45 protein-coding genes and 1 tRNA gene (1 of these 46 only partly in view) are annotated in these 57,671 nt (G+C 60.7%); 18 read left to right on the forward strand and 28 right to left on the reverse strand.

Going from position 1 to position 57,671, the window contains the following annotated elements; genetic code table 11:
- Positions 1-217 precede the first annotated feature (217 nt).
- The 6 genes from JMJ97_RS04805 to recJ form a co-directional block, all read right to left on the reverse strand.
- Positions 218-304, reverse strand: a tRNA-Leu gene (locus JMJ97_RS04805).
- A gap of 39 nt (positions 305-343) precedes the next feature.
- Positions 344-1,777: a transglutaminase-like domain-containing protein gene (locus JMJ97_RS04810; RefSeq protein WP_260699348.1), complete on the reverse strand. Its 1,434-nt coding sequence runs from the start codon at positions 1,775-1,777 to the stop codon at positions 344-346.
- 250 nt (positions 1,778-2,027) lie between these two features.
- The gene (gene fba / locus JMJ97_RS04815; protein ID WP_035137086.1) at positions 2,028-2,894 is read right to left on the reverse strand and encodes a class II fructose-1,6-bisphosphate aldolase; all 867 of its coding nucleotides are present in this window, start codon (positions 2,892-2,894) and stop codon (positions 2,028-2,030) included.
- Positions 2,895-3,088: 194 nt separating this feature from the next.
- Entirely contained in the window at positions 3,089-3,772 is a 684-nt protein-coding gene (locus JMJ97_RS04820; protein WP_338404616.1) for an MBL fold metallo-hydrolase, read from the reverse strand.
- 88 nt (positions 3,773-3,860) lie between these two features.
- Positions 3,861-6,221, reverse strand: coding sequence for a RelA/SpoT family protein (locus JMJ97_RS04825; RefSeq protein ID WP_148332598.1), 2,361 nt, complete (start codon positions 6,219-6,221; stop codon positions 3,861-3,863).
- Positions 6,222-6,236: 15 nt separating this feature from the next.
- Positions 6,237-9,524 (reverse strand): single-stranded-DNA-specific exonuclease RecJ, encoded by a 3,288-nt coding sequence (recJ, locus tag JMJ97_RS04830; protein ID WP_260699350.1) that lies wholly within the window; start codon positions 9,522-9,524, stop codon positions 6,237-6,239.
- Positions 9,525-9,799: 275 nt separating this feature from the next.
- Here recJ and JMJ97_RS04835 point away from each other — a divergent pair, with 275 nt between their 5' ends.
- Positions 9,800-10,798, forward strand: coding sequence for a bile acid:sodium symporter family protein (locus JMJ97_RS04835; protein ID WP_260699351.1), 999 nt, complete (start codon positions 9,800-9,802; stop codon positions 10,796-10,798).
- Positions 10,799-10,828: 30 nt separating this feature from the next.
- Here the strand turns inward: JMJ97_RS04835 and JMJ97_RS04840 are convergent, their stop codons facing one another.
- The 8 genes from JMJ97_RS04840 to JMJ97_RS04875 form a co-directional block, all read right to left on the reverse strand.
- Positions 10,829-11,626, reverse strand: coding sequence for a DUF4931 domain-containing protein (locus tag JMJ97_RS04840; protein ID WP_260699352.1), 798 nt, complete (start codon positions 11,624-11,626; stop codon positions 10,829-10,831).
- Between the two features lie 3 nt (positions 11,627-11,629).
- A complete protein-coding gene (locus JMJ97_RS04845; RefSeq protein WP_260699353.1) occupies positions 11,630-12,307 on the reverse strand; it encodes a copper homeostasis protein CutC in 678 nt (225 codons plus the stop codon).
- 294 nt (positions 12,308-12,601) lie between these two features.
- Positions 12,602-13,315 carry an ABC transporter ATP-binding protein gene (locus tag JMJ97_RS04850; protein WP_006234438.1) on the reverse strand — a complete coding sequence of 238 codons (714 nt, stop codon included), beginning with the start codon at positions 13,313-13,315 and terminating at the stop codon, positions 12,602-12,604.
- Positions 13,316-14,176, reverse strand: a complete 861-nt coding sequence (locus JMJ97_RS04855; RefSeq protein ID WP_089573307.1) for an ABC transporter ATP-binding protein — start codon at positions 14,174-14,176, stop codon at positions 13,316-13,318.
- Positions 14,166-15,245, reverse strand: a complete 1,080-nt coding sequence (locus JMJ97_RS04860; protein WP_260699354.1) for a branched-chain amino acid ABC transporter permease — start codon at positions 15,243-15,245, stop codon at positions 14,166-14,168. The genes JMJ97_RS04855 and JMJ97_RS04860 overlap by 11 nt, the downstream gene beginning before the upstream one ends.
- Before the next feature lie 9 nt (positions 15,246-15,254).
- Positions 15,255-16,136 carry a branched-chain amino acid ABC transporter permease gene (locus JMJ97_RS04865; RefSeq protein WP_040358647.1) on the reverse strand — a complete coding sequence of 294 codons (882 nt, stop codon included), beginning with the start codon at positions 16,134-16,136 and terminating at the stop codon, positions 15,255-15,257.
- A 139-nt stretch (positions 16,137-16,275) separates the two neighbouring features.
- Positions 16,276-17,463, reverse strand: coding sequence for an ABC transporter substrate-binding protein (locus JMJ97_RS04870; RefSeq protein WP_006234442.1), 1,188 nt, complete (start codon positions 17,461-17,463; stop codon positions 16,276-16,278).
- A 215-nt stretch (positions 17,464-17,678) separates the two neighbouring features.
- A complete protein-coding gene (locus JMJ97_RS04875; protein WP_225093346.1) occupies positions 17,679-17,930 on the reverse strand; it encodes a hypothetical protein in 252 nt (83 codons plus the stop codon).
- 251 nt (positions 17,931-18,181) lie between these two features.
- Between JMJ97_RS04875 and JMJ97_RS04880 the strand changes: the two genes are divergently transcribed.
- Positions 18,182-19,525, forward strand: a complete 1,344-nt coding sequence (locus JMJ97_RS04880) for a homoserine dehydrogenase (protein ID WP_225093345.1) — start codon at positions 18,182-18,184, stop codon at positions 19,523-19,525.
- A 214-nt stretch (positions 19,526-19,739) separates the two neighbouring features.
- Positions 19,740-20,489, forward strand: a complete 750-nt coding sequence (locus tag JMJ97_RS04885; protein WP_195361634.1) for an SDR family NAD(P)-dependent oxidoreductase — start codon at positions 19,740-19,742, stop codon at positions 20,487-20,489.
- Positions 20,490-20,834: 345 nt separating this feature from the next.
- Here the strand turns inward: JMJ97_RS04885 and JMJ97_RS04890 are convergent, their stop codons facing one another.
- Positions 20,835-22,397 (reverse strand): cation:proton antiporter domain-containing protein, encoded by a 1,563-nt coding sequence (locus tag JMJ97_RS04890; RefSeq protein ID WP_196026051.1) that lies wholly within the window; start codon positions 22,395-22,397, stop codon positions 20,835-20,837.
- 184 nt (positions 22,398-22,581) lie between these two features.
- On the opposite strand from JMJ97_RS04890, the gene JMJ97_RS04895 reads away from it, so the two are divergent.
- Positions 22,582-26,328 carry a phosphoribosylformylglycinamidine synthase gene (locus JMJ97_RS04895; protein ID WP_195361636.1) on the forward strand — a complete coding sequence of 1,249 codons (3,747 nt, stop codon included), beginning with the start codon at positions 22,582-22,584 and terminating at the stop codon, positions 26,326-26,328.
- A 99-nt stretch (positions 26,329-26,427) separates the two neighbouring features.
- On the forward strand, positions 26,428-27,363 hold the full coding sequence (locus JMJ97_RS04900; protein ID WP_260699355.1) for a DMT family transporter: 936 nt from the start codon (positions 26,428-26,430) through the stop codon (positions 27,361-27,363).
- A 100-nt stretch (positions 27,364-27,463) separates the two neighbouring features.
- Here the strand turns inward: JMJ97_RS04900 and JMJ97_RS09600 are convergent, their stop codons facing one another.
- The 4 genes from JMJ97_RS09600 to JMJ97_RS04920 all read right to left on the reverse strand — a co-directional run bounded on the left by JMJ97_RS09600 (position 27,464) and on the right by JMJ97_RS04920 (position 30,964).
- Positions 27,464-28,606, reverse strand: coding sequence for a GGDEF domain-containing protein (locus tag JMJ97_RS09600; RefSeq protein WP_195361638.1), 1,143 nt, complete (start codon positions 28,604-28,606; stop codon positions 27,464-27,466).
- A 188-nt stretch (positions 28,607-28,794) separates the two neighbouring features.
- On the reverse strand, positions 28,795-29,817 hold the full coding sequence (locus JMJ97_RS04910) for a 2-keto-3-deoxygluconate permease (RefSeq protein WP_195240640.1): 1,023 nt from the start codon (positions 29,815-29,817) through the stop codon (positions 28,795-28,797).
- Positions 29,818-29,958: 141 nt separating this feature from the next.
- Entirely contained in the window at positions 29,959-30,282 is a 324-nt protein-coding gene (locus JMJ97_RS04915) for an AzlD domain-containing protein (protein WP_055310541.1), read from the reverse strand.
- Entirely contained in the window at positions 30,272-30,964 is a 693-nt protein-coding gene (locus tag JMJ97_RS04920; RefSeq protein WP_138375065.1) for an AzlC family ABC transporter permease, read from the reverse strand. Before JMJ97_RS04920 ends, JMJ97_RS04915 begins: the two co-directional genes overlap by 11 nt.
- Positions 30,965-31,090: 126 nt before the next feature.
- On the opposite strand from JMJ97_RS04920, the gene JMJ97_RS04925 reads away from it, so the two are divergent.
- Positions 31,091-31,903: an HD domain-containing protein gene (locus JMJ97_RS04925; protein WP_195240638.1), complete on the forward strand. Its 813-nt coding sequence runs from the start codon at positions 31,091-31,093 to the stop codon at positions 31,901-31,903.
- Here the strand turns inward: JMJ97_RS04925 and JMJ97_RS04930 are convergent.
- From JMJ97_RS04930 to JMJ97_RS09605, 3 genes are read right to left on the reverse strand one after another with little or no spacing between them, the layout of a single operon-like run.
- Positions 31,900-33,105 (reverse strand): electron transfer flavoprotein subunit alpha, encoded by a 1,206-nt coding sequence (locus JMJ97_RS04930; protein WP_117769803.1) that lies wholly within the window; start codon positions 33,103-33,105, stop codon positions 31,900-31,902. The genes JMJ97_RS04925 and JMJ97_RS04930 overlap by 4 nt on opposite strands.
- On the reverse strand, positions 33,106-33,921 hold the full coding sequence (locus tag JMJ97_RS04935; protein WP_117769804.1) for an electron transfer flavoprotein subunit beta/FixA family protein: 816 nt from the start codon (positions 33,919-33,921) through the stop codon (positions 33,106-33,108). It lies immediately after the preceding gene.
- Between the two features lie 2 nt (positions 33,922-33,923).
- Positions 33,924-35,525: an FAD-binding oxidoreductase gene (locus JMJ97_RS09605; RefSeq protein ID WP_260699356.1), complete on the reverse strand. Its 1,602-nt coding sequence runs from the start codon at positions 35,523-35,525 to the stop codon at positions 33,924-33,926.
- Positions 35,526-35,871: 346 nt separating this feature from the next.
- Between JMJ97_RS09605 and JMJ97_RS04945 the strand changes: the two genes are divergently transcribed.
- The 9 genes from JMJ97_RS04945 (at position 35,872) to JMJ97_RS04985 (ending at position 45,621) form a co-directional block, all read left to right on the forward strand.
- Positions 35,872-36,168, forward strand: a complete 297-nt coding sequence (locus JMJ97_RS04945; RefSeq protein ID WP_117746255.1) for a hypothetical protein — start codon at positions 35,872-35,874, stop codon at positions 36,166-36,168.
- Positions 36,165-36,674, forward strand: a complete 510-nt coding sequence (locus tag JMJ97_RS04950; protein WP_161115341.1) for a hypothetical protein — start codon at positions 36,165-36,167, stop codon at positions 36,672-36,674. The genes JMJ97_RS04945 and JMJ97_RS04950 overlap by 4 nt, the downstream gene beginning before the upstream one ends.
- A 90-nt stretch (positions 36,675-36,764) precedes the next feature.
- Positions 36,765-37,364 (forward strand): hypothetical protein, encoded by a 600-nt coding sequence (locus JMJ97_RS04955; protein WP_006234462.1) that lies wholly within the window; start codon positions 36,765-36,767, stop codon positions 37,362-37,364.
- Positions 37,348-37,629: a hypothetical protein gene (locus JMJ97_RS04960; RefSeq protein WP_195240628.1), complete on the forward strand. Its 282-nt coding sequence runs from the start codon at positions 37,348-37,350 to the stop codon at positions 37,627-37,629. The genes JMJ97_RS04955 and JMJ97_RS04960 overlap by 17 nt, the downstream gene beginning before the upstream one ends.
- A gap of 18 nt (positions 37,630-37,647) precedes the next feature.
- The gene (locus JMJ97_RS04965; protein WP_161115339.1) at positions 37,648-39,078 is read left to right on the forward strand and encodes a hypothetical protein; all 1,431 of its coding nucleotides are present in this window, start codon (positions 37,648-37,650) and stop codon (positions 39,076-39,078) included.
- 118 nt (positions 39,079-39,196) lie between these two features.
- The gene (locus JMJ97_RS04970) at positions 39,197-39,913 is read left to right on the forward strand and encodes a DUF554 domain-containing protein (protein ID WP_006234467.1); all 717 of its coding nucleotides are present in this window, start codon (positions 39,197-39,199) and stop codon (positions 39,911-39,913) included.
- 88 nt (positions 39,914-40,001) lie between these two features.
- A complete protein-coding gene (locus JMJ97_RS04975) occupies positions 40,002-41,762 on the forward strand; it encodes a TerB N-terminal domain-containing protein (protein ID WP_260699357.1) in 1,761 nt (586 codons plus the stop codon).
- Positions 41,755-43,059 (forward strand): ATP-binding protein, encoded by a 1,305-nt coding sequence (locus tag JMJ97_RS04980; protein ID WP_260699358.1) that lies wholly within the window; start codon positions 41,755-41,757, stop codon positions 43,057-43,059. Before JMJ97_RS04975 ends, JMJ97_RS04980 begins: the two co-directional genes overlap by 8 nt.
- 117 nt (positions 43,060-43,176) lie before the next feature.
- Complete coding sequence (locus tag JMJ97_RS04985) at positions 43,177-45,621, forward strand: DEAD/DEAH box helicase (protein ID WP_260699359.1); 2,445 nt, start codon at positions 43,177-43,179, stop codon at positions 45,619-45,621.
- Between the two features lie 27 nt (positions 45,622-45,648).
- Here the strand turns inward: JMJ97_RS04985 and JMJ97_RS04990 are convergent, their stop codons facing one another.
- From JMJ97_RS04990 to JMJ97_RS05005, 4 genes are all read right to left on the reverse strand, one after another.
- Positions 45,649-46,527 (reverse strand): spermidine synthase, encoded by an 879-nt coding sequence (locus JMJ97_RS04990; protein ID WP_260699360.1) that lies wholly within the window; start codon positions 46,525-46,527, stop codon positions 45,649-45,651.
- Entirely contained in the window at positions 46,528-48,432 is a 1,905-nt protein-coding gene (locus tag JMJ97_RS04995) for an elongator complex protein 3 (RefSeq protein ID WP_260699361.1), read from the reverse strand.
- Positions 48,433-48,531: 99 nt separating this feature from the next.
- Positions 48,532-49,431, reverse strand: a complete 900-nt coding sequence (locus tag JMJ97_RS05000; RefSeq protein WP_260699362.1) for a DUF4097 domain-containing protein — start codon at positions 49,429-49,431, stop codon at positions 48,532-48,534.
- On the reverse strand, positions 49,431-50,147 hold the full coding sequence (locus tag JMJ97_RS05005) for a helix-turn-helix domain-containing protein (protein ID WP_260699363.1): 717 nt from the start codon (positions 50,145-50,147) through the stop codon (positions 49,431-49,433). Before JMJ97_RS05005 ends, JMJ97_RS05000 begins: the two co-directional genes overlap by 1 nt.
- A 267-nt stretch (positions 50,148-50,414) precedes the next feature.
- Here JMJ97_RS05005 and JMJ97_RS05010 point away from each other — a divergent pair, with 267 nt between their 5' ends.
- From JMJ97_RS05010 to JMJ97_RS05020, 3 genes are all read left to right on the forward strand, one after another.
- Positions 50,415-51,287, forward strand: a complete 873-nt coding sequence (locus JMJ97_RS05010; protein WP_022094355.1) for a class I SAM-dependent methyltransferase — start codon at positions 50,415-50,417, stop codon at positions 51,285-51,287.
- Positions 51,288-51,405: 118 nt separating this feature from the next.
- Positions 51,406-52,245: a tRNA (guanine(46)-N(7))-methyltransferase TrmB gene (trmB, locus tag JMJ97_RS05015; protein ID WP_260699364.1), complete on the forward strand. Its 840-nt coding sequence runs from the start codon at positions 51,406-51,408 to the stop codon at positions 52,243-52,245.
- A 309-nt stretch (positions 52,246-52,554) separates the two neighbouring features.
- Positions 52,555-55,236 carry a DEAD/DEAH box helicase gene (locus tag JMJ97_RS05020; protein WP_260699365.1) on the forward strand — a complete coding sequence of 894 codons (2,682 nt, stop codon included), beginning with the start codon at positions 52,555-52,557 and terminating at the stop codon, positions 55,234-55,236.
- Between the two features lie 79 nt (positions 55,237-55,315).
- Here the strand turns inward: JMJ97_RS05020 and JMJ97_RS05025 are convergent, their stop codons facing one another.
- Entirely contained in the window at positions 55,316-57,073 is a 1,758-nt protein-coding gene (locus JMJ97_RS05025) for a DUF2130 domain-containing protein (protein ID WP_260699366.1), read from the reverse strand.
- Between the two features lie 138 nt (positions 57,074-57,211).
- Positions 57,212-57,671: the 3' portion of a metallophosphoesterase gene (locus JMJ97_RS05030; RefSeq protein ID WP_117769818.1), read on the reverse strand. The gene runs 86 nt beyond the window's last position; only the last 460 of its 546 coding nucleotides appear in the window; its start codon lies off the right edge, out of view — the gene reads right to left on this strand; the stop codon is at positions 57,212-57,214.

The following is a 57,671-nucleotide window of genomic DNA, read 5'->3' on the forward strand; positions in this document are numbered from 1 at the left end:
ACCGCAACCCCCTTGAACGCTCACTTGCATGTATGGTGCCCGAGGCGAGACTCGAAGGGCCTTCGCTTCGCGAAGCCCCGGGCTTCGGGCGCGCGGCGCCCTCGCCACGCGCCGCTACAAACAGGCCGCAGGCCTGTTTGCTTAACGCTTCGCGCGCTCACGCGAGTTCGGCACGAAAAAGGGGGCCGCAACCCCCTTGAACGCTCACTTGCATGTATGGTGCCCGAGGCGAGACTCGAACTCGCACGTTGTTGCCAACGGTGGATTTTGAGTCCACTGCGTCTGCCAATTCCGCCACTCGGGCACGTAATGCGTGAGTTAGTTTATCACAGCTTTCTACCGATTAGTCCGAAAATGGAACTTCGAGCATTTCGATGAGTTCGACTGTGCGGAGCATCTCGCGCTGACGGCATCCGCGACCGTCGACCGAAGCCTCACCCATCTGGTTATCGTAAGGGTCCTCGCGCATGCCGTCGAAAGAGGGCTCAAACTCTGCCTGGAATCGATTGTTGGCCACCATACGCCACGGGTCGAGATTGCCAAAGTAGTGACGGCGGCGCCACTCCTCCCCCATCCTGCGAGCAGAAGATCCAAATGACACGTCGGCGTTGAGCCAACCGGTCTGCGGCGTATAGAACTCTGCCCAGTCGTGCGACCCCACCGAATCGGGCGCAACGTACAGGCCGCTCTGCCAACGGGCAGGCACGCCCGCGATACGGCACATGGTGATAAACGTGAGCGCCATAACTCCGCAATCGCCGCGGAGCGAATGCGCGCAGTCATCGGCAATAGATCCCAAAAGCAAGTACGGCGGCTGATAGCGATAGTCGATATGTTGCGTCAGATAATCATAGATAGCACGAGCGCGATCGAGCGGATCCTCGAGTCCGTCAACAACACCGGCCGTCAGCTGCTGCAGATACGGCGTGAATGCAATGTGCGGACGGTCCTCAGAAATATCTTCGGGCAACGGCGCGTCCATACACGGATGCGACGGAAGCGCACCCCCATAAATATCGCGATAAGCGGCATTGATTTGATAGCGATAAGTCACCGAGAATGAGCGCTCACTCGAAGAAGACCACGAGGCGGTACGCGCCGAAGCGTTCGCGGGAGCAACAGCACCCTCCGGCGTCATGTCGAGAATCTCGACCTGAGACTGTTGGCGGCAGGTGGCGGCTACGGGAAGCCAAGCGCGAACGGTCTCCCCCTCTAGAGCGCCGGGGACAGACAAGGACGCCTTAAGCGTAATAACGCGAGTCAATCCGTTTTGTGACTCCATCTCCTTGAGCATCTCGTTGCGCAGTGCAATTCCGTCCGTAGGATCGGGACGCATGCCGGGAACCTCTTTGGGATATACGCGAAGCGAATCGAGGAAGTTGTCGAGAACGAACAGCTCGCCATCGATAAAGCGCCAGTCAATACGCTTACGGTCAATCAGATCGTCAAACTGCTCCTCGGTAAACCCAGGCCACTCCTCGCGGATCATCGCAATAGCTCGATCGCGCGACACCGAAAAATGAAGCGGCGTCTCAAGCATGCGATACCGCTCGGCACGAACGCAGGCAGCCAGCGAAGGCTCAGGGTTCTGCTCCAAAAGGCGATCGCAGGCGGCAACAGCCTGCGTCAAATACCCGGCATCCTTAAGACGAAGAATCTCAGGCGGTAGCCCAATATCGAGATGGCGAAAGTCATCGCAGCAAACATCAACAGAGCAACCAACAGGACCCTCGTCAATAACCTTCCCATCCGAAGGCAACACATTAACAACAGCCATACCAAACTCCAAGTCATTAGAACGCTTGAAGTCCATTGTAGCGAGATAAAAAGAAAGCCCCAACAAGGGAGCCATCAACACCGCCGAACGGTAGTCAAAAAAAGAATTCAGCCCAGTAACCCTGCGGCGTTAAACGAAGGAAGCCCCGTCCCCCGGAACTGTTTCCTTGGCGCGACTTCTGGCGAAGCCAGGTGAGCGCAAAGGAAACAGTGTAGGGAGACGGGGCTTCCGGCGGGAAGTTTAGCGACGCTTACGCCTTGTTGACGGAGCCAAACTCCTCCATGAGCTCCTTGGTGCGGGCAACGATGTTGTCGCGACCAGGCTTGAGGAGCTTGCGGGGGTCAAAGCCCTTGCCCTGCTGATCCTTGCCGGCCTCGATGTACTCGCGAACGCCCTTGGCGAAGACGAGCTGCAGATCGGTGTTGACGTTGATCTTGGAGATGCCCAGGGAGATGGCCTTCTTGATCTGATCCTCGGGGATGCCGGTGCCACCGTGCAGGACGAGGGGCAGGTCGCCGGTCTGAGCCTTGATCTCGCCCAGGCGCTCGAAGGAAAGGCCAGCCCAGTCGGCAGGGTACACGCCGTGGATGTTGCCGATACCGCAAGCGAGGAAGTCAACGCCCAGGTCAGCAATCTGCTTGCACTCAGCAGGATCAGCGAGCTCGCCGCTGGAGGTCACGCCGTCCTCGGTGCCGCCGATGCCGCCGACCTCGGCCTCGATGGACATGCCCTTGGAGTGGGCAAGCTCAACGAGCTCCTTGGTGCGGTCGAGGTTAAGCTGGAAGGTCTCCTCGTGAGAGCCGTCATACATGATGGACGTGAAGCCGGCCTCGATGCACTTGAAGCAGTCCTCGTAAGAACCGTGATCGAGGTGAAGGGCGACGGGAACGGTAACGCCCGTGGCCTCGACGGCAGCCTTGACCATGTCGGCGCAGACCTTGAAACCGCCCATCCACTTAGCGGCACCAGCGGTGCACTGAAGGATCAGCGGAGACTTGGCCTCCTCGGCGGCCTGGAGAATAGCCAGGGTCCACTCGAGGTTGTTGGTGTTGAAGGCACCGAGACCGTACTTGCCGGCTTCGGCCTTCTTGAGCATGTCTGCTGCGTTGACGAGCATAAAAGAAACCTCCTGTAAGGTTGCTCCGATAACGCCTGAGATTTTACCACGACATACCCGAGCATAAACGTTCGTTTGTTCACGAATACCATCCGATTGGACAAATTTTGACCGTTTGCCCCACAGAATCGACCCACTGGGGAAAATAGCTTGACGATTGAGCGGTCTTCGTGGTTCGAAAGACGGCTTCGAGCCTACATCTGCATAAACGGGTTCTGCATAAGTTCGCGCGCCATCGTGGTCGAATCGCCATGGCCCGTCAAGCAAACGGTATCGGGCGGAAGCGTCTTGGCAAGTTTGGAGAGCGAGCGCATAATCGCCGCCTCGTCACCGCCGGAAAGATCGGTACGACCGTGGCTGCCCGGGAAAAGCGTGTCGCCCACAAAGGCGATGTTCCCCTGCTCGGTCGCGGCGAACAGGACGATGCCGCCCGGCGTATGCCCCGGCGTCTCGATCACCTGCAGGCAGACGTCGCCCACCTCGATTGTATCGCCCTCGGCAAGCAAACGCGTCGGCTCACCCGGATCGGGCGTCTCGATACCCCACATGACACGCTGCTCCTCGATATTTGCGCGAGGTACCGTCACGTCCTTAGCGCACAACTCATATAGTGCACTGTCGCCAACGACAGCTCGAACCCCGGCAACCCCGCCAACATGGTCGGCATGACCGTGCGTGCAGACAGAGCCGAGTACGCGCACCTCGGGATGCGCGGTGCGGATATGCTCCACAAGACGCTCGCCCTCCCACGCCGGATCGACGATTAAGCACTCGTCATTCGAAATCACGGCGTAACTGTTGGTCTGAATCGGGCCGTTGACGAGCGCCTCAATCGAAGCCGCACCTCGGGGTGTCAGGTCCAAAGTCATATCGTCCATGCGCATGCCCTCCTTCTAAAATACGTTCGAGGCACCAAACGATGCCTCGAACGTAACCAATATCTATGATGCTGAGAGGCTCTCGCACCTACACACGGCGCTTGAGCTGAGCTCCGCCTTCGCCGGGCATAAGACGGCGAGCGTCGTAGACCGAATCGACACTGCTGATGGAAGCCAGCAGCGGATCCAGGCCGCTCGCATCCGAAATCTCGACCATAAAGCGCAGAGTCGCAATACCCTCGCGGTTGGTCGAGGTGGCGGCGGAAAGGATATTGCCGCCTGCATCGCCAATGGCAATGGTGACGTCCTTGAGCAGGCCCATGCGGTCCAGGCACTCGACCACGATCTCGACCTGGAAGAGAGTGTCGGCAGCACCATCCCACTCTACGTCAATCATGCGCTCTGGGTGCTCCATGAGGCCCTTGACGTTGGGGCAGTTGGCGCGATGCACTGAGACACCTCGGCCACGCGTGATGAAGCCGACGATATCGTCGCCCGTCACGGGGTTGCAGCAATGAGCCAGACGGACCAGCAGGCCACTGTTGCTCTCGCCCTTAACGATAATGCCGTTACTTGCGCTCTTGCCACGCTTTTGCGGCTTGCGGTTGGAGCCGCGGGCCGGCTGTTTCACGACCTCGGCGATAGCCTCGGCCTTGGTGAGCTGTTCCTCGGGCTTGGGGTCCAAGATTTGCTCGACCTTATTACCCACAGCGCGCGGGGCAACCTTGCCGGCGCCAACGGCAGCAAACAGGTCCTCGAGCTGCTTGAAGTTAAACTGCTCCGCCACGGCGTTGAGCGCACGCGTGGAGCGCGGCGTGGAGATGCCATACCCGCGCTTGCGCAGGTCCTTGGCCAGCATATCGCGGCCGGCGGCAGCGTCGTCGTCCTTAGTCGCGGCGGCAAAGTAGCGACGGATCTTGGACTTGGCCGAAGGCGTCTTGACGATCTTGAGCCAATCACGCGACGGTTTGGAACTCTTGTTAGTCAGGATTTCAACGCGGTCGCCCGTCTTGATCTCGTGCGTGAGCGGGGCCACAGCACCGTTGATCTTAGCGCCGACGCAGTGGTTTCCCACCTCGGTGTGAACGGCATAGGCAAAGTCGAGCGGCGTGGAGCCGGCACGAAGCGCCATGACCTCGCCCTTGGGCGTAAAGACGAAGATCTCCTGATCGAAGAGGTCGACCTTCAGCGAATGCAGGTATTCCTTGGCGTCGGTGATCTCATCAGACGCAGCCCAATCGAGCGAATGCTTGAGCCAGTTGATCTGGTCGTCCAAACGTTGAGCGTCATTGGTCTTGGAAGCAGACGATCCGCCCGACTTCTTATATAGCCAGTGGGCGGCAATGCCGTACTCGGCCTGCTCATGCATCTCATAGGTTCGAATCTGAATCTCGAGCGGGCGGGCCGTGGGGCCGATAACCGTCGTATGGAGCGACTGGTAGTTATTGACCTTGGGCATGGCGATATAGTCTTTAAAGCGACCGGGCATGGGGTGCCACAGCGTATGCACTGCGCCGAGCGTGGAGTAGCAATCGCGCACCGAATGGGTAATAACGCGCAGCGCCACCAAATCGTAGATCTCGGAGAATTCCTTGCCCTTGCGCTTCATCTTTTGGTAGATGGACCAATAGTGCTTGGAGCGGCCGTTGATCTGGAAGCCCTCCAGGCCAATGCGGTTGAGCTCGTCGGTGAGCGTCTTGATGGTCTCGGCCAGATAGCGCTCGCGAACCTCGCGCGACTCAGCCACCATGCGCGCGATTCGCTGGTAGGCGTCGGGCTCAAGGTAGAAGAAGGACAGGTCCTCGAGCTCCCATTTAATGGAGCTCATGCCCAGACGGTCGGCCAGAGGCGCATACACGTCCATGGTCTCGCGAGCCTTAAACAGGCGACGGTCCTCACGCAGGGCTGCAAGGGTGCGCATGTTGTGCAGACGGTCGGCAAGCTTAACGATGATGACGCGGATGTCCTTGGACATGGCGAGGAACATCTTGCGCAGCGTGAGGGCCTGTTTCTCGTCCATGCTGTCGACTTCGATGTTGGTGAGCTTGGTCACGCCATCGACGAGCTCGGCCACCGTATCGCCAAACAGGCCGGAAACATCGGCAAGCGAAGTCTCGGTATCCTCGACGGTATCGTGCAGCAGCGCGGCGCACACCACGTCACAGTCCATCTTAAGATCGGCCAGAATGATGGCCACCTCGACGGGATGGTTGATGTACATCTCACCCGAGCGCCGCTTTTGGTTGCAATGCTTCTCGGCAGCAAAGCAGTAGGCCTGCTCAACCTTAGAAAAGTCGTCCTCATTCATATATTTGAGGCACAGACGCTCCAGCTTGTCGTAGCTGTCCGCCATAATCTCGGGCGGCAGCTCATCGGCATGCTTATAGTGCTCCATCTCCGAAAACGGCTGGAGGGTGGAATCATGGGCGGTACGGGCTGCGGCATCCATCGAGGTCCCCTTCCCCTAGGCCCGCGGTACGATCGGGCGGTTAACTTTGGCTAGCATATCAGAAGCGCACGAATCGAGCGCCCAGCTCCGGAAAGCCGAAAACTCCATGCGCGAGCGCAAGCCCTCCAAATAGCGAATTGACCTGCTCAATTGCACGCGGCCGGGGTTTTCGGCCATCGCGATGCGACGGGTGTCGTCAAACCCCGAAACGCGACAGAAACCAAGCTCTTCGAAGATTCCTAGGCCGCTTTCCACCGAGCGCTCGTCGACCGGCGTGCGGGCATCGATGGCAAGGCACATCTGCGCGATGTCGATATCGCTTGCGCAGAATGAATCATCCCCGGTCTTGCCGCGGTTGGAGCGCCACATGGTCTGCAGCGCGCGATAGAGTGTGACGAGCTCGTCGCGCTCGGGTGCGTAGCAGTCGAGCAGGCGCTCGTTAATGCGGGCATCGCGCGACGAATAGAGCAGGTGGATCACGGCGGGCTGGCCATCGCGACCGGCACGGCCGCTCATCTGGTTAAACTCAATGCCGCCAAACGGCATGTGATAGAGCACGACATGGCGGATATCGGGCAGGTTGACGCCCTCGCCAAAGGCAGATGTCGAGACGATGCAGCTGAGGCTGCCGTCTCGGAATGCTTCCTCCACGCGACGGCGATCGGAACGCGCAAGCCCCGCGTTATAGAACGCGATATGGGTTGCGCAATCGGGCACACGCTTGCGCAACGTCTTGGCGAGCGCCACGGACTGGTCGCGCGAATTGACGTAAATGACGGTCTTCTCCCCCGTCGCCACGATCGACACCAAACGGTTCTCGCGGCTCGCAAGGTCGCGGTCGTCCTCGAGCTGCAGGTTCTCGCGCACCGTCTCGTCGACCACCGTGCGAGTGATCGGCAACATGCGGGCAAGCTCGGCCACGACCGGAGCCGTCGCGGTGGCCGTCGCAGCCATAACGACCGGGTCGCCCAGGGCTTTGAGGATATCGGGCATGTCAAGATAGGCGCTGCGGTCGCCGCCCTTGGCAAGGCCGGCGTGGTGCGCCTCATCGATAACGACAAAGCCGATGCGGCCCGAACGCGCGAAGCGGTCACGGTGGATAGACAGGAACTCGGGCGTCGTGAGCACGATACCGGTGCGGCCCGAAGCTAGACCGGCGAACACGTCATCGCGTGCGGCCTCCACGGTCTCGCCGGTCAGCACGCCAACGCCAATGCCAAGCGCTGCCATCGTCGACGAGAGGTGATAGGCCTGGTCGGCAACGAGCGCACGCAGCGGATAGACAAAGATGCTCGCACGTCCGCGAAGCACCGCCTCACGCGCGGCATGCACATGGAAGATGAGCGACTTGCCGCGGCCCGTTCCCATAACCGCCAAGACACTCTGGTGATCGGCCAAAGCGTCGAGCGCCTCAACCTGAGCGCGGTGCGGCTGGTTCGAGCCGATAAAGCTATGGATAAGCGAGCGCGTCAGCTCGGTATAAGAAAGCTGGGCAAGCGTCTCGCGCTTGCGCGACTCCAGGCGCAGATCGGAGTCCACCGGCAGCACGCCACGACGAAGCTCGCATGCCGGATCGTCGACGCTGGGCAGCGTGCTATCGCGGACCAGAACATCCTTGACCATGAGCTTGGGCTTCACACGACCCTGCCAATGCTCGGCAACGGCCTCGAACACCAAGTCGACGGCGCTGTCGCAATTGATAAGCCTGTCGATCTGCGGTACACGAAACATGATGGCCGGCACACTCGCAGCGCCATCCGTCGCCACGAAGCGCATATGCTCGCCGGTCTTACCCACCACGGCACGATCACACATCGTCACGCCCTCGGCAGCCAGCAGCGGCACCTTATTACCCTGGCCAAACGGCTCAAGGCGGGAAATCTGCTCGATGGTCTCGATATTCAATTCGGAAAGGTCGACCGTGGCGGCAACCTCGTCGGTGTCCTCAAAGTCCTCGGCGGGAAGCTCGGACAACACGGCGGAAAGGCGACGGCGGAACTCATCGAGCTTGGATGCCTCGATGGTCACACCCACCGCACCAGCATGTCCGCCGCGACGAATCATCAGGTCGGAACAGCGCTCGATGGCGTCAAACAGGTTAACTTTGCCCACCGAGCGACCAGAGCCGCGCGCGATACCGTCCTCGATCGAGAACAGCAGCGCCGGCACGTGGTAGCGGTTGGTCAGGCGGCTCGCCACGATGCCCTTGACGCCCTCGTGCCAGCCCTCACCTCCCACGACGATTGCGCGCCCGCCGTCATAAGTCTCCTCGACCTTCGCCATGGCATCGCGCGTAAGCTCGGCCTCGATCTCGCGGCGTTGGCGATTGATTTCCTCGAGCTCGGCGGCAAGCGCGCTCGCTTCAATGGGGTCGCGGGCAAGCAGCAGGTCGAGCGCCAGCTTGGGATCAGCCATGCGGCCGGCAGCATTCAGACGAGGGATGAGCGAAAACGACAGGCCGTCGGCCGTAATGGTAGAAAGGTCGGCCTTGGCAAGTGCGGCAAGCGCGATATAACCGGGGCGGGCCGTCACGCGCATCTGCTGGATGCCCTCGGCGACCAGTGCGCGGTTCTCGGGCGTCAGCGGCATCATGTCGGACACGGTGCCCAGCGCCGCGACCTCGATCAGCGAACGCCAATACGACGGCTTGTCCAGACGCTCGCCCAGGACTTGCACCAGCTTGAGTGCCACGCCGGCACCGGCAAGCTCACGCGAGGGACCCTCGTCCTCGAGCTTGGGGTCGGTCAGGGGCACGCCCTGCGGCACCTGGTCGGAGGGCTCGTGATGGTCCGTGACCACCAAATCGATCCCCAGGCTCTCCAGATAGGAAACCTCTTCCTTGGCGGCAATGCCGTTATCGACGGTCACGATCAGGTTGGGTTGGGCGAGCTCGTTGACGCGGTCGAGCGCCGCACGCGACAGGCCGTAGCCCTCGTCAAAGCGATGCGGAATAAACGGCGTGACGTTGGCGCCAAACGAACGTAGCGCCTCGGTCAACAGACAAGTCGACGTAATACCGTCAACGTCAAAATCGCCAAAGACGGCGATGTGCTCGTGGTTGCGAATAGCACGCTCGATGCGGTCGGCAACGACCGACATGCCCGGGATAATGAGTGGGTCGGCCCAGTCGCGATCGAGCGAAGGCGTCAAAAACAGCTGGCCTTCCTCGATGGATGTAATGCCGTGCGCAACCATAATGCGCGCCACCAACCCTGGTATGCCCAGGCCAGCCGAAAGCTCCTTTTCGAGCTCGGGGTTTTGCTGAGCGACTGCCCAGCGATGCGTCGTCTTAAGCGATGACATAGGCGCCCACCCCCGATAGGGGCAGGTCGCCGCGATACCTCTCACGGTTCATAGCGATGAGTCCTCTGTGTATGCCCGCTTCGGCAGGCAGATCTGTTGAACGGATTTATTATACCGTGCAGCGCGGACGCACAACGTCCAGCACGCCGTGGTTTCGATAAACGAGGACGGTAATAGCCTCGAAATAATCGAACGTTTCAGCCGCACGGACGCATGCGAGCGTCTAGCATATCCATTCAAAACGGGTTCACGAGCAAAGGGAGTCACAAGAGTATATGAAGCAATGGGTTGGACTGGGCAAGTTTCTCGCAGGGCACATGCAGGTCATCGTTCCGATTTGCGTAACGCTCGGCGTGCTCTTTCCCCAGCAGATCGGCGTTCTCAAGCCCATCGTTCCCGCGCTCTTCGCCTTTATGACGTTTCAGGGTGCGCTCAGCAACACCTTCCACCAGGTAGCTGAGGTGTTCCGCCGTCCGCTGCATTTGATTTTGGCGTTATTTGTCTCGGCCGTGCTCATCCCCATCGCGGCGTATGCCATGGGCTCACTGTTCTTTGGCTCCAACCCCAACCTTGTCTGCGGCATCGTGCTCGAGTACAGCGTGCCCGTGGCAGTCACTGCCTTTATGTGGATTAGCATGTTCGGCGGCAACGGCCCGCTCGCGCTCACCATCATCCTGACGTCCTCGGTCATCTCACCTGTGACGATTCCTCTTACGCTCAAGCTCCTGCTGGGCGCCACCGTCTCGATCGACGTGCCGAGCATGATGCAGAATATGGCCTTTATGATCGCCATACCCGCCGTGCTCGGTATCGTCATTAACGAACTCACGCGCGGCTGGGGTCATGAGAAACTCTCCCCCGCGCTTTCGCCCGCCTGCAAGTTCATGATGATGGGCGTCATCGCGTCCAACTCCACCGCCATGAGCGAGTACGTGCTGCACATGAACATGGTACGCCTGGAAGTCGCCCTCTTTATCCTGGCGTTCGCCATCAGTGGCTTTATCATCGGCATCCTGGTCGCACGTGTCCTGCATCTGCCGTATAGCGAGACGACCACCATGTGCTTTACCTGTGGCATGCGCAATATCTCTTCGGGCGCCGTCATCGCCACACAGTATTTTCCCGGCGAGGTCGTGTTCCCCGTCATGTGCGGCACGCTGTTTCAGCAGGTACTCGCCTCGCTTATCGGACATCTCTTTGAACGTCTGACCGGCGAGGAGCGCGCCAAACAGCGCAAGCGGGTCGAGGCCGGGCGCGACGCGATGGCACGCTAAGCAGCACTCTTTTCGCAGGCGCTCGCCTTGCTACGCGAGCGTTTCCAGATGCGCACGCAGGCGCTCAGCATCGATATCGAGCGTGGTCTCGGCATTGACCTGGGCCAGACGATAGCCCACAAAGTAGGGCGAAACCACCCAACGTGGCAGAGCCTTGGCAATGGTCCGGCCGTCCATGTGGTAGAAGAACAAGTTGTACGACTCCGCGCGACCGCCATGGTGCTCGTGCAGGATATAGCGCAGGGCCACCTGAATCGCATCGGCAAACAGGTCCGCTTCGGCTTGATCGCGGGCGTCGTCGCTGGCGGCGATTCCCTGTGGAGCCGAGACGTTGACCTCAAAGAACCCCATGATCGGTTCGGTTGAGATGTCGACCGAGATTCTCCCCTGTTGCCAGACACTGATGCCTTCAAAGTTGGCTGAGGTCAGCGCCGCATAGCCGTCCTCCTGTTCCAGGCCCACAATCTGCATGTGTGGATGGACGAGGCTGCCGCCCGAAAGCGGGCCTTTGTTCTTGTACATGAGCACACTGCGGTACTGTTGAGAATCGATCATCTGCTGCCAACAGCCCAGGGCAAACCGCATCACATGATGCAGCTCATCCGGTTCATAGGTCACCAGGTCGGCGTCGTGATTGGCAGACTCGATCAATACGGTCTGACGTGTGGCCCGCAAGGTCTTGAACTTATTCTCGAGCCAGATGCAGTCACCATCGCGCTGGATGATGTTGGCAAGTCCCTCCGTGTCGCAAAAGGGGCACGCGGTGCCAGGGCGACGATTATCGTCGGGCTTACCGCTCGCCTGCTGAACGTCAAATACCAGCGCCACGGGTTATACCTCCAGCGGCACGATCTTGGTGCCATGGAGCTCGGAGACGCCCAGCGCCGCCGCGACCGCGTCGCGATTTGCCGTAGTGATGCCGCCGCCGGGAAGGATGGTCAAACGATCGCCCGCATACTCGATTAAACGAGCCAGGTGATCGAAATTATCCTCGATCGACGTACCGGCAGCGCCGCCATGCGTGAGGATGCGCGTAACGCCGCAGTCGGCAAGTGTATCAATCGCATCGAGCTGAGCCTCGGGCGAGAGCTGGTCAAACGCCATGTGGAAGGTGATGTCGATGGACTCGCGCTTACATTCCTCGGTCGCGCAGCCCGTAGCCATAACGAGGGCGCCGAGGGTGAGCTCGTCGAGCGCCCAGCCGCCGGCAAAGGGCTTGCAGCAGCCAAAGACCAGGCCGTCAACGCCGGCGCTCACAGCAAGGCCCAGGTCCATCTCCATCATGCGCAGCTCGTCCTGGTTGTAATGAAAGTCGCCACCACGCGGACGGATCATGCACATCACTCGCGCGTCATGCTCGTGAGCATAGCTGACTGTAGCGCTGATAACACCGGCCGAGGGTGTAGTGCCACCGACGGCAAGGTTGTCGCACAGTTCAATACGCCTTGCACCGGCATCGATAGCCGCCGGCACCCGCTCAAAGTTCTCGGCACAAAACTCGTACAGCATAGATAGACCCCCAGATGACACTTCTATTTCCACATGGCATTGTCGCACTTTAAATACCAACCCGCATGACAGAGCAAAATGATTTGGCGGGGACGAAGGAAAACGTCCTCAACGACTACCTCCAACGCCGCAGGCAGAGGACGGACAGCGAGCGGGCACCAGAGCGAACAAATTGGCATGAAAAGAGGGCGGCATAGACCTTCTGGTCATGCCGCCCTCTTTGAATGACAAGTTGTCGCTCTGGTGCCCGCGCAGCGTCAACTGGTCCGCCGTTCGGCAGAACGGCGGAACCGCCTAGCCGCCCAAGTAAGCCTTGCGCACGTTGTCGTCGTGCAGGAGCTCCTGGCCGGTGCCGGTCATGGTGATCTTGCCGGTCTCGAGCACGTAGCCGCGCGTGGCGATGGAAAGCGCCATCTGCGCGTTCTGCTCGACCAGAAGCACCGTGGTGCCGGCCTTGTGCAGGTCCTCGACAATCTGGAAGATCTGCTCGATCAGAATCGGCGCCAGGCCCATGGAGGGCTCGTCGAGCATAAGCAGCTTGGGGTTGCTCATAAGTGCGCGGCCCATAACGAGCATCTGCTGCTCGCCGCCCGAAAGGGTGCCGGCGACCTGACGGCGGCGCTCCTTAAGGCGCGGGAACTGCTCGTAGACGCGCTCAAGGCCCGGGGCAACCGTGGACTTGGGCTGCGTATAGGCACCCATTTCCAGGTTCTCCTCGACCGTCATCTGCAAAAACGCGCGACGGCCCTCGGGCACCTGGGCCAGGCCCTTGCCCACCAGCTTGTCGGCAGGCGTATGGGTAATGTCCTCGCCCATAAACTTGATGGAGCCGGTCTTGGAACGCAGCAGGCCCGAGACGGTCTTAAGCGTCGTGGACTTGCCGGCGCCGTTGGCACCGATCAGAGCCACGATCTCGCCCTCGTTGACGTTAAAGGAGATGTCCTTGATGGCGTGGATAGCGCCGTACCAGACGTTGATGTTGTAGACGGAAAGCATCGGCTCTGCCATTTAGTTCTCCCCCTTATCCTGCTTGCCCAGATATGCCTCGATAACAGCGTCGTTGTTCTGGATCTCCTCGGCCGTGCCCTTGGCGATGACCTTACCAAAGTTGAGCACGCAGATGCCCTCGCAGATGTTCATAACGAGCGACATATCATGCTCGATAAGCATGATGGCGATACCAAAGGTGTCGCGAATCTTGACGATGTTCTCCATGAGCTCCGCGGTCTCGGACGGGTTCATGCCGGCGGCAGGCTCGTCGAGCAGCAGCAGTTTGGGGTTGGTGGCAAGCGCGCGAACGATCTCCAGACGACGCTGAGCGCCGTAAGGAAGCGAGCCGGCCTGTTCATTTGCCAGGTGCTCCATGTCAAAGATGGACAGCAGCTCCATGGCGCGCTCGTGGGCGGCCTTCTCGTGCTTCCAATACGTAGGCAGGCGCAGCACGCCCTCAAAACCGGAGTAGCGCTCCTGGTTGTGCAGGCCGACCTTGACGTTGTCCTCCACCGTCATGGTGTTGAACAGACGGATGTTCTGGAACGTACGGGCAATACCCATGCGGTTGACCTGGTAGACCGACTTGCCCGAAGTGTCCTCACCGTCGAGCAGGATGGTGCCGTGCGTAGGCTGGTACACCTTGGTGAGCAGGTTGAAGACCGTGGTCTTGCCAGCGCCGTTGGGGCCGATGAGACCGGCGATCTCGGTCTTGCCGATAGTCAGGCTAAAGTCGTCGACTGCCTTAAGACCACCGAACTCAATGCCCAGGTGAATGCACTCGAGCGCCGGGCGCTGACCCAGGTCGCGGTCGGGAACGATGGCGCCAGAAGGATACGGAACCATCTTGCCCTTGTTGAACTCAAACTTACTGGGCATCGGCTGCCACCTCCTTCTTGGAAGCAAGGCGGTCCTTAATGCGTGCGAAGAACGCCTTGAGCTGCGGGTTGTTGGTAAAGATCATGACCAGGATCAGCACGATGGCGTAGATGAGCATGCGATAGTCCGAGAACTGACGGAGCAGCTCGGGAAGCACCGTGAGCAACGCCGCGGCGATGACGGAGCCGCGCATATTGCCCAGACCACCCAGGACCACGAACACCAGGATGAGGATGGACGTGTTGAAGTCGAACTTGGTGGCGGAGAGCTGCGAGAAGTTACCGCCGAAGAGAGCTCCGGCAGCACCGGCGAGGGCAGCGGAAACCACGAAGGCGATCATGCGGTACTCGGTGACGGAGATGCCTACGGACTCGGCTGCAATCTTGTTATCGCGCACGGCAATAATGGCACGACCGGTACGGCTGCGAACCAGGTTGAGCACAATCACGAGCGCGACCATAACCAGGATTGCGCCGGCAAGGAAGGTCGAATAGGTCGACACGCCCGATGCGCCCTGCGCGCCCTTGATGATGGCGGTGCCGTCCTCGAGCAGGTGCAGGTCGTCGATCGTGGAGTTACCCGTGATGTTAAAGATCACATGCAGGCCGCGGGAATCGACGCCCACAATGAGGCAGGTGACGACCTCTTTGATGATCTCGCCAAAAGCCAGGGTCACAATGGCCAGATAGTCGCCGCTCAGGCGCAGGACCGGGATACCGATCAAGAAGCCCAAGAGGGCAGCGGCGATAGCGCCGACCACAATGCTGATGATCAGACGCATCGGATCGGACGGAACGGTGCTCTCCAGCGCGACGGCAGTGACGATGCCCGTATAGGCACCGACGCTCATAAAGCCCGCGTGGCCCAGCGACAAGTCGCCCGCGATGCCGACGACGAGGTTAAGGGAGATTGCCATGACGATATAGGCCGTGATGGGAACCAACTGACCGGCGATCATGCGCGGGATCATGTGGTTAGACTGCATAAAGAAGACGATGGCGAACGCCACAACGCACATGGCGTACGTGACAAAGTCGTGACGCGTCTGCTTGTCTTTAAGAAACTTCATAACGCTCACCTACACCTTCTCGGGGACGTACTTGCCCAAGAGGCCGGCAGGCTTGACGAGCAGGACGATGATCAAAACACCAAAGACGATGGAGTTGGCAAGGCTCGTGGAAATGTAAGCCTGCGCCATTGCCTCGATGATGCCGATGAGAATGCCGCCGACAAAGGCACCGGGGATGGAGCCGATGCCGCCGAAAACGGCAGCGTCGAAGGCCTTGATGCCAGGCATGGCGCCCGTGGTGGGCTGCAGGACCGGCGAGTAGGAGCACAGGAGCACGCCGGCGATGGCAGCGAGGGCGGAGCCGATGGCGAACGTCATCGAGATGGTGCGGTTGACGTTGATGCCCATGAGCTGAGCGGCGGCCTTGTCCTCGGACACGGCGCGCATGGCCTTGCCCATCTTGGTCTTACCTGTAAAGAACATCAGGCCGGCCATGATAACCAGGCAGGCGACGATGGTGACGAGCGAGACGGCGCTTACGTTAAACTTGGCCAAGAACTCCGGCACCGGGAAGGTGACGAGCGAAGTGAAGTTCTTGGGCGTGGCGCCCCACAGAAGCTGCGCGGCGTTCTGCAGGAAGTAAGACACGCCGATGGCCGTGATCAGAACGGCCAGCGGGCCTGCTTGGCGCAGCGGCTTATAGGCCAGACCCTCAATGAGAACACCGAGAACCGTGCAGACCACACAAGAGAGAACTACAGATGCCCAGCCCGGGAGGCCGAGATACGACGTGGCGCAGAACGAGACATAGGCACCGACCATGATGACATCGCCGTGAGCGAAGTTGAGCATCTTGGCGATACCGTAGACCATGGTGTAGCCCAACGCGATGATGGCGTAGACGCTGCCCATGGACAGGCCGTTGACCAGGTATTGGATAAAGACCGTCATGTTCCACATCCCCCTTTCGAATAGGTTTCCAGTTAATGTATGAAACAGGGACGTTACGCTGTCCCTAGATACCAAGCAAGCAGGGAAGGCCAAAACCTCCCCTGCTTGGGATCAAAACCGCTCTATGTAAGGCGGCCAATTAGGCCTGTACGTACTTGCCGTCGGTGATGACGTACGCCGTGGGCTCCTTCTGGACCTGGCCCTTATCGTTCCAGGTGAGCTTGCCGGTCAGACCGTCAACGGTAATCTTGAGCATAGCCTTGGACAGCTTCTCGGCGACCTCGGTCGGATCGGCGTCGACACCAAGACCGGCCTCCTTGACGGCCTCGGCCACCGCGTGCACGCCGTCGTAGGCGTCGGCGGCAAACTGGTCGGGGGTATCGCCGTACTTATCCTTGTAAGCGTTAACGAAGTCGGCGTTCTTCTCGTCGTCGGCGGAGAACGGGGTCATGAGCAGCAGACCCTCAGCAAGAGAGGTATCGAAGCCCTCAACGCCCAGGATGCCGTCCATGCCGTCGCAGCCCATCATCTTGACGTCGTAGCCCATGTCCTTGGCGTTCTTGAGCAGGACGGACGCCGGCGTGTAGTAGATCGGCGCAAAGATCATGGTGGCGCCGGCCTGCTTGGCCTTGGTCAGCTGGTTGGTAAAGCTCGTGGCGGAGTCGTCCTTAAAGGTCTCCTCGTCAACAATCTCGAGCTTGGACTCAGCGGCCTGGGCCTTAAAGGAATCTGCGATGCCCGAAGAATAGGCGTCGCCGGAGTTATAGAACAGCACGAACTTCTCGTCCGCATACTTCTGCGCCAGGAACTTGGCAGCGTTGACACCCTGGTTGGGGTCGGTGAAGCAAACCTGGAAGACGCAATCCTTGCCGTCGGTGACGTCCTCGGAGGACGCGGACGGGGTGATCATGAACGTCTTGGGGTCGTTACCGCACTCGGCGGCAACGGCAACCGACGCACCCGTGGTGGTCGGGCCGACGAGGGCCTGCATGCCCCAGTCGAGCAGGGTGTTGAAGGCGTTGACGGCCTTCTCGCCGTCGGCCTGGTCATCCTCGGCCTTGCTGGCAAGCGGCAGCTCCTTGGTCGAGAAATCCTTGCAGCCAAGCTCGACACCCTGGGTAACGGACTTGCCGTAGGACGCGTTGGCGCCGGTCAGCGGGCCGATGGTACCGATCTTAAACGAAGCGTCGCTCGAAGCGGAACCGCTGTCGCCGCCGTTGGAGGAGCAGCCAGCTAGAATGGACATCGCCCCCAGACCTGCTGCGCTCGCGATAACGCTCCTGCGATTCATAACAGGGTTCAATGACTTACCGGTGAGGCTCGACATGCGGCTCTCCTCTCAAATCTCGTCGGGTTTCGGCTACCCGACAGGCCATCCTTCGCCGTGTTCGGCGTTCGCAAAATACTAGACGCTTTAGTTAAGGAAAGTGGCGATTATTTCAACTTTTCTTTGGATTTGTTCATTTATCCATAATTCTGCGTATTTCTATTACTTTATGCAGTAATGCCACTTTATTGTGTGAAAGTAATGTTTCCGTTCTGTTACAGGCGTCCCTGCCCTGAATAAAACGGCCTCACCGGTCGCGCTTTATGCGCACTTAGGCGGCGATGTACTTGCCGTCCTGGATCACATAGGCTGTCCATGCCGTCGACACCCATTAGTGTCATGTCGTAGCTCATGTCCTTGGCGTTCTTGAGCAAAACGGACGCTGGGGTGTAATAGATCGGGGCAAAAATAAGCGTGGCTCCAACAAGGAAACTCCTGCGGTTAAGTACGTTGTTGATGCTAAACATGGTGTCCCCCTTTTTCGCTGGCCGCAGCGCGGCCGTCTTGCGGTACGGGGCAAACCTTATGGCGCAAACGTTGACAGTTTGTTACGGAGTTCCGTTTGTAGCGAGCATGTTTCCAATGTTTCCGCAGCGTTTCGGGGGTGCCGTTTTGTGCGACTCCTGTTGCCTGGCGAGCACGCGCCCTCGGTTCACGCTAGAATGCACTCAACCTTTAAGCGGTTAATCCATCCATAAGATGCACGAAGGAGCTATCTATGAGCGAACCCCTGCGCACCGTGAACGTCGGTCTGATCGGTCTGGGAACCGTCGGCGGCGGCGTGGCCCGTCTGATCAACAGCCACCACGATGAGTACCTGGCAGCCTACGGCATCGACCTTAAGCTGACCCGCGCCTGCGCGCTTGCTTGGGAGCAGGCCGAGGCGGCAGGCATTGAGCGCGAGGCCTTTACGAGTGACTGGCACGATGTCGTCAGCGACCCCGCCGTCGACATCGTCGTCGAGCTGATCGGCGGTGAGCATCCCGCAACCGAGATCTTCACCACTGCCTTCGAGAACGGCAAGCATGTCGTCTCTGCCAACAAGGCCCTGCTGGGCCGTCATGTCGAGACGCTCGCCGAGAAGGCGCGCGCGTGCGGCGTGCAGATTAAGTGCGAGGCCAGCTGCGGCGGCGGCATCCCCATCGTGAGCACGCTCGAGCACGACCTGGTGGGCAACAAGATCCTGACCATCGCCGGCATTCTCAACGGTACCACCAACTATATCCTGTCGCGCATGGACGCCGAGGGCGCCGATTACGCCGACGTGCTTGCCGACGCACAGGCCAAGGGCTATGCCGAGGCCGACCCGTCCGCCGACGTCGACGGCTTCGATGCCGCCAGCAAGACGGCCATCCTCGCCTCCATCGGCTTTGGCACCCGCGTTACCACCGACGATGTGTACCAGCAGGGTATCCGTACCATCGGTGCCGAGGACATCGCCCAAGCCCGCGAGCTCGGCTACACCATTAAGCTGCTCGGTATCGCCCGCAACACCGACACCGGTGTCGACGTCCGTGTGCATCCCACACTGATTCCCGCCGACCATATGCTTGCCAAGGTCAACGGCGCCATGAACGCTGTCTACGTGGTAGGCGACGCCGTAGGCGAGACCATGTTCTACGGTGCCGGCGCAGGCTCCTTCCCCACCGCGAGCGCCGTCGTGGGCGATATCCTGTCGCTCTCCGAGCAGATCAGCCGCGGCGTGGCTCCGCTGCCCGAGATTGAGCCCTATGGCCACAACCTCGCCTTTAAGCCCATGGACGAGCTCCAGACCAAGTACTATGTGCGCCTGAAGGTCGCCGACCGCGTGGGTGCCCTGTCCGAGACGGTCAACATCTTTGCCAAGCACAACATCTCGATCTCGCTCATCAACCAGGTCGAAGACGGCAAGTCGGGCGTCAGCGATGCCTGTTCGGTCATCTTCCTGACGCACCGCGCGCTCGAGAAGGACGTCCAGGCTGCCGCTGCCGAGCTTGCCAGCGTCGACTGCGTGGCCGAGGTCGCCAACGTCCTGCGCATCGAGGACGTCGAGGCCTGGACCGAAGGTGTTATGGCCAACTAATCCAACGCTTGCCTAGCAATACACGCTTTGAGGGCTCCCGTCCGATGTGGGATGGGAGCCTTTTTGTCTCCTGCCCTAAGCACAACGACAGGGCACATTTGCGCGAGCCGCTCATCGGTAACGCGGGCTACCGTTCACCGATATGCAAACACGGCCGATTCCGGTTACGGCTACGCTGTGCTGCGAATGTCCGCCCGCGATGAGAGGAAATACCATGTTGCTCGAGGGCAAGAAAGCAATCATCACCGGAGGCACGCGCGGTATCGGCTATGCCATCGCCTGCCGTTTTATCGAGGAGGGCGCCTCCGTCACTGTCTTTGGCTCGCGTCAAGAGACCGCCGATGCGGCCGTTGAGAAGCTGACAGCCGCCTATCCCGACGCCAAGGTCTGGGGCCGCTCCTGCGACCTCACCTCACTCGAAGCCGTGACCGAGGCCTTTACCCAGGCTGCATCCGACATGGGCGGCTTGGACACGGTCGTCAACAATGCCGGTATCTCCCAGCGTTCACCCCTCTTGGACTACACGGCCGAGGAGTTCGCAAAGGTCATGGACCTTAACGTCGTCGCCGTCTTTAATGGCCACCAGGCTGCCGCCAAGATCATGACCGAGGCCGGCCACGGCGGCACCATCACTACCACAAGCTCGATGGTCGCCAAGTACGGCCAGCCCTCCGGCGTCGGTTACCCCACGTCCAAGTTTGCCGTCAACGGTATGGTCCAGTCGCTCTCGCGCGAGCTCGCCCCCGTGGGCATTCGCGTCAATGCCGTTGCACCCGGCGTAACCAAAACCGATATGGTCGCTAACCTGCCCGAAGAGGTTATTAAGCCCATCATCGCCACCATTCCGCTGGGTCGCATGGGCGAGCCCGAGGATGTCGCCAACGCCTTTGTTTTCCTGGCGAGCGACATGTCCTCCTACGTCACGGGCGCCGTGCTCCCCGTCGACGGAGCCGCCCGCTCTTAAGGGACCACAAGCCTCAGCTCCCAGCCTCAACATAGTCCAACAAAGAAGGCGCGCCGTCTGCATCAACTGCAGGCAGCGCGCCTTCTTCTGTTTGAAAGGGAAGCTGTGTCCCGCAGTCCCGACTCAGACCGGGACGCAGCTTCCCTCAGGGCCATGTTTCGGAAAGAGCGCCCCGTCTTGAACGCCGATTCTGGGATACCGTTTCCGCAACGGGTCTCTCGCGGAAACTGCATCCCACTCTGAGCGCCCATTCCGGGACACAGTTTCCCAACGGCCCCCGTTTCGGAAACCACATCCCGTTCCGAGCCTTCAAAGCGGGACGCGGCTTCCCCGAGAGAGTATCGACTACTTGCCGTCGTCGTCCTCGGCTTCTTCTCTTGCATAGAGCTCCAACATGCGGCGGCGGTATTCGCGCACGGCGAGCTTGGCGCGCTCCAGGCGGCGACGCTCGCGCGGGGTCAGCTCGGACGGGTCGACCTCATCACCATAGGTCTTATCGGCAAGAAGATGCGCCGCGTCCACGATGCGGGCATCGATGTGGCCGCTCGCCGCCTCGGCGGAAAGACGCTCGGCAATCGTATCGAGCGTAGGCAAGCCCTCGAATACGCGACCATGGCCATGCGAAGTCAGCAGCTCGTGCTCACGTGCGAGCAGGCTCGCCAAATCGTGATGGGCGCGCAGGATGTCGAGCGCATCGGATGGATGCTCGGCAACTTCTGCCACGGCGGCGACCGGCGCGGCGTCGACCACGCGGTAGAAGAGCTGCGCGAGCAACGGCATCAAGAACACCGTGATGGCACCGGCAGCAACCATGACCGACGCAATATCTTGCGACAGCGCGCCCGCGTTGACGGCAACGCTTGTCACGGCAACGATGATCGGCAGGGCCGTGGTGCAGTACAGGGCCACGGTAATGCGACCATACGCCGACACATCGCGCGTCGCAGGACAAATGCTCATAGAAATAAGAATGGGCACGGCACGAATAATCAACAACGCCACGATAAAGCCCACGAGCAGACCCGGGCGCGACGCCACGGCCGTCAGATCGATCTTTGCGCCCGATACGGTAAAGAATACCGGAATCAAAAAGCCGTAGGCCAGGCCATCGAGCTTGGTCTCGAGCGTATGGTTGCCCTCGGGGATGATATAGCGCAAGACAAAGCCGGCGGCAAAAGAACCCAACACGATGTCGAGATCAAAGACGGCCGAGAACGCCACGAGTGTGACCAGGATGAGCACCGTCAGGCGCACGAAGGTCTGCGACGTGGTATCGGCGCGTTCCTCGACAAACGCAAAGAAGCGGCTGCCGACACGCTTGGAGCGGCTTGGGACCACAGCCAGCAACACGCAAACCACCGCAAACAAGCCAAGGATTACGAGCGTTTGGATGCCAGTGCGGGCAGACAGCAGCACCGACATGGCGAGCACAGGGCCGAGCTCACCCCAGGTGCCATACGCGAGAATCGAGTCGCCCACACGCGTGCCAGTGAGCGAGCGCTCACGCATGATGGGCACGAGCGTGCCGAGCGCCGTCGAAGTGAGGGCAAGCGTCACGGCGATACCGTCGAAATGACTGACCGAGAACCACGGGGTAAAGCGCACGGCAAGCCAGGCGATACCAAACGTGACGGCCCACGTCGCCAAGCCGTAGCGCCCCTCGACGCCCGTGATGCTCTTGGGGTCGATCTCAAAGCCGGCAAGCAGGAACAAAAAGGCCAGGCCCAGCTCGGACACAAGCGAGACCTCAGCATCTACATGGATGACGCCGAGCATATGGGGTCCCAGCACCGCGCCGAGCACGAGCAAAAAGACCGTCTCGGGAACAGGTTTTCCGGGAATCGCCGAGGCGATAAAAGGACTCGCAAAGGCCACGAGTGCGATGATGGCGAGCGAAACGAATGCCATGTGATGCCTTTCTCTTGTTTGCGCTTCACTGTAGCACCCTCGCCGTCCTCAACGCGCCGCGAGCTGTCGTATCATAGTGAGGTTTACAAACATGTGGCTCAAGGCGACCGCGAGGCTTGCCCCGTAAACCGACCGCTGCCGCATACCGTACCGTACGCCCAACCGATCAGGAAGGCAGGAACCAATGGTCTCTCGTATCTACGTGGAGAAGAAACCCGGGTTCGACGTCGAGGCTCAGCAGCTCAAGGGCGAGCTGACCGAAATTCTCGGCATCAAGGGCATCGAGGCCCTGAGGATCATCAACCGCTACGACGTCGAGGGCATCGACGAGGAGCTTTTCCGCTCCTGCGTGCCGACCGTCTTTAGCGAGCCCCAGGTCGATGTGACCTACGACGAGCTCCCCGCAAGCGATGGCGCCGTCTTTGCCGTCGAATTCCTGCCTGGCCAGTTTGACCAGCGCGCCGACTCCGCCAGCGAGTGCGTGCAGCTCATCAGCCAGGGCGAGCGCCCCGCCGTGCGCTCCGCCAAGGTCTATATGATCTCGGGCGCTCTGGACGAAGCCGCCATCGATGCCATCAAGCACTACGTGGTGAACCCCGTCGAGGCGCGCATCGCCTCGCTCGACCTGCCCGAGACGCTGTACATGGAGACCCCCGAGCCCCAGCCCGTCGAGGTGCTCGACGGCTTCCGCGAGCTCGACGAGGCCGGCCTTGCCGCCTTTATTTCCGAGCGCGGCCTTGCCATGGACGAGGCGGACATCGCCTTCTGCCAGCAGTACTTCCGCGATGAGGACCGCGACCCCACCATCACCGAGATCCGCGTGATCGACACTTATTGGTCCGACCACTGCCGCCACACCACCTTCGGCACCGTCCTGGATGACGTGACGATCGACGACGCCGTGGTGCAGCAGGCCTTCGACCGCTACATGGAGATGCGCCACGAACTCGGCCGCGACGCCAAGCCCGTCTGCCTCATGGACATGGGCACCATCGGCGCTAAGTACCTTAAGAAGACCGGCGTAATGACCGATGTCGATGAGTCCGAGGAGATCAACGCCTGCACCGTCAAGGTGAAGGTCGATGTCGATGGCGAGGACCAGGACTGGCTGTTCCTCTTTAAGAACGAGACCCACAACCACCCGACCGAGATCGAGCCCTTCGGCGGTGCCGCCACCTGCGTGGGCGGCGCTATCCGTGACCCGCTCTCGGGCCGCAGCTATGTGTATCAGGCCATGCGCGTCACCGGTGCCGGCGACCCCACCGTCCCGGTTTCCGAGACGCTCGAGGGCAAGCTGCCGCAGCGCAAGCTCGTGACCACTGCCGCCGCCGGCTACTCCAGCTACGGCAACCAGATCGGCCTTGCCACCGGTCAGGTCAACGAACTCTATCACCCCGGTTACGTGGCCAAGCGCATGGAGGTTGGCGCCGTCGTGGGCGCTACCCCGGCAAACCACGTTCGTCGCGAGTGCCCCGCCCCCACCGACAAGATCATCCTGCTGGGCGGCCGCACCGGCCGCGATGGCATCGGTGGCGCCACCGGCTCCTCCAAGACCCAGAACACCGAGTCCATCGAGACCTCGGGTGCCGAGGTCCAGAAGGGCAACGCCCCGGTCGAGCGCAAGCTGCAGCGCCTGTTCCGCCGCGGCGATGCCTGCCGTCTGATCAAGCGCTGCAACGACTTTGGCGCCGGCGGTGTCTCGGTCGCCGTGGGCGAGCTTGCCGACGGCCTGTATGTCGACCTTGATACCGTGACCAAGAAGTACGACGGCCTGGACGGCACCGAGCTCGCTATCTCCGAGTCCCAGGAGCGTATGGCCTGCGCCGTCGCCGACGGTGACGTCGAGGAGTTCATGGGCTACGCCGCCGAGGAGAACCTCGAGGCGACCGTTATCGCCGAGGTTACCGCCGAGCCGCGCATGCGCATGGCCTGGAACGGTGTCGCCATCGTCGACCTATCCCGCGAGTTCCTCAACTCCAACGGCGCGCCCAAGCACCAGATCGCCCACGTATGCGCCCGCAGCGTGTGGCAGCCCAGCTGGGCCGGCACCACGCTTGCCGAGCGCATGACCTCGCTTGTCACCGACCTCAACGTCGCTTCCAACAAGGGCCTTTCCGAGCGCTTCGACTCCACCATCGGCGCCGCGACCGTGCTCATGCCCTTTGGCGGCAAGACGCAGCTCACCCCCAGCTCGGCCATGGTCGCCAAGTTCCCCGTGGACGGCGAGACCACCACGGCGAGTGCCATGGCATGGGGCTTCAACCCCTATCTGATGGAGGCCGACCAGTTTGCGGGCGCCTACCTGTCCGTGGTCGAGTCCATCGCCAAGCTCGTGGCTGCCGGCTTTGAGCACAAGCGCGCCTATCTCTCCTTCCAGGAGTACTTCGAGCGTCTGCGCACCGAGGCCGAGCGCTGGGGCAAGCCCACGGCAGCCGTCTTGGGCGCCCTCATGGCCCAAGTCGACCTGGGTGCCGGCGCCATCGGTGGCAAGGACTCCATGAGCGGCTCGTTTGAGGACGAGGCCGGCGAGCTCAACGTTCCGCCGACCCTGATCAGCTTCGCCGTCGCCGTGGGCAGAGCCGCCCGTGCCGTCTCGCCCGAGTTCAAGGGCCTCACGCACCGCGTCGTCCGCATCGCCCCCGCTACCTATGGCGAGGACTACCGTCCCGACGCTCAGCAGCTGCTCGCCGCGTTTGACGCCGTCGAGGCGCTCACTGCTACCGGCAACGCCCTGGCCATCTCCACGCCCGGCTACGGCTGCGGCGCCGAGAGCCTCTTTAAGATGTGCGTCGGTAACCAGATCGGCATCGAGCTTGCCGATGATGTAGACGTAGAGAGCCTCTTCACCCCGCTCTACGGCAGCTTTATCGTCGAGCTCGCCGAGGATGCCGAGCTGCCCGAGGTCGCCGACGGCGTTGTCGTCGAGCCCCTGGGCACCACCGTCGAAGGCTATGTCATCGACACCGGCTCCGAGGTCATCGAGCTCTCCGAGCTCCAGGAGGCCTGGGAGAGCGGCATCGAGGGCGTCTTTGCCTACCGCAGCGCCGACGAGACCCCCGAGGTCGAGACCATCGACTTCCGTGCCAAGGACATCCACGTGTACAGCGGCGCCAAGATCGCCCGTCCGCGCGTGATCATCCCCGTGTTCCCCGGCAACAACTGTGAGTACGACAGCGCACGTGCCTTCCGCGCAGCCGGTGCCGAAGCCGACACCTTCGTGATCAACAACCTCACGCCCGAGGCCGTCGCCGAGAGCACCCACGAGCTTGCCCGCCGCATCCGTGCAAGCCAGATCGTCATGATCCCCGGCGGCTTCTCGGGCGGCGACGAGCCCGACGGCTCCGCCAAGTTCATCACGGCGTTCTTCCGCGCTCCCGAGGTCACCGAGGCAGTCCGCGACCTGCTCAAGGCCCGCGATGGCCTGATGCTGGGCATCTGCAACGGCTTCCAGGCCCTGATCAAGCTCGGCCTGGTGCCCTACGGCGACATCGTCGACGCCACACCCGATGCGCCCACGTTGACGTTCAACACCATCGGCCGCCACCAGAGCCGTCTGGTGCGCACCCGCATCTCGTCCAACTTGTCCCCGTGGCTGTCGCAGTGCAGCCTAGATGACCCCTACACCGTCGCCATCAGCCACGGCGAGGGCCGCTTTGTCGCCAACGACGAAGTGCTCGCCCAGCTGATCGCCAACGGCCAGGTCGCCACGCAGTACGTGGGCGAAGACGCCAAGCCCAGCATGGATCTTTCCGTCAACCCCAACGGCTCCGCACTCGCCATCGAGGGCATCACGAGCCCCGACGGCCGCGTCCTGGGCAAGATGGGCCATGCCGAGCGTCGCGGCGACAACCTGTACCGCAACGTGCCCGAGCATGTCCCCGGCGATAAGTTCATGCCGATCTTTGAGAGCGGCGTGGCCTACTTCGCTTAAACCTTTCCCATCAGGTACAATCCCTTCGGGTAACAACACCCGCCACCGACACATCCGGTGGCGGGTTCTTTTTTACTTCGCGCATGTAGGAAGGACATCATGGAAAGCCGCAAGCCGTATCTCGCCACCCTGCCCGGACTCATCCTGGGCTGTCTTGTTTGCTGTGCACTCTGGGGATCGGCCTTTCCCTGCATCAAGATCGGCTACGCGCTCTTTGGCATCCCAGCGCACGATAGCGCTTCGCAGCTGCTCTTTGCAGGTTTACGCTTTACGCTTGCCGGCGCCCTGGTTATCGTTGGGATGAGCGCGGCCCAACGCCGCCCCCTCATACCGCAAGCGCGCGACATCAAGCCCATCTTTGTCTTGTCGCTCTTCCAGACTATCGGGCAGTACTTCTTTTTCTATCTGGGCCTCTCGCGCGCCAGCGCCATGTCGAGCTCCATCATCGAGGCCAGCGCCAACTTCCTCGCAATCCTCTTTGCCGCCCTGGCATTTCACACCGAGAAGCTCAATACGGCCAAGGTGCTTGGCTGTGCACTGGGCTTTGCCGGCGTCGCGCTCGTCAACCTTTCGGGCGCGGATGGCACCTTTGGCTTCAGGCTCGATGGCGAGGGCTTTATCCTAGCCTCCACCGTCGCGGGTGCCCTTTCGACCTGCCTGATTGGCATCTTCTCGCGCGAGCACGACGGCGTCTTGCTTGCCGGGTGGCAGTTCTTGGTCGGCGGCCTTGTCCTCACCGCCATCGGCTTTTTGATGGGTGGCGCGCTCTCCCCCACGGCGATTGCCCCCGCCATCGCGCTCATCATCTACATGGCGCTTATCTCCGCGGTCGCCTACTCGCTGTGGTCGCGCCTGCTTGCCGTCAACCCCGTCAGCCGCGTCTCGGTCTTTGGGTTTATGAACCCCGTCTTTGGTGTGGTGCTGAGCGCGCTGCTGCTCGGCGAGGGCGCTGGCACGAGCCCCGTTACCGTCATCGTTGCCCTGCTGTTGGTCTGCAGCGGCATCATCATCGTCAACAGGCCCAAAAAGGCCTAACGAGCTGCCCTTATTTAGCAGAAGGGATTCACATACTTTAGCTTAATGGAGTACATCGGTGAGCCGAGGGGCGCCACGCACGCCAGCGTGCGCCCTTTTCCTAGCGTATCTGGACGCCGGCCTTCTTTTTCTCGGCCTTGACGCGGTAGAGCTCCGCGTCGGCAGCGCGAAGCAAGTCTTGCCAGGTATCGACGCCGTCACCGACCCGTGCGTAGCCGATGGACATCCGCAACAGATACGGCACCTCGGCGCGCGCGAGCTCGTCGTTGATTGCCGCGCACAGACGTATGATGTCCTGTTCCGCTGCCGCCTTTTGAAGGACTACGAACTCATCGCCGCCATAACGTGCGATAAAGCTGCCAGACGCCGTGCAGACCTTTTTGAGCGCAGCAGATAAGACCTGAAGAGCATGATCACCCTCCACATGTCCATAGCGATCGTTAATCTGCTTAAAGCCGTCAGCGTCCATCATGAGAAGATACACATCGTCCGTATGACCAACATTTGAGAAGAGCGACAGCATATAGGTCTCAAAACGGTTGCGATTGTTGAGGCCAGTCAACGGGTCGGTCGAGATGAGCTGCTCCTGGCAGATGATATAGAGCAGCAACATGCTAATCATTATGCCGACACAAAGGCCAGGCACCGAGTATACGATCTGAAAGGTACCGCCCACCAGGGCCGGAATGGCGAAAAATGCTAAGGTTCGATAGATAGCCTTCGTCTGCAGGCTCTCGACCCTGCGAGATTGCACAAACGCATGCAGGGACGTATGTATAACGTAACAGTAGCTGACAATGGGCTGGATCATATAGGCAAAGCCGCGACGATACACGCCCTGCGAATCGATATAGAACAGGGCGTGCGTCCAGTAACTGGTAAAAGCCAGCACGACCACCAGAGCCGTAGGCAACGTTACAAGCACCACCCTATAGCGCGAGGTCACAAGGTGAGAACCCTGCATCGTCTCGGAATAGATAAACCAAATGAGACACGCGATGGCGAAGAGCGAAAACGAAACCGCGTTGGAAATCCAGTTGGCTGCAATGCCCAACGTGCCGTCCACACCATCCGAAAGCGTCCAGATCATATCGAAGAAAATGTAGGCAGCAGACGTGTAGCCCAGCATGCTAAACAAAAGCTGCTGGGTGCTCGAGAACAGGGAGCGACGGCTTCGTACGGCAAGCCCGATAAGAACAATCATGCATAGCAGGAATATCTCAATCTTGAGTGCCTTAACCACTAGACGCCCTCCCTTCAATATCCAAGTGGTCAGAATCGCCCGATTCGTGTCTGGGCAATAAACGCCCCTTTCTCCGCAGGGGTAAGGGGAATAATAGCAGAGCGCCCGAACGTCACTGCAAGACAGCTCTCGTTCGGGCGCTCAAACGGCGCGAGTTGCACGCCGGAATCATTGATGGGTATCGATTGCTACTCGCCATCGATGTCGGCCGCGACAGCCTCCTCGATGGCCTCGACACCGGCAGGCGACAGGTCTTCCTTGCTCTGGCAGAACTTCTTATCGACCCAGCCGGTCAGAATCGGGGCCATGATTGCCGTGATGATGACGGCAGTGGCGATCTGCGCATACGCGGTGGGCGCAAGCTCGGCATAGCGCGGAGCGACCTCGGCGAGGGCGACCGGCGTGGTCATGGCCGTGCCGGCAATGGTGGAACATGCCACAGCCGCCTTACCATTGCCGCCACACAGGCGCTCGAAGGCAAAGGTAATGGGACCGACGATAAAGAGCGTGATGAGGCCCAGCAGGATGCCCGAAATGCCACCGGCGATGAAGCTCGAAAGGCTCATGGACGCACCGAGCTGAAAACCAATTACAGCGATCGCGGGATTGGCGCCGGGAACCAGCAGGTTCTTGATAAACGGGAACAAGTTGCCCAGGACCATGCCGATAACAAGCGGCAGGATGGATCCGATGATGGTGCCGACGGGGATGTTGGCGAGACCCGAAACACCAAGGATGATCATCGTGACGGCGGGGCCGGCCGTAAAGAACAGGATACCGACAGCGCCCTGCTCGGACTCATCGCCGAACTCGCCCATGATGCCCGTATAGAGCGCCATGTTGCAAAACGTAATGCCGCCGATGATGGAAACCGAGCTCAGGCCTAAAAAGTTATCGTTAAAGAAGTACGCGACGCCCAGACCCAGCGCGGCTGCCACTACAAGCTTAGGAATCAGCACGACGATGCCGGTCTTGATGGCGCCCGGCGTGGACTTAAAGCTGATGCCGGCGCCCACGAACAGCAAGATCGCGGCAACGATGGTGTTGGAGCCGCCGCGGCAGGCAGCCGTAAAGAAGCCGCCGACCTCAAAGACCTGCGGGCAGAAGGTATTGAGCAAAAGGCCGACGATCATCGGATAGATCATGATGTCGCCCGGGATGCGCGGTACCTTGAATTTCTTTTGCTCGCTGGCGGTCGCTTCCTGTGCCATGAAACCCCCATTTCCGCTGACGCAGAACAAAAGCCCACGTCACGCTTTGCTACAGTAAAGTTTGACCATGGTACCAGAAGAAGCAGACCGCCTCGGTGAGAAATTCGATTCGTTAGGCCGGGACGATAACGCGTCCTGCTCCTATACGAGGCTCAAAACGATATAGAACACGATGCCCGAAACGCAGCACCACAACATCGACTTTGTCTTGATTGCCACCGCCACGACGCCGGTGGCCGCAATCCAGGGAACCAAGGCAGGCCAGAGTCCCGCGTCGAACGCGCCGGGGTTCACCAAGTCGTTGGCGACCAGCGCGGCAAAGGCAGCGGGCGGGATATAGCCCAGGGCCTCGGTAATGCGGGGCGACAGGGTCCGCCCGCGCAAGGCGAACGCCGGCGCGATGCGAAAGAACGCGATAGCAGCCCACGACGACAGCCACAGAACCAAGAACTCGTTAGCGGGCATCGCGGGCACCTCTTCCGTCAAATACAGCATCGCACGCCAGCGCAATGGCAATGCCGACCACGACGCTTGCCGGCACGGCAATATTCGCGAGGCCCAAGAACTTGCATACGGCGACGGACACCGCGCCCGAAACCGCCGCGACAACGTTACCGCGCGACAGCCGCTGCGAAAAGAGCAGGCAGATAAAGAGCGAGGTGCAGACAAAGGCTGCAATGGCGGTGGGAACATCGACAACGGCGCCGACGATGGCGCCCATCGTACACGAAACGCCCCATGTTGCGATAAGGATCACGTTGAGCACAAAGGACTCGCGCGGGCCCCAATCCTCCCCTTCAACCAACTTGGCAAGCGAGATGCCATATGCCTCCTCGGTAAGTGTCGCGGCAACAGCCAGCGTCTGACGCTTCGAGGCACCCCTCAGATGCGGTGCGATCGATGCCGAGTAAAGCGCAAAACGCGAGGAGATGGCGGCAACGCTCGCGACGATCGATGCTGCCGGCACACCCGCCAGCCACAGGTTGCAGATCATAAACTGGCCGCTGCCCGTCACAAACGTACTGCTCAGGGCAAAGACCATCCAGGGCTCCATTCCCGTCTGCCCCATGATCATTCCGCACGGCGCGCCTATTGCAACATAGGTAAGCATCACCGGCCAGACGGTTCTAACGATTTTGAGCACCATACGCTTCTCATCCTGACAAGGTCTCCGAGCCGCATGTAGCGATACGGCAGAATCATCATCCGACAGCAACCGAGTTCACCTACAATTGCCACCGGATCGAAAGACACAACTTTTTAGGAAGTCATTATGACAGCTATCGATCGAGACCGGGCGCGCGCGGCCTTCAAAAGCTACACCGATGCCTACGACGCCACCAACCCACGCATCGCGCTCAAAATCGAGCATACGTACCACGTGGCCGAGGCATGCGATGCCGTAGCGCGCGAGCAGGGCTGGTCGTCAGAAGATATTGACCTGGCATGGCTTTGCGGCCTGCTACACGATATGGGCCGCTTTGAGCAGCTGCGACGCTGGGACACCTTTAAGGACGCCGAGAGCATGAGCCATGCGGCGCTGGGCATCGAGGTCCTCTTTGGCGAGAATCCCGCCGATGCACCCGCCACGACAAACATCCGTGACTTTATCGAAACCGGTGCGCATGACGAGCTCATCCGAGCGAGCATCGCCTATCACAGCGACTTTCGCCTGCCGGCACAACTCGACGAGCGTACACGGTGCTTCTGCGATATCGTGCGCGATGGTGACAAGATCGACATTATGCGCACCATCGCCGACAGCACCGTCGACACTATCCTCAAGGTGGACGAGAAGACGTTTCTCGGCAGCCGTTTCTCGTCGCCGACACTTGCCGCCTTTGACGAGCACCGCTGCGTCGCACGCGATGAGCGCGATGAGCCCGCCGACTTCTTGGTGGGGCTTATCTGCTTTATGTTTGAGCTCGTCTATCCAGCAAGCCGCGCGCTGGCGCGCGAACAGGGCGATATCTACCGCCTGCTCGACGCACCCTTTGGCATTACGCGCCCCTTTACCAATCCCACCACGCAAGCGACCTGGGAGTGCCTAAAGGACGAGATGCGCGACTGGCTGGCGCGCGCCTAGCGCTCAAGCTGGGCCAGCAGTTCCTCGACGACCTCGACGGCATCGCCGACAACCTTGTACTGGGCAGCACCAAAGATGGGGGCATCCGGGTCCTCGTTGATGGCGATAATGCACTCTGCCCCACCGATGCCGGCAAGATGCTGGATGGCGCCCGAAACACCGATACTCACGAGAAGCTTGGGCGAAACCGATACGCCGGTCTGGCCAATCTGATGGCGACACTCCAACCAGCCGGCCTCCACGACAGGTCGCGTGCAACCAAGCTCGGCTCCCAGAGCCTCGGCGAGCCTTCGCATCAGGGGCAGATTCTTCTTGGAGCCAATGCCGCGGCCCACCACGACCAAGCGCTCGGCATCGGCGATCGAGGCCTGCTGCCTCCACTCCTCGGCGGGAATCGAGATCTCGACACGAGCCTTAGCATCATCCGCAAGCGATATCTGGGTGATCGTGCCGGAGCGGTCGTAGTCAAAGTCGGGCGCCTTAAAGATGCCGGGACGAACCGTTGCCATCTGGGGACGATGATTGGGGCAGACGATGGTGGCCATCAGGTTGCCGCCAAACGCCGGACGCGTCTGTTGCAGCAGCCCCGTCTCCGTATCCATCGAAAGTACGGTGCAGTCAGCCGTAAGGCCCGTCTGCAAGCGCACGGCAACGCCGGGTGCCAGTTCGCGGCCAAAAGCGGTCGCACCGTATAGGATGGCCTCGGGTTTGCGTTCGGCTACCAAATCGCAGATCAAGCGGGCGTAGACCTCCGCATCGTTTTGGCGCAGGCGCTCGTCGCGACAGGCCAGGACTTCGTCGGCGCCCGCGCAAACCAGATGCTCCAGGTCGCCGAGAGAACCCTCGGGACCCATACCGATCAGTGCCACCAGACGGCAGTCGCGAGCATCGGCAAGCTCGCGGCCCTTGCCCATAAGCTCATAGGCAACGGGAGTCACCGTATCGTGCTCGTCGGTCTGCGCGAATACCCAAATGTCTCGATATGCATCAAGGTCCACCGCACCAGCGGCCTCGTCACGCTCGATCGAGATAGCGTTGACAGGGCAGGCGTCGACGCACCCACCGCATAGGATGCAGCCGTCGGTTACGCGGGCGCATCGGCTGGGTCGCTCGCCTTCCACTACGATGCCGCCCGAGGCACAGGCGCGAACGCAGCGACCGCAGCCGATACAGGCTTCGCTATCGATAATCAGTCCGCTCATCTATGCCATCCCCTCGATAATCTTGGCAAGCTTTGCCGCCTGCTCGGACGCCGTCCCCTCAACGGCCTCGCACGTTTGGTCACGGTCGGGCACAAACGAGCGCACGACCTGTGTCGGCGACCCGGCAAGACCGCAACGCGCGGGGTCGGCGTTCACGTCGGCGGCACTGACCACGCGCACGTCCGCCTCCTCCGCCGCGCGAATACCGGCAATACTCGGCATACGCAACTGGCCAATCTCCTTGGCAGTCGTCATCGCGCACGGCATCTCAAGGTACACCGTCTCCTCGCCGGCATCGCATCCGTGAACGAGCGCCAGCGAGCCACAGGTCGTAAAGCCCGCGCTCTGCACGCAGCTCACGTCGGTCACGCAGGGAATATCAAAGGCACCGGCAAGCTCGGGACCAATCTGGGCCGTATCGCCATCCACCGCCATCTTGCCGCAGATGAGCAGGTCGAAGTCCTCGTCGAGCGCCTCGATGCCGCACTTGAGGGCATAGGTGGTTGCCAGGGTATCGGCACCTGCAAAGGCGCGATCGGTCAGCAGCAGCGCATCGTCGGCGCCTCGAGCGATGCAGTCGCGCAGCAGCGACTCGGTCGCGGGGATGCCCATCGACACCACCGTCACGCGCACATCCATGCCAAAGCCGATAAAGTCGTCCTTCAGCGCCAGCGCGCATTCCAAAGCGCTCGCATCAAAGGGATTAATGACCGCCTGCTTGCCATCGCGCACGATGGTATTGGTCTTGGGGTCCATCTTGACCTCGGTGCTGCCCGGCACGGCCTTGACGCACACCACCATATGGAAATCGCTCATCTTCACGCGCCCCCTTTCTGGACGAGCTCATCCAAGAGCTTCTCCGAAAACAGGTTACCGCGACCCAGCTGCCCGGCAGGATCGAGCTGGAGCTTGAGCCGCGCCGACTCGACCATGGCCTCGTGACCGTACATCGTCTCCAAGAAGCCCGCCTTGATCTTGCCGACGCCGTGTTCGGCAGAAACGGCACCGCCCATAGCCGTTACCTCCGCAGCCCACTGGGCAAACAGCTCGCCACCGCGACGGTAGTCCTGCGCATCGCGCGGCAGGATGTTCACATGCAGATGGTTGTTACCGATGTGCCCCCAGGCAGCAGATTCAAGCCCGCTTTCGGCCAGTGTGCGGCGATAGAGGGCCACGACATCGGCAAGGCGTGCATTGGGCACCGACATGTCCGAACCCAGTTTGGTGATGGTGGGATCCGTGCGGCGACGCTCGTCGATAAGCATGTTGACGCTCTCGGGGACCGCATGGCGGAAGAACCGCTGGCACTCGCGATCAACCTCGGTGCGCGCGACCCATGTCGCATCGTCGCGGCCACCCGCAAACTCGAGCACCCATCCCAGGTGGTACAGTTCCTCGGTCGCCTGGGCCTCGTCATCGCAGTCGAGCTCCACGTAGACACAGACCTTGGCCTCTTTGTCGAGCGCCGGCAGCGAGGCAAACGCCGTCGACTGCTCGCGCTGGCGACGTAGAATATCCAGGGCGCCAGCGTCGAAGTACTCGATGGCAGCCGCATGGGACAGGACGGGACGCATGGAATCGGTAAAGGACACGGCCTTGTCTTCGCTATTGAAAAAGCAGCTCACACCCCAAACGACCGCAGGCGCCGCCTGCAGGGCAATCTCGAGCTCGGTGATAACGCCGAGCGTGCCACAAGCACCGATAAAGAGGTCGATGGCGTCCATTTCGTCCGCAACGAAATAGCCTGAGGCATTTTTTGTCTTGGGCATGGTATAGCCGGGAAGATCGAGCTCGAGCGTACGGCCCACTGCCGTCACGAGCGACAGGTGGCGGCCCTGGGCAAAAGCCTCGCCGCGCTGAAGCTCAAGCAAATCGCCATCAGCCAGCGCGACGTGGAGTCCCGTGATATGTGGGCGCATGGGACCGTAGGCGTAGCTGCGGGCACCGGAGGCGTTACATGCCGCCATGCCGCCCAGACAGGCAGATGCCTCGGTGGGATCGGTGGGAAAGAACTGCTCGGGGGCCTCTTGGAACTCCTCGTAGGCCTCAAGCGATGCCTGGTCCCAACCAGCAGTCGGCAGCACCTTCTTGCTCAGCTGCTTGCGCAGCTCCGAGAGCACAACGCCCGGCTCCACGCGCAGCAGAAATTGGCCTTGTTCATCGCGGCGAAGGCCCAAGTAGCGATTCATACGGGAAGTATTGAGGATATGCCCGCCGTGGGGCACGGCACCGGCGGCAAGGCCGGTTCGGGCGCCCTGAACCGTTACCGGGACACGCTCGGCATGGAGCTTTTCCAAAATGGCACGGACCTCGTCTTCCGTTGTCGGAAACGAGATGCTCGAGGCCTCGCCCGATGCGCGAGACTCATCGCGACCATACTCTTCGAACTCGTCGGTGAAGGGTTTGATGGTTGCAGACACGCGAACTCCCCCTTTAGCTAACTACAGTGTTTGCAGGGAGATGTTACCGCATCGTTTCGTCGACGTGTTCGAGACCGTCTCCATAATTGGCGATTTTTACGTTCGTACAATTCGGCGAGCGGCTTGATTTCCTCGGTAGACGATGCTTTTGACACATATGGCCCCGCCGTCGCCGACCGCGCGATTGTCGCTTGAAAAAAGTTGGAGTATTTTTTGCCGCCTTTTACCTGCGGAGACACCAATCCGTCAAGCATTTGGTCAGCAATTGGTCAAGTAGTGGCTGATACCGTCGGCATCGACAGCCAAAACCGACAGAAGTTTTGGCCCCAGAAGCAGGGAGGTTCCCATGGCATATTACTGGCCCCAGTACGGCATCGCCATCGAAGTCGACGACGATCCCCATCTCCTGCCTTTCGACGAAGAGGCATTCCCCGATACGACGGTCTACCACGTTACCACCGATGTGATCTGCGACCCCGAGTCGTTCTCGGCGCTCGCCCACCGCATCGCGCATATCCACGACATCGAGCTCCCTCCCGACTTCGACGAGCTTGTCTACTCACGCCGCCTGATGCTTCACATGCTCTTTGGAGCGAACCCGTCCACCTTTGCGCGCATCTATACCGCCAAGGATGCCGCATGAGCGCGAAGAAGCCACCCCACTTTGCAGGCCTGGGTCGTCGCAAGAAGCTCATCCTTGCCTGTTTGGCCATCGTCTGTGCCCTTGTCGCCGTAGGACTATACGCTTGGCAGTCGCAGCCCGTACCCGAGGCGGGCGCTTCGGTTACGACGGCCGAGGGCAAAACGCGTCAGGAAATCCAAGATGAGCTCGACGCCATCGTCCGCGACAACATGATGACGATTTCGGTCGCACCGGTCGCTCAGCTGCAGGAGGACGGCAAGCTGCGCGTCAACGTGCAAAACGTCCAAGACAATAAATTTCCCCAGCGATTCCGCGTCATCCAAAACGACGAGACCATGTACGAATCCGGTGTGGTCGAGACCGGCAAGACAATCGAAACGTGCCCCGCCGGCGACATCAAAGAAGGCGAGGCGTACATCGAGATCCAGGCACTCGATGCCAAGACCCTCGACAGCCACGGCAATCCGACACGTGTCAAGGTGCGGGTTGAGCAAGCCGAGAACTAGCTTTTCCGGCCGACGCGGCACCGCACGCAATTCACCAGCATTCGTCCAATCATCGCGGGGACGGCCCGCGGCGAATAGAAAGGAACGACCATGGACATCACCAGGAACATGAACGGAGCCAGAGCGCTCGTCGTGGGCGCAGGGCTCGCGCTCGCGCTCGCAATGGGCGCCGCCCCGACGCCAGCTATGGCAGCCGGGCGCGTTGGAACCACGAAAGTAATGGTCAGGACCGAGATCGACAACGTTGAGTTCAAAGTTCCGACGGTTATTCCCTTCGTCGCCAAGGCCGACGGCACGCTTCAGGGCCCCTCAGAAGACGCGACCACCATCGACAATCATTCGGCCTACGGCATCCATGTCACCAACATGAAGATCGACGCCATGAACACCTGGACCATTGCTGCCGACGCCAAAGCCGGAACCGCACAGAACTCCATCGACTTTAAGGTCGGCCCCGACGGCGCACTCCAGAACGCCAGCGCCGCAACGCAGGGGACGGGCCTCGATCTTTCCAAGAATGCAGCCTTCGACATGGGCTACCAGGGCATTGCCGGCGGCAAGGACAAAATTAAGCTCAAGACAAGCGGAAACGTCGCCCGCGTCACGCGCGACATCTTCCGCGTAACCGGCGAAGGCGATCAGGTTGCAACGATCACCTGGACGGTCGAGCCCGGTGCGCACACGGCATAAGGCTGTCGCCCTGGCCGCCGCCGTCAGCATCCTAGCGTTTGGGCCAGCCATGGCCTTTGCCCAGCAAGAACAGGCGCAGGCCGCCACGCAAGTGACGGTCGACCTCTCGGAGCTCGACCGCGGCGACCGCGAGGAACCGTTGGCGCAGACAGGCGACAGACGATGGCTCTTGGCAGCAGGCGCCGCAGCAGCAGGCGCGGGGACCGCCGGCCTCGGTCTGCACATCAAACGCAGCCAGAAACAAAACACGGACAGGCCGCACTAAATTAGCTAAGGAGACCCCATGGCATCAAAGAACCTTTTGCCCGTCGTCGCACTCTGCGGCGCGCTCGCAACCGGAACGCCCGTCGCCGCTTGGGCGACTCCCGTCATGGCAGACTCCTTACCAGCAGCCCTAAGCTCCGCACCAAATCCGTCGAGTGCCATTGCGTGTAAGCGTTTTTCGATCGCACAAGCCGCAATCTCAACCTCGGGATGCCTTCGTCGTAATACGGACGGCTCGATAGTCGTGGATATCAATCGTTCGAACAAGGCAAACGGCTCCCAGGCGGGGTGCGCCGTCTGCATGTGGCGCTCGGTTGTGCTCGATGCGGATGGCGATCCATGCAATTTAGAGCTGCGCATCGACATCGCTTCGGTCGATGACTCGGCGAACGGAGCGAAGGTCGCCTTCGACGGTACGTTTTTCGAGAAAGGAGGCGGTATATGTCTGGGCTGCGCCGCCGCGAATGCAGACGATGCGCAGCCCACCCTCTCATTCACGGCATCGTTGCGACTGACCAAAGCCGGCACCGATGCCATCGCGGCGGGAGAAGCGTCCCTGCTGTTCTACGCCGTCAGCGCCAAAGACACAAACGCTCATTTCGAGAAGCCAGCCGGATCACTCAGTCTTACACGAGGGATAGAGGCAGGCCCTATTGAAATCGATGCCCACGCGCAAAGCAGGCAACGCATTCTTGCCGACCCGGCGCTTCTCGAAATGGAGTGGAACGGATCCGGAGCCATCGGAATTCTCCCCTCCGCGCTTGACGCCAAGACGCTCCCCTCAAACGACGAACCCATCAACGCAACCATACAAGAAGAGAGCGCGGATAAAGAAGCAGGTGCGGGCGACACGCCGTCGCCGACAAACAGCGCCCCAGCTTCTTTCGAAGCACCGAATGAGCCCGCTGCCGATCCAAACGATCCCGAGCTCGCGGACAGTCTGGGGCTTGCTGATCCTCAAGAGATCGATGAAGGTAACTGTTGCGTGCTTGCCGCACTCGACCACACAGAGGTCATCGACGCTGCGAACATCGAAGTTGCCGCCGCCAATCAGCCCGTCCGCAAGTCGGCTATCATCGCATTTCCCGAATCCATCGAAGTCGTCTTTTTGCCATCGGGCGAGGTCGTGGCCCCAACACTGCTCACCTTGTTGGGCGCCAAGAATACTCGAAACGAAATTAAAAAGGTCACGGTTGTCGACCCTGCAACCACCGCCAAGCTGCGTCTATACGCCGTTGCTCCAGACGGAGGCAAGACCTTGGAATTCGATGGTGACACACTCCTAGCCTGGCGACGTCTGGACATTATGCAAGACGTCTCGTATCAGATCGAACTCGAAGGGTTTGATCGTGCCCGCGATGCCAATATCATCGCCGCGGCTATTGAATCCCCGCAGCGGCTTATGACACTGCGCTTTGAATACTATCCCTATGTCCCGACAACCACCTGAGGCTTAAATGCTGCGCGTCGTTGCTAATGCCACTTATATAACGTATTAGATGAGTCGCGATGTACCTCGCATTCCACTCTGCTACGATTGCCACGTTGGCATCAATACAGGAGGGCTCATGCCGGGCTTGGGAACAATCATCAACGTTGTGCTTTTAGTTGCGGGCGGTCTTTTGGGATTAGCGGGCGGCCGCTTCATCACACCGCGCATCCAAGACACACTCATGAAAGCATCGGGGCTGTGCGTCCTGTTTATCGGCCTTGGCGGCACCATGCAAAAGATGCTCCTTATCGATGGGAAGGCGCTAGCGACCACCGGCACCACCATGCTCATCGTCTCATTTGCGCTCGGTTCGCTCATCGGCGAGGCCGTCAACTTGGAAGCCGCCATCGAGAACCTTGGCGAATGGCTCAAGCGCAAGACCGGCAGTGAGGGCGATAACGAGTTCACCAACGCTTTTGTCTCGACTTCACTCACCGTGTGTATCGGCGCCATGGCAATTGTGGGATCGATCCAGGACGGTCTGCTCGGTGACTGGTCAACGCTTGCCCTGAAAGGCGCATTGGACTGCATCATCGTCTGCACCATGACGGCGTCGCTTGGCCGCGGCTGCATTTTCTCCGCCCTGCCCGTCGCCGTGTTCCAGGGGACGATCACGTTGTTTGCCGGCGCGCTCTCCCCCATCATGACCACAGCAGCCCTCAACAGCCTTTCGCTCGTAGGCTCCATGCTCATCTTCTGCGTCGGCGTCAACCTCATCCGTCCTCAGACCTTCCGCACGGCCAATATGCTCCCCTCCGTCGTCATCGCCGTCATCTACGCCCTCCTGTTCTAAATCTATCAACGCAGCGGTATCTCGAACACCTGTTTGATGCTGTGCTATGATATGAGGTCACCGTAGCTGCGTTAGGAGAGGAGAAGCGGTGGCCGACCAGGACATCAAGATGCTCATCGAGCGCATTATGGCCGAGGCCCGGACCCATCAGTCCGCCCGCTTCTCAAACGAAATCTACGCAGACGAGCCGATTCTCAAAACCGGCCGACAGATGCAGAATTTCCTCCCCGACCAATACCGCAAGATGCGCGAGATATCGCGCTGGCAGGATGACCCCAAGGGCGGCGCGGGCCGCTGGCTATCGGAGGCCGAGCTTTTCTACCGCCAAGGCTTGCTGATGGCCGACTTTGAGGACGACTGTCCCTACAACGGCACCTTTAAGTCGTACTTTCCCACCTACAACGCCATGAGCGACCGGCAGTTGCGCGGCTACTTTACCTGGCGTGCCCAAGTGCGCCGCGGAACCGTCGAGGAAACGTCTACGTCCTTTGCCTTTCTGTATCTCTATGAGCTGATTTGCGGCATTGGCGTAGATGACCCGCTCGATGGTTTTAACAAGATCAAGGCTTTTTGGGATGTCTATCGCGCCTTCGAGCCCGGCATCGACCGATTTGCACGCGTGTGGCTGCAGGATTACGCCGTATTCCACGGGCTCGACCCCAAGCTGCTTCGCGACTCTAAAACCGTCATGTTCGATAACGCCCTTATCGAGCTGCGGCGCGCGGCACGAGACCTTGTACCAGCACCGGCACCGTCCGGCCAGACCCCCAAGCGTCGCAAAACCTCCGAGCCCACGCTCCCCTTTCCGCCCGATGAGGTGCGCGAGGAGCGACTCATGACCGCCATCAACGCCCTCTCCACGTACAACCTAAGTAACTCGCGGCTCGACCGCAGCCACCACCGCGATCTGCGCCACGTGGCGTGCGCCGTGTATGTCCGTATGGCACGCTACTATGACACGCACCGAAAGACCGGCATCGTGGCGAGCTTATTTGGGGAGGAGACGGCCATGCCCTACACCATGTTTGCCTCGGCCGTATTCTTTGCGCCCGAGCGCCACGAGGACTGCGAATACCGCCTGGATCCCATCCACATCTACCGTTGCCAAAACGGCTTTTGGGAATGTATGCGTATCCATGGTAGTAGGCAAAAGAGCAGCAAGCTCGGTGAAATGATGCGCGCCTGCGACCAACGCCTGCGCCTGGCGCTGGACCCCGCCCATCCCCTTAAGGAAGAAAAGGTCCCCAAATATCTGGCCAAGATTATCGATGACGAGATCATGGCATGGCTTTCGTGGGACGCCGCACACCAGCCCGTCAAGATCGATATCGATCTGAGTCAGCTGGGGCACATTCGGAGCGCCGCTGCGCAAACGCGCGAAGCACTTTTAATCGACGAAGAGCGCGAGGACGGCGCACCTGTGGAAGCCGAGGCAGCGGACTCAGGGCAACCGGAAGCCGAGCCCGTAGCCGACGCGATTGTCGAGGCGGTCGCGGCACCCATTCGGCAGGACGAGACCGACGAGCCAACCATATCCACCGAACAGTTTGGTGTCGTGGCACCGCTTCTCGCGCCGACGCCCGCGTTCGCAGCTGTTGCGCCCGCTGACGCCACGAACGAACTCACGCCTGCCGCAGACGCCTATCTCCGCGCGCTGCTCGAGCACAACGCAGTACAGGCGGAATCGGCGGTAGTGCAATCGGGGCAGAGCGAGGACATGCTCGTCGACAGCATCAACGAGGCGCTCTTTGACCTGGTGGGCGACACCGTAATTGAATTTAGCGCGGCAGGGCCGCAGATTATCGAGGACTACGAAGCAGACGTGAGAGGATACCTAGACCATGAGTGATACCGCATCCGCAGCGCCCCGTGTACCCAAACGCGTCGCCGCCGTTATCCTTAACTCGCTCAAGGGCGGCGTGGTCCCGCGCATCGGCCTTCCCTATATCACCGTGGGTCGCGAGGTCGAGATTCGCGCCCTGCTCACCGATTTGAGTCTCATCGCCGATGGCGGCGCGAGCTTCCGCTTCTTAGTCGGTCGTTACGGCGCCGGCAAGAGCTTTTTGCTCCAGACCATCCGCACGCACGCCATGGGCGAGGGATTCGTCGTGGCCGATGCCGACCTATCCCCCGAGCGCCGCCTGCAGGGCGGCCAGGGACAGGGCCTTGCCACCTACCGTGAGCTCATCCGCAACATATCGACTAAAACGCGCCCCGAGGGCGGTGCGCTCAACCTTATCCTGGATCGCTGGGTCGCCTCGTGTGCCGATGCCGACGAGTCTGCCGTCAATGCCCAACTGGCCCCGCTCGAGGAAATGGTCCACGGCTTCGACTTCACCCGCATGCTCCGCCGCTACCGCGCGGCCGTATCCGAGGGCGACGAAGAGGCTATGAGCCGCGTGACCAAATGGATTCGCGGCGAGTACCGCACCAAGAGTGAGGCACGCGCCGAGCTGGGCTCCTCGACCATCATCAGCGATGACGACTGGTACGACTACGTTAAGCTCATTGCGCGCTTTTTGGTCTGCAGCGGCTACAAGGGCATGCTGGTGCTCATCGACGAGCTCGTGAATCTGTATAAGATTCCCAACGCCATCACACGCCAATACAACTACGAGAAGATCCTGACCATGTACAACGACACGCTCCAGGGCAAGGCGCAGTACCTGGGCATGATCATGGGCGGCACGCCAACCTCCATCGAAGACCGCCGCCGTGGCGTGTTCTCCTACGAGGCCCTGCGCAGCCGACTCGCTCAAGGCCGCTTTGCACGCGAGGACCTTAAGGACATGCTCGCGCCCATCATCCGCCTGCAGCCACTCACCTACGAGGAGCTGCTGGTGCTGATCGAAAAACTCATGCAAATTCACGCCGGCTACTTTGGCTGGACGCCCACGCTTACCGAGAACGACTTGGTGGACTTCCTCAAGATTGAGTTTGGCCGCGTGGGGGCCGACACGCATCTGACGCCCCGCGAGGTCATCCGCGACTTTATCGAGCTGCTCGACATCCTGTGTCAAAATCCCGATGCTAACGTGGCCGAGTTGCTGCAAAGCGTCGGTGGCGACGCGCTGGCACCGGCAGCCGCAACAGACGACACCGGCACCGCAGGCGGCGACCGTAACTTCGCCGAATTCACCATCTAACCTGCCAAAAAGGGACAGGTTCATTTTGGTAGGTTTTATCTGGGCGAGCGTTGAAGCAGTAATGCAGCAAGCCGTTGCCAGCCGCGTTGAGAGATTCGTTTTTGAGAGGAGGCCCCCGTGAACGCCTTTGACCGCTACGCCCCGTTTATCCAAGACTTCATCTACTCCCACGATTGGGAGAGCTTGCGCTCTATCCAGGTTGCGGCGGCAGATGCCATCTTTAACACGCAGGACAATGTGCTCCTGACGGCATCCACGGCTTCCGGCAAAACCGAGGCAGCCTTTTTTCCCATCCTGACCGAGTTTTGGGAGAACCCGCCCGCAAGCGTGGGCGCCCTCTACATCGGCCCCCTCAAGGCGCTCATCAATGACCAATTCGTCCGCCTCAACGACCTGTGCGAGGAAGCCAATATCCCTGTCTGGCACTGGCATGGCGATGTCTCGCAGTCGCACAAGGCTAAGCTCATCAAAAAACCGAGCGGCATCTTGCAGATTACGCCCGAGTCACTCGAAGCGCTCTTAATCCATAAGCACATGGCGATCCCGCGCATGTTTTGCGACCTGCGCTACGTCGTCATCGACGAGGTTCATTCGCTCATGCGCGGCGACCGCGGCGGGCAGACGCTCTGTCTTATCGAGCGCCTCTCGCGCATGGCAGGCGTGCAGCCCCGCCGCATCGGCCTTTCGGCCACCATCGGCGACCCCGAGCGCACGGGTGCCTTCCTGTCGCAGGGGACGGGACGCGACTGCGTCATCCCCCGCTTTGAGGAGCCGCGCCGCGTGTGGCGTATCTCCATGGAGCACTTCTACAACTCGGGTCCCCAGGCGCAGCAGCGAGGATTCGCGAGCACAGGTCCGCAGGAAGCTGAGGTGCTCGCATGCGAGCGCATTGAGGCGGCACCACCCGCGGCACTGCCCGTCAGCACCCAAGACATGCGCCATAGCGGGCAACTCACACAGGAGGAACGCCGCCAACGTCGCGAGCAGGCACGGGACAAGGCTGCCCCCAAGGGCAGTCGCACTTCCTCGGCCCCCGAGGGCGAAGTCGACATCCCACGAGCGACCGAGCAGGCGCTTCTCAACCCCACCGACACGGCGCCCGACAACGCCGACCCCGGTATGGGCTATATCTTTGAGCATACGCGCGGCCGCAAGTGCCTGGTCTTTGCCAACTCGCGCGAGGAGGCAGAGGCCGTGTGCTCCATGCTGCGCAGCTACTGCGAAAGTCGACACGAGCCCGACCGCTTTCTAATCCATCACGGCAATCTTTCGGCATCGCTGCGCGAGACGGCCGAGGAGCTCATGCGCGAGGAGGAGCAGGCGCAGACAACCGTCACCACCTCTACGCTGGAGCTCGGTATCGATATCGGCCGCCTGGAGCGCGCCTTCCAGATTGACGCGCCGTTTACCGTCAGTTCCTTTTTGCAGCGCATGGGGCGCACGGGACGCCGCGACCTTCCGCCCGAGATGTGGTTTGTCATGCGCGAGGAAGAACCCGAGCCGCGCACGATGATGCCCGAGACCATTCCGTGGAAGCTCCTGCAGGGTATCGCGCTCGTACAACTCTATCGCGAGGAAAAGTGGGTCGAGCCGCCCGAGCTCGATCGACTCCCCTACAGCCTGCTCTATCACCAGACTATGTCGACCCTCGCCAGCACCGGCGAGCTCACGCCGGCCGAACTTGCCCAGCGCGTGCTCACGCTCAGCTATTTCCACCGTGTCTCGGCAGACGATTACCGTGTGCTGCTACGTCACCTCATTAAGATCGACCATATCCAGGTCACCGAAGGTGGCGGGCTCATCGTGGGTCTCGCGGGCGAGCGCATCATTAACAACTTTAAGTTCTACGCCGTATTCCAGGAAAACGAGGAGTTCACCGTTCGCAGCGAGTCGGCCGAGTTGGGCACGATCGTCAATCCGCCACCGCCCGGCGAGCGCATCGCCATCGCCGGACACTGCTGGATTGTCGAGGAAGTGGACTGGAAGCGACACACCGTCTTTGCCACGCAAGTCAAAGGTCGTGTGCCGGCATACTTTGGCGACTGCCCCGGTGACATCAATACACACGTACTCGAACGCATGCGCCAAGCGCTCAACGAGCACGCAGCATATCCGTACCTCATGGGTAACGCACGGGCCCGCTTGGCGCAGGCTCGCCATACGGCCGAGATTTCGGGCGCGGGGACCAAGCCACTCATTAACCTGGGCGGCGACACCTGGGTGCTCTTCCCCTGGTTGGGCAGCTACGCCTTTTTGGCACTCGAGCGCATGCTCAAGATTAAATGTGCCGCGGAGCTGGGCCTTCGCGGACTCGACCCGTCACGCCCGTACTTTATGCAGTTTAAAATGCAGGCCGACGAGGAGACGTTCTTTGAGGTGCTCGCCGCCGAGGCCGAGAAAGACTTCGATCCCATCGAGCTCGTCTATCCCGGCGAGGTGCCTTATTTTGACCGCTACGACGAGTTTGTTCCCGAAGAGCTCGTGCGCAAAGGCTTCGCCGAAGGCGTGCTCGACATCGAGGGCATGAACCAGCGCGTCCTCAGCTGGCGCGACCACGCCTAAGACCAGTCCTTTTTGGGACGGGGAGACTTACTTGTCGTGAAGGACGGTGCCGAGGAAGTCGGTGTCGAAGGGCACAGCTTCGGCAAAGGCGTAGTCGCCGTCGCTGGCGATGAGCAGATAATTCTCCTCACCGCCGAACTCTGCATCGCCACATGGGACCACCCAGGCGTGGGCGAACACCTCGAGCGCCGTGGCGGCGCAATCGCGCAGGAACGTTACGTCGCTCCCCTCGTTTGCGCTCACGATATTGGCAACGTAGATACCCCCGGGGTTCAGGCTGCCTCGCACCAAACGCAACGCCTCAACCGTCGCCAGCTCGCGTACGGGCTCGACACCGCCAAAGCAATCGCTCACGACCACGTCGTAGCGACGATGGCCCACGCTCGTCACACCCAAATACGAGCGAGCCTCAGCGGTAATCACCCGCAAGCGGTCGCCCACCGCACGCTCCAGCTCGTCCAGGTAGAACCAGCGGCGCGCTAGGCGCGTAATCTCTCCGTCATACTCGATAACGTCCATGCACAAGTCCTCGTGCGACATCAGCGCGAACTTGGGATAGGCAAACCCGCCGCCGCCCAGCATAAGCATGCGGTCGATACCGTGACCGTAAGCGTCGCGCATCGCATCCTCGGCCTCAAACACGTCGTCAAACGAACGATAGTACCTAAAGACGGGCTCCGCCCAACGCTCGCCAACGTAGCTTGCACTTTGGTAGACGCCGCCTTGTACCAATACGCGGACTTCGTCGCCGCCCTCGTCGTGCACGCGCTTCACACGCGCCAACCCATTGCGGGTTCGCGCAACCTGCAGACAGGCAGCACGAACAGCGACGGCGGCCGCACCAAGCGCCGCGGCTCCCAGAGCAACGCCGGCAACGACGCCGGCAGAAACACTCGGCTTGTTCATCTAGAGCTCCTTTTGCAGATAAAGGCCATAGTTATAAAATCCAAGATGGCGATAGTACTCGCGCGTACCAATCGCGCTGATCACGTTGATGCGCGCATAGCCCGCGTCCCGAGCAATATGGCACGCACGCTCCACCAGCGACCGTCCCAATCCATGGTGCTGGGCTGCCTGGCCTTGATCCCCCACGCGCGCCGCCATGCCATACACGTGTACCTCGCGAATCATCGCCTCGTCCGGCATCGTCGGCAACTCGTCCGCATGTGCGGCAACAAAAGCGCGAACGGGCAGCGACAGACGCAAAAAGCCGGCGATCTTGCCTTCGGGCGTCACCCACTGCAAAAAGCGTTCACGCGTCACCGGCGTCTCGTAAGCGACCTCATCAAGAGACAGTTCATCCAGGTCGGCACCCGCGGTACTGATCTCGCGATAGCGAATCTCGCGCACCGTCGCACCGTCACCCCGAGCAGCCAGGCGGTTCTCAACGAGCTGACGCAGGTTGGGCTTCTTGTTGCCCACCATGATGTCGTCGGAGCTAAAGTCGCGGATCATGCGGCTGATGCGGCAGAACGCCGGCGTCACCACGATGTCGTCGGCCAGCACATCGAGCAGTTCTTCCTCGGTATAGGGGCGCCACTCGCCGCGCTCATAGCGGCCCACCAGACGCGAGCCCTCGATGAGCGCGCACGGGTAGACCTTGACCTCGTCGGGCATAAAGGCCCCCTCGGTCATAAAGCGCTCGTAGTCGCGCTTGTCCCCCTCGGGCGTGGCGCCCAGCAAGTTGAGCATAAAATGCGCGTGGATCTTAAAGCCAAACAGACGCGCAAGCGAAAACGCCCGCTCGATCTGAGCCACCGAAATGCGACGCTCGTTGATATCGAGCAAATGCTGGTTGAGGCTCTGGATGCCCATCTGAATCTTGGTGCAACCCAGGCGGCGGATAAGCGTGAGCGCCTGGGGCGTCACGGCATCGGGGCGCGTCTCGATAACGAGCCCCACCACGCGATGCTTCGCCGTCTCGTTGATGCGCTGCTGACGCTCAAGCTCCTCCATCGTTGCCGTCTGCCACTCAGTGACCTCGCCCCACGGCGTACCGGGACCGTACAGACGACGCACCGCACGGTTATAGCCGCCCACGGCAGCATCCACACGCCCCTGCTCGTCGGCAACGCCGGCAGCAAGCTCGACCTCGTCTGTCGCAATGCCGGCGGCCCGATAGCGCTCACGGCGCTCTGCTACCACAGGCGGCAGGGCATCGGCGGGAGCGTCATCGAGCAGACGCCCCGCCTCGGCACGGCTGGTGCCCGGACGCGCCAACATGGGGTTGGCCGCCACGCCGGCGACGGCATCGTCATTGAGCGCGCGGAAAAGCTCCGACATAAACCATGTCTGATAGCCTTCCGGATAGTCGCTCCAGGTACCACCGAGCACGATGAGCTCTATCTTGTCGGTCGCATGCCCCATTTGCGAAAGCGCGGTCAGGCGAGCGCTCACCTGCAAATACGGATCGAAGCAGTTTTGCTCCGCACGGGCGCACGCCGGCTCGGCGTGCAGGTAGCTTTTGGGCATGCGCAGATCGTTGGGGCAAAACAGGCAATCGCCCGAGCATGGCCAGGGCTTGGTGATGACGGTAATGGTCGCCACGCCCGAAGCCGTGCGACGAGGCTTCATGCGCAGGACCTGCAGCAGTTGACGTTCCAGTTCGGAATCGACATTCCACGCAGCCCACCGAGCCGGCTCCTCACGTTTAACCCGCTGGTAAAACGGCAGCAGACGGCGCTTGGCCAAATCGCGTTTGTCGGCACCCTCACGGCGCGCCTCGGCATGTATCAGTTTGACGAGCGCCTTGTCGTCCACGGTCTCGCCGCGACGCAGGGCCTCAAGTATGTTCAAGATAATCTGTTCCATGCCCCCATTGTAAAGGCAAAGGCGCCGGAGCCGACCTCGGCTTCGGCGCCTTCATCAAACAGCGCGTCTATATCTTCGCCTAGGCTTTTGTCTGCCTCACTACTCCGAATCAAACGACATGTCGCCCGAATCGACTTCAAAACTATACACAGCAGACTTATCCCCGTTATCGAATTCAAGATTCAAAATGGTATCGCCGTCGTACCCAAGCGGAAGGAAATCGCTCTCGAAGTCGCCACTGCCCAAGGTGAGGCTCGCCTTAAAGCCCGTAGAGTTCGGAACCGTCATCTCCACATCGCCCGAGCCCACGCTCACGTCCATCGACTTCGCGGGGGCCTGGTAAAGCTCGAACGTCACATCGCCCGAACCGACCTCGGCGCTGAGCGCATCAGTCACGCTGCCCGTAAACTCTACATCTCCCGCACCCAGGAAAAGGTCGAAACCATCACAGGTGACACCGGCAATCTGCAGATCACCCGAGCCCACGTGCGCGTTGACTCCCTTCAGATGTTCGGCAACACGGCGCGGCAGCTCGACCGTAACTGAGCGATCGATTGCCTTACCGTCATCACTTCCAAACTGGGAAACCTTGAGCGTCGAGTCCTCGACAGATGCGATGTTTTGCGTCGCAGCCTTGGAGGCATCCATACCCTTGGCAACGCGCCCCCGCTCGATAACGCGAGCCTTGTTGCCATCAACAACCTTGACGTCCACCGAAGCCGCGGCGATATCGAAATCGAGGTAGCGAAATTGATCGGCATCAAAGGTCGCACTCGAAAGCTGCTGAGGCTGAGCGGAATATTTACCGCCATCGTTCATAAAATCGTCGTCGTCAACCACATCGTCCATACCGGACAAGCCGGATACAACATCGTCGAGATCCCACGGGCCATCAAAATGAATCAAAGTCCGCGAAACGCCAAAAACAAGCCCAACGATGAGCACAAACGCTCCGATGCCGACGCCCAAGCGTACCTTGGATTCATGCGAAAGCTTCATCATTCACCACCCTCTTTGGCAATCGGCTCAGCGGTAGTCGCGGTAGCCACGTCAGTATCAACCGGAGCGGAAACATTCTGAGCCCTAGCGACCGCCGATGCCGGACCAACCTGAATATCCCCGCGCGCCCAATCACCATCGAGCGCACGCGCTACCCAGTGATAGATGGGAATCGTAAAGAAGATCAGCGCGGCAAAGGGGCCGGCACCAAACAGGAACATCAGCAAAAAGAACAGTAGCCAGCACACGGCCCAATACGGGAACGACTGGAACGGGCCCTTCACCGGAGTCGAGCCAACTGCGCCGCCACTCGTCGCCTGCGCCGTAGCGGCATTGGCGGCCTGTGCACTCCAGCTTGCCGCTTGCGCCGCCTTGGCGGCGGCGTCACTCGCCTGTGTTGCCGCCTCGGTAGCTCGTGCCGCCGCCTCATGGGTGCGTGCGCGCTCTGCCGCCTCGGCCTCGCGCTGACGAGCGCGGTCCTCGTTCTCAAACTCGATATCGTCCTCGATCTCGTCGCTCGGATTGAGCAGCTCGTCCAGGCTCACACCATAGAGTTTGGCGAGCGAGATCAGGTTCTCGGTATCGGGCGAGCTCTCCGCGCGCTCCCATTTACTGACCGCCTGGCGCGACAGTCCCAGCTTTCGTGCCAGCCCTTCTTGACTAAAGCCTTTGCTGCGGCGAAGGTCGGCGAGCCGCTGCGCAGTTTCTACATTCATGGTTCCTCCTATGTGATGCCAGCCGTACCGCCGGACCGCTTTTGTTCTTAAGGCGCCTTGCACAGTTAAAAATCTATCCGCCACCGCCAAAAGCATGCCACCTATTCTAGTGAGATTTTTGACAACCGGCGGTTGCGGGCGCATATGAGCTGCGGAAATGTGTCCAAACAAAGCAATGACCCGTAGCTTGGTTGTCCCCGTTGCGGCGTTAACGGTAGTATGGTCGTACTGTTTATTCCGCACCGCCAACGGAGGGAGTTCCGCGCCGTGAACCGCGATTTCGCCTCATCGCTCATCCAGCTCAACAACACGTTCTATCGCGAGCACTCCGCTTCCTTTTCCGATACGCGCCAGGCCCCGTGGCCCGGCTGGGTACGCACCATGGATATCGCGCTCGAACAGCTCGACGTCGCCACGATCGAGCATCCCGTCCGCGTCTTCGATCTTGCCTGTGGCAATATGCGATTCGAGAACTTTGCCGCCGGCGGCGCACTTGCCGCCAAGGGCGTCGATGGCGCAAACCCCTCGGCAGATGCCAGCTGCCCGTTTGAGTTCTATGGTGTCGACTCGTGCCAAGACCTGGCCATCGATGCACATGGCCACGCGCTGCGCATTCCCAACCTGCACTTCCAGGAACTCGACGTGCTCGACGCCCTTATGAAGCTCAACCCCGCCGAGACGCCCGACGTGCTTTTCGACGCCCCGCTCGCCGACATCTCGGTCTGCTTTGGCTTTATGCACCATGTGCCGTCGTGCGAGTACCGTGTACGCGTGCTCGACGCTCTGGTGCGCCAGACGCGCCCGGGCGGCATCATCGCCATCAGCTTTTGGGAGTTTATGAACGACGAGCGCATGGCGCGCAAGGCTGTTCGCGCCGAAGCCCGCGCCGAGCTCACCCCGCCGTTTGAGGGTTACGATTCCGCCCAGTTTGAAGCCGGCGACCACCTCATTGGCTGGCAAAACGACCGCCACGCCTACCGCTATTGCCATCACTTTGACGATCAGCAGATCACCGACCTGGTGCGCGGCGTCCGTACGTTCTACAAGAGCGGCGAGGTCCCCGTGCGTGAGCTTGAGCGCTTCCATGCCGACGGTCGTAGCGGCGAGCTCAACCGCTATGTGATTCTCAAGCGCCTGTAGGCATCGACGACTCGCCGCCGAGCCGCACCGCATCTTCCGGGCAAACTATGCCCGCCCTTTTTCAATCCATTGACGGAACGTGCAGCTATGCGTTCCATACTTATGACCAAGGAGCCTCATGGGAGCCGTCCACGTTCGCACGCCTAAGAACTTTGTGCTCGAGGAGCGCCTGGAACGCTACGCCGATGCGATTGAGACAAACCCCGAGGCTTATGCCGGAGATTGGCGCAAGGCCTGTGCGCCCGCAGGCAGCAAGCCCTTCGAGCACCTTCACCTGGATCTTGGCTGTGGCAAGGGAACGTACCTTGTAGAGCGCGCGGGCCACGAGCCAAACACCCTCTTTATCGGCATGGACCAGGAGCCCATCTGCATTGCCTATGCCGCGCAGAAAATCTGCGAGCAGGAGCTATCCAACGCACTCGTCCTGCCCCGAGGCGCCGCATCGCTGCCACAGCTATTTGCCGCAGGCGAGCTCGATGCCATCACCATCAACTTTCCCACGCCGCAGCCCAAGGCCAAGTACGCCAAAAAACGACTCGTCCATGTCGACCATTTGATGCTCTACCGCCCGCTCTTTGCAGCCAACGCCACCGTCACGCTGCGCACCGACAGCAAACCATTGCGCGATTACGCCCTGGGACAGTTTGCCGCGGCCGGCTACGACACGCTTTGGGTAAGTGACGACGTACGCCGCGACCATCCCGAGCATCCCGAGACCGAGTACGAGCGCCGCACGCGCGAGATGGGTGCCGCCGTCTATGGCATTCGCGCCACACCTGGAGCGCAGCCCAGCGATGAACAGCTCGCGGCGGGCCGCGCGCAGGAGCAAAGCCTTGCCTGCTACCTGCCCGAAAACCTCGATGCGCTCACCTATGTACCTCTGGGCATGGAAGAGGCCGTCGAGAACTTTAGAAACCGCGCCCGCAAAGGCAAGAAGCGCCTGCCGCAGGAGTCCTAGGGGCTTCTGATGGTCGCGGCGTCGGCAAACAAGTGAAAATAGGCGTCAGCGAACGACCCTCAAACCTAAGTGAGTAGACTTTTTTGCAATAGCCAAGCACAACCCGCATAACGAAAACTAAAACCGCAGGTAGAGCTCTTGCGCAAAAGCCATGTGCTCGCGATATTGCAAAAAGTCTACTCACTTAGCTGGCAACTGCACCAAACGGCCGGGCAGAACGCCCATTTCCTGCATTTTCTCGCGCGCTGGCACCCCGCGCCGCCGCTACGCCATAATAGTTGGCGGACAATCGCGAGAGAAAGCAACCACATGGCACAGACCACGACAGATACCGCCGCCAGCACCGTCTCCGGCGCCGGCGCCGCCAGCTCATTCTCGGGCGGCACGGGAACCGAAGCCGAGTTTGGCTCGCTCGGCGCGCTCTCCCCCACCTGGTGGGAGCCCGAGGACGGCAGCGAGCCCGAACCGTGGCTCACGCCCGACCAAGCCTTCGAACGCTTCTTTGAATGGACGAGCGATCGCGGCATTGAGCTGTGGGATCACCAAGAAGAGGCCCTCATGGACCTGGCTGCCGGCGACCACGTCATTTTGGGAACACCGACCGGATCGGGTAAATCGCTCGTCGCGCTGGGCATGCTCTTTATGGGCATGGCGCAGGGCAAGCGCTGTTATTACACGGCTCCTATCAAGGCTCTGGTCAGCGAAAAGTTCTTCGATCTGGTACAGGTGCTCGGCCGCGATAACGTCGGCATGATCACCGGCGATACGCACATCAACACCAAGGCGCCCGTCATCTGCTGCACGGCCGAAATCCTTGCCAACGATGCGCTGCGCGAGGGCGAGGACGCCGACGTGGGCTGCGTGGCCATGGACGAGTTCCATTACTTTGCCGACCCCGACCGCGGCTGGGCTTGGCAGGTGCCGCTGCTCACCCTGCCCCATACGCAGTTTATGCTCATGAGCGCCACACTTGGCGATGTCACTGCCATCGCCGCCTCTCTCGAAGAGCACACCGGCGCTGCTTGCGACTTGGTTGTCGACGCCCCGCGTCCTGTTCCGCTGAGCTACGACTATGTGACGACCTCCCTCGAGGGCACGGTCGAGCTCGCCATGCGCCGCGGCGAGGCCCCGCTCTATATCGTGCACTTTAGCCAGGATGCCGCCCTTGCGACGGCGCAGTCGCTCGCCAATTTTGGCATCGCCAGCAAGGAGCAGCGCGAGGCCATTAAGGAAGCGGCAAAGGGAACGAGCTTCTCGACGGCCTTTGGCAAGATTCTCAAACGCCTGCTTGGATGCGGCGTCGGCGTGCACCATGCTGGCATGTTGCCGCGCTATCGCCTCCTGGTCGAACGCTTGGCGCAGCAGGGCCTGCTGCCCGTCATCTGCGGCACCGATACGCTCGGCGTCGGCATCAACGTACCCATCCACACCGTGGTGCTCACCGCGCTCACCAAGTTCGACGGCTACAAGATGCGTCGCCTGCGCGCCCGCGAGTTCCATCAGATTGCCGGTCGCGCCGGCCGCTCGGGCTTCGATACCGAGGGCATGGTAATCGCCGAGGCCCCGGAGCACGAGATCGAGAACGCCAAGCTCATGGCCAAGGCGGGCGACGACCCCAAAAAACTCCGTAAGATTAAAAAGAAAAAGGCCCCCGAGGGTTTTGTCACCTGGAACAAGCAGACCTTTGAGCGTCTGATTGAGACGCAGCCCGAGACGCTCAAGCCGCGCCTGCGCATCACGCACTCCATGGTGATTAGCGTGGTCGAGCAGGGCGGCGATGCCCGAGCCCGCGTACACGACCTCATCGAGACGAGCCTGCAGACTTCCGAGGAAAAGGCTAAGCTCGAGGTTCGCGCCGACGAAATCTTCGCCACGCTCATCGATTCCGGCGTCGTCGTTCGCACCGAGGTGCCGCCCGCGCCTGACGCCCCGACTGACGCCGCACCAGACATCGACTATGCGCTGACGGTCGACCTGCCCGAAGACTTTGCGCTCGACCAGCCGCTCTCGCCATTTTTGCTTGCCGCGTTGGAGCTGCTCGACCCCGAGAGTGAGACCTATACCATGGATCTGATCTCGATGGTCGAGGCTACGCTCGAGGACCCCAAGCAGGTATTGCGCGCACAGGAGCGCGCCGCGCGCGACCACGCGATGGCCGAAATGAAGGCTGACGGCATCGAGTATGAGGAGCGCTTGGAGCGCATTCAAGACGTCACGTACGAAAAGCCGCTCGAGGATTTGCTCGACGCCGCCTTTGACAAGTACTGCCAGGAAGTGCCCTGGGCAAACGACTACCAGCTCTCTCCCAAGAGCGTCCTGCGCGATATGCTGGAAAGCGCGAGCGATTTTAAGGGCTATATCCAAAAGCTCGGAATCGCCCGCTCCGAGGGCATTCTGCTGCGCTACCTGGCAGAGGCTTACCGTTCACTTGACCGCACCGTACCCATCGAGAAGCGCGACGAGCGTCTGCGCGACATTATCTCGTGGCTGGGCTTTGTGGTGCGCTCGGTGGACTCGAGCCTGGTGGACGAGTGGGAGAACGCCGGCAACCCGGCAGCCCTCGATGCTGCGCCGCCGCAGGGCATCGACGAGGTCGTGGCGGACCGTCGCGGCTGCACGCTGTTGGTGCGCAACGCGCTCTTCCGCCGCGTGACCCTTGCCGCCCGCGAGCACGTTCGCGACCTGGGCGAGCTCGACGACAACTGGGGCATGAGCGAGATCCGCTGGCAAAAAGCACTCGACGCTTACCACGAGCAGCACGAGGAAATCCTCACCGACGGAAATGCCCGCAGCGCCGCGATGTTTTCCATCGATGAGTCCGACGAGAAGACCGCGCACGTATGGCACGTGCACCAGATCTTTGCCGACGAGGATGGCGACCACGATTTTGGCATCATGGGCGATGTCGATCTGGACGCCACGCAAGACGGCGGCGAGGTCATCTTCAAAAACTACCGCGTCGGCTTTATCGAGGACCTGCTCGAGGACTAGCCGTACATACTGGAACGAAATGAAGTGGGGCCGCTGGTAACATCGCCAGCGGCCCCACTTTTGCACTATATGCTATGCCTTACTCGGCATCCTCGACCTCATATGAATCCGCCTCGGCGGGCTCATCGTTTGTCTCCGTCGCAGCCCCGCGCGCCTCGTCAAACGCCACCTTCATGGTCTTGTTACCCCAGGTGAGCTTGCGAATGGTAAGATCGTCGGCTTTCTTGTTGGCTAGGCGCAGATTGTTCTCGGAGGACAGCAACGCCTCCTTGGTTTTCTGCAGATGGCTAATCGTCTTGTCGATCTCATCGATCGCCGTTTGAAACTTGCGGCTCGCGATCTCGTAGTTGCGGCCGAAATCGTTCTTGAACTTCTCCATCTTGGCTTCGAAGTTCGTAACGTCGATATTCTGCTGTTTATACTCCGCTAGCTCCTGTTTATAGCGCAGCGAACCCATGGCGGCGTTGCGAAGAAGTGTAATCATGGGAATGAAAAACTGCGGGCGAATCACGTACATCTTCTCGTAGCGATAGCTCACGTCGACTATCCCTGCGTTATAGAGCTCGCTCTCGGGCTCGAGCAGTGTGCAGAGCACCGCGTACTCACAGCCTTTCTGGCGACGATCGTGATCGAGTTTCTTAAAGAAGTCCTCGTTTTTATGCTTGGTCGCGGTCTCGTCGTTCTCGTTTTTCATCTCGAACATAATCGAGATGACCTCGTTACCGCTCGCGTCGCACTCGCGGAAGATAAAATCGCCCTTGGTGCCCTCGGATGCATCGTTATCTTTCTCGAAATATGCATTGGGAAACGCCGTCATGCGCAGGCGATTGAACTCGGTCTCGCAGTGCTGCTCGAGCGACTCGCCCACCATCTTGGTGGACAGGCGGACCTTCATGTCCTTAAGACGCTCAATCTCTTCGTCCTTGTAGCGAATCAGGTCATCGCTCGCGCGCTTGGCCTGCGCAAGCTCGAGCTCGTGTGCCGCCTTGGCCTGCTCCTCGCGAGAATCGCGCACCGCCAGCTCGCTCGTCAGTTTGGCACGCGCCTCATCGCGCTCTCGTTCCGCCGCCGCGACTGCCTCCGACAAGTTCATTTTTGCCATCAGCTCCTGCTCGCGCAGCTGGGCACGCAGACCCTCGGCCTCTTGCTCAGATTGTGCCTTTGCGGCGGAAAACTTCTCTTGTACCGTCGCGCGGTAGTCAGCAAGCACGCGCTCGGCCTCGCTGCGAGCGGCATCGAGCTCACGCTGCGACTCTGCCGCGGCAGCGGCAAGCGCCATCTCCTGGGCCTTGTCAGCCGCTGCAAGCCTGGCCTGCAGCTTGGCAATCTGAGCATCACGTGCAGCTAAGTCGTTTTGAGCAGCGTTGCGCGCCGCCGACTCGGCAAGCTTGGCTTCGTCATCTTTGCGTCCCAGCTGCGCACGCAAATTGTCGATCTCGCGCTGAAGCTCGGCATTCTCCTTCTGAGCATCGGCACGGGCCTCAACCGCCGCACGCTGACTTGCGCTCTCGCGCTCTGCGACAGCGCCCTCGAGCTTGGCGCGCAACTCGGCAAGCTCGGCATCGCGCTTGGCGACCTCTTGTGCCAGCTGCTGAGCCGCAGCGTTCTTCTGCTCAACGAGCTGAGCGTTGCGCTGAGACTCTGCCTTTTGCAAGGCGACCGTCGAACGCGAGCGTTCAAGCTCCAGCGCCTGCTCGCCCTCGCGCTGGACTGCCCTCACACGCTCATCCAGATCGCGCGAAAACTCGGCATCGCGTACTTGCTTGACGATATCCGCATAGCCGGACGCATCGACCTTAAAGACTTCGCCGCAATGCGGGCACCTGATCTCATTCATGGCAGCTCCTCGATGGACGCAAATTTCAACCGACTATACTCTACCGCGCCGCGCGGACAAAAAAGGCGCCGCCGCCATAATGGCAACGGCGCCAGAACCACCACAAAGGTGCCTGTCCCCTTTGTGGTGGTTCGAGAATTACAGTCCAAAATAGCCGAGGATTTGATCACGACTTACGGGCTTGTAGTCATTGGCGTCGAGGCCCACATCGTAGCGGTAAATGGGGCGCTCGCGATCGCGGTTGCGTGCGTTGGTGCGGTCACCCCTGCTGTGGATATGCCCATGCAGCATAATGGCGCCACGTGCCTTGCCGTTCCAGCTGAGCATGGGGTAGTGGCTCATCACCAGACGATGACCCTTGGCATAGCCGGGAGCAATCTCCAGGTAATCGCGCACGTCTTCCCAAATTTGCGGGGCGTCGGGATCTTCCCAGTCGCCGTCATGGTTACCGCGGATGAGCGTCGCATTCTTGCATTCGATACGCTCGCGCAGGCGCACCGCCTCCGCCATGGGCAAGCGATACGTAAAGTCTCCCAGGATATAGAGGCGGTCGTCCGCAGCCACGCACTCATTGATGGCATCGATGACCTTGCGGTTC

This window comes from Collinsella aerofaciens (assembly GCF_025289055.1).
Taxonomy (GTDB): Bacteria; Actinomycetota; Coriobacteriia; order Coriobacteriales; family Coriobacteriaceae; genus Collinsella.

Bases quoted from the DNA above. Each gene is read 5' to 3' on its own strand.
- JMJ97_RS04810 (WP_260699348.1), bottom strand. From the start codon at position 1,777: ATGGCTGTTGTTAATGTGTTGCCTTCGGATGGGAAGGTTATTGACGAG.
- fba (WP_035137086.1), bottom strand. From the start codon at position 2,894: ATGCTCGTCAACGCAGCAGACATGCTCAAGAAGGCCGAAGCCGGCAAG.
- JMJ97_RS04820 (WP_338404616.1), bottom strand. From the start codon at position 3,772: ATGGACGATATGACTTTGGACCTGACACCCCGAGGTGCGGCTTCGATT.
- JMJ97_RS04825 (WP_148332598.1), bottom strand. From the start codon at position 6,221: ATGGATGCCGCAGCCCGTACCGCCCATGATTCCACCCTCCAGCCGTTT.
- recJ (WP_260699350.1), bottom strand. From the start codon at position 9,524: ATGTCATCGCTTAAGACGACGCATCGCTGGGCAGTCGCTCAGCAAAAC.
- JMJ97_RS04835 (WP_260699351.1), top strand. From the start codon at position 9,800: ATGAAGCAATGGGTTGGACTGGGCAAGTTTCTCGCAGGGCACATGCAG.
- JMJ97_RS04845 (WP_260699353.1), bottom strand. From the start codon at position 12,307: ATGCTGTACGAGTTTTGTGCCGAGAACTTTGAGCGGGTGCCGGCGGCT.
- JMJ97_RS04850 (WP_006234438.1), bottom strand. From the start codon at position 13,315: ATGGCAGAGCCGATGCTTTCCGTCTACAACATCAACGTCTGGTACGGC.
- JMJ97_RS04855 (WP_089573307.1), bottom strand. From the start codon at position 14,176: ATGCCCAGTAAGTTTGAGTTCAACAAGGGCAAGATGGTTCCGTATCCT.
- JMJ97_RS04860 (WP_260699354.1), bottom strand. From the start codon at position 15,245: ATGAAGTTTCTTAAAGACAAGCAGACGCGTCACGACTTTGTCACGTAC.
- JMJ97_RS04865 (WP_040358647.1), bottom strand. From the start codon at position 16,136: ATGACGGTCTTTATCCAATACCTGGTCAACGGCCTGTCCATGGGCAGC.
- JMJ97_RS04870 (WP_006234442.1), bottom strand. From the start codon at position 17,463: ATGTCGAGCCTCACCGGTAAGTCATTGAACCCTGTTATGAATCGCAGG.
- JMJ97_RS04875 (WP_225093346.1), bottom strand. From the start codon at position 17,930: ATGTTTAGCATCAACAACGTACTTAACCGCAGGAGTTTCCTTGTTGGA.
- JMJ97_RS04880 (WP_225093345.1), top strand. From the start codon at position 18,182: ATGAGCGAACCCCTGCGCACCGTGAACGTCGGTCTGATCGGTCTGGGA.
- JMJ97_RS04885 (WP_195361634.1), top strand. From the start codon at position 19,740: ATGTTGCTCGAGGGCAAGAAAGCAATCATCACCGGAGGCACGCGCGGT.
- JMJ97_RS04890 (WP_196026051.1), bottom strand. From the start codon at position 22,397: ATGGCATTCGTTTCGCTCGCCATCATCGCACTCGTGGCCTTTGCGAGT.
- JMJ97_RS04895 (WP_195361636.1), top strand. From the start codon at position 22,582: ATGGTCTCTCGTATCTACGTGGAGAAGAAACCCGGGTTCGACGTCGAG.
- JMJ97_RS04900 (WP_260699355.1), top strand. From the start codon at position 26,428: ATGGAAAGCCGCAAGCCGTATCTCGCCACCCTGCCCGGACTCATCCTG.
- JMJ97_RS04910 (WP_195240640.1), bottom strand. From the start codon at position 29,817: ATGGCACAGGAAGCGACCGCCAGCGAGCAAAAGAAATTCAAGGTACCG.
- JMJ97_RS04915 (WP_055310541.1), bottom strand. From the start codon at position 30,282: ATGCCCGCTAACGAGTTCTTGGTTCTGTGGCTGTCGTCGTGGGCTGCT.
- JMJ97_RS04920 (WP_138375065.1), bottom strand. From the start codon at position 30,964: ATGGTGCTCAAAATCGTTAGAACCGTCTGGCCGGTGATGCTTACCTAT.
- JMJ97_RS04925 (WP_195240638.1), top strand. From the start codon at position 31,091: ATGACAGCTATCGATCGAGACCGGGCGCGCGCGGCCTTCAAAAGCTAC.
- JMJ97_RS04930 (WP_117769803.1), bottom strand. From the start codon at position 33,105: ATGAGCGGACTGATTATCGATAGCGAAGCCTGTATCGGCTGCGGTCGC.
- JMJ97_RS04935 (WP_117769804.1), bottom strand. From the start codon at position 33,921: ATGAGCGATTTCCATATGGTGGTGTGCGTCAAGGCCGTGCCGGGCAGC.
- JMJ97_RS04945 (WP_117746255.1), top strand. From the start codon at position 35,872: ATGGCATATTACTGGCCCCAGTACGGCATCGCCATCGAAGTCGACGAC.
- JMJ97_RS04950 (WP_161115341.1), top strand. From the start codon at position 36,165: ATGAGCGCGAAGAAGCCACCCCACTTTGCAGGCCTGGGTCGTCGCAAG.
- JMJ97_RS04955 (WP_006234462.1), top strand. From the start codon at position 36,765: ATGGACATCACCAGGAACATGAACGGAGCCAGAGCGCTCGTCGTGGGC.
- JMJ97_RS04965 (WP_161115339.1), top strand. From the start codon at position 37,648: ATGGCATCAAAGAACCTTTTGCCCGTCGTCGCACTCTGCGGCGCGCTC.
- JMJ97_RS04970 (WP_006234467.1), top strand. From the start codon at position 39,197: ATGCCGGGCTTGGGAACAATCATCAACGTTGTGCTTTTAGTTGCGGGC.
- JMJ97_RS04980 (WP_260699358.1), top strand. From the start codon at position 41,755: ATGAGTGATACCGCATCCGCAGCGCCCCGTGTACCCAAACGCGTCGCC.
- JMJ97_RS04990 (WP_260699360.1), bottom strand. From the start codon at position 46,527: ATGAACAAGCCGAGTGTTTCTGCCGGCGTCGTTGCCGGCGTTGCTCTG.
- JMJ97_RS04995 (WP_260699361.1), bottom strand. From the start codon at position 48,432: ATGGAACAGATTATCTTGAACATACTTGAGGCCCTGCGTCGCGGCGAG.
- JMJ97_RS05000 (WP_260699362.1), bottom strand. From the start codon at position 49,431: ATGAAGCTTTCGCATGAATCCAAGGTACGCTTGGGCGTCGGCATCGGA.
- JMJ97_RS05005 (WP_260699363.1), bottom strand. From the start codon at position 50,147: ATGAATGTAGAAACTGCGCAGCGGCTCGCCGACCTTCGCCGCAGCAAA.
- trmB (WP_260699364.1), top strand. From the start codon at position 51,406: ATGGGAGCCGTCCACGTTCGCACGCCTAAGAACTTTGTGCTCGAGGAG.
- JMJ97_RS05020 (WP_260699365.1), top strand. From the start codon at position 52,555: ATGGCACAGACCACGACAGATACCGCCGCCAGCACCGTCTCCGGCGCC.
- JMJ97_RS05025 (WP_260699366.1), bottom strand. From the start codon at position 57,073: ATGAATGAGATCAGGTGCCCGCATTGCGGCGAAGTCTTTAAGGTCGAT.